48 protein-coding genes and 1 riboswitch (1 of these 49 only partly in view) are annotated in these 57,671 nt (G+C 63.4%); of the genes, 17 read left to right on the top strand and 31 right to left on the bottom strand.

Annotated elements, in window-relative coordinates; all coding sequences use genetic code 11:
- Positions 1-272: 272 nt before the first annotated feature.
- Entirely contained in the window at positions 273-782 is a 510-nt protein-coding gene (rloA2, locus tag EA798_RS01570; RefSeq protein ID WP_106157340.1) for a retropepsin-like aspartic peptidase RloA2, read from the bottom strand.
- 181 nt (positions 783-963) lie between these two features.
- On the opposite strand from rloA2, the gene dbpA reads away from it, so the two are divergent.
- Together dbpA and yccS are read left to right on the top strand one after the other, a co-directional pair.
- Positions 964-2,343, top strand: coding sequence for an ATP-dependent RNA helicase DbpA (dbpA, locus tag EA798_RS01565; RefSeq protein ID WP_122097815.1), 1,380 nt, complete (start codon positions 964-966; stop codon positions 2,341-2,343).
- A 135-nt stretch (positions 2,344-2,478) separates the two neighbouring features.
- The gene (gene yccS, locus EA798_RS01560) at positions 2,479-4,677 is read left to right on the top strand and encodes a YccS family putative transporter (RefSeq protein ID WP_122097814.1); all 2,199 of its coding nucleotides are present in this window, start codon (positions 2,479-2,481) and stop codon (positions 4,675-4,677) included.
- Here yccS and EA798_RS01555 read toward each other — a convergent pair.
- A complete protein-coding gene (locus tag EA798_RS01555; protein ID WP_122097813.1) occupies positions 4,668-5,426 on the bottom strand; it encodes a substrate-binding periplasmic protein in 759 nt (252 codons plus the stop codon). The genes yccS and EA798_RS01555 overlap by 10 nt on opposite strands.
- 139 nt (positions 5,427-5,565) lie before the next feature.
- Between EA798_RS01555 and EA798_RS01550 the strand changes: the two genes are divergently transcribed.
- Complete coding sequence (locus EA798_RS01550; protein ID WP_122097812.1) at positions 5,566-6,750, top strand: BaiN/RdsA family NAD(P)/FAD-dependent oxidoreductase; 1,185 nt, start codon at positions 5,566-5,568, stop codon at positions 6,748-6,750.
- A 21-nt stretch (positions 6,751-6,771) separates the two neighbouring features.
- Here the strand turns inward: EA798_RS01550 and EA798_RS01545 are convergent, their stop codons facing one another.
- From EA798_RS01545 to EA798_RS01520, 6 genes are all read right to left on the bottom strand, one after another.
- Positions 6,772-6,954 carry a hypothetical protein gene (locus EA798_RS01545; protein ID WP_122097811.1) on the bottom strand — a complete coding sequence of 61 codons (183 nt, stop codon included), beginning with the start codon at positions 6,952-6,954 and terminating at the stop codon, positions 6,772-6,774.
- Between the two features lie 64 nt (positions 6,955-7,018).
- Complete coding sequence (locus tag EA798_RS01540) at positions 7,019-7,348, bottom strand: hypothetical protein (protein ID WP_106157334.1); 330 nt, start codon at positions 7,346-7,348, stop codon at positions 7,019-7,021.
- A gap of 161 nt (positions 7,349-7,509) precedes the next feature.
- On the bottom strand, positions 7,510-9,720 hold the full coding sequence (locus EA798_RS01535) for a putative bifunctional diguanylate cyclase/phosphodiesterase (protein WP_106157333.1): 2,211 nt from the start codon (positions 9,718-9,720) through the stop codon (positions 7,510-7,512).
- 223 nt (positions 9,721-9,943) lie between these two features.
- The gene (locus EA798_RS01530; protein ID WP_106157332.1) at positions 9,944-10,417 is read right to left on the bottom strand and encodes a hemerythrin domain-containing protein; all 474 of its coding nucleotides are present in this window, start codon (positions 10,415-10,417) and stop codon (positions 9,944-9,946) included.
- Between the two features lie 93 nt (positions 10,418-10,510).
- Positions 10,511-10,789: a DUF3509 domain-containing protein gene (locus tag EA798_RS01525; RefSeq protein ID WP_013984288.1), complete on the bottom strand. Its 279-nt coding sequence runs from the start codon at positions 10,787-10,789 to the stop codon at positions 10,511-10,513.
- Positions 10,790-10,966: 177 nt separating this feature from the next.
- Positions 10,967-11,581, bottom strand: a complete 615-nt coding sequence (locus EA798_RS01520) for a class I SAM-dependent methyltransferase (RefSeq protein WP_122097810.1) — start codon at positions 11,579-11,581, stop codon at positions 10,967-10,969.
- A 290-nt stretch (positions 11,582-11,871) separates the two neighbouring features.
- Here EA798_RS01520 and EA798_RS01515 point away from each other — a divergent pair, with 290 nt between their 5' ends.
- Complete coding sequence (locus tag EA798_RS01515; RefSeq protein WP_015275339.1) at positions 11,872-12,252, top strand: response regulator; 381 nt, start codon at positions 11,872-11,874, stop codon at positions 12,250-12,252.
- Positions 12,253-12,311: 59 nt separating this feature from the next.
- On the opposite strand, the gene fba is transcribed toward EA798_RS01515, so the two are convergent.
- The 7 genes from fba to EA798_RS01480 form a co-directional block, all read right to left on the bottom strand.
- Positions 12,312-13,376 carry a class II fructose-bisphosphate aldolase gene (gene fba, locus EA798_RS01510; RefSeq protein WP_038656248.1) on the bottom strand — a complete coding sequence of 355 codons (1,065 nt, stop codon included), beginning with the start codon at positions 13,374-13,376 and terminating at the stop codon, positions 12,312-12,314.
- A 179-nt stretch (positions 13,377-13,555) separates the two neighbouring features.
- On the bottom strand, positions 13,556-13,891 hold the full coding sequence (locus tag EA798_RS01505) for an MliC family protein (protein ID WP_122097809.1): 336 nt from the start codon (positions 13,889-13,891) through the stop codon (positions 13,556-13,558).
- Positions 13,892-13,914: 23 nt separating this feature from the next.
- On the bottom strand, positions 13,915-14,106 hold the full coding sequence (locus tag EA798_RS01500) for a hypothetical protein (RefSeq protein ID WP_015275337.1): 192 nt from the start codon (positions 14,104-14,106) through the stop codon (positions 13,915-13,917).
- A 136-nt stretch (positions 14,107-14,242) separates the two neighbouring features.
- Positions 14,243-15,403, bottom strand: coding sequence for a phosphoglycerate kinase (locus tag EA798_RS01495; protein WP_122097808.1), 1,161 nt, complete (start codon positions 15,401-15,403; stop codon positions 14,243-14,245).
- Between the two features lie 46 nt (positions 15,404-15,449).
- Positions 15,450-16,496 (bottom strand): erythrose-4-phosphate dehydrogenase, encoded by a 1,047-nt coding sequence (epd, locus tag EA798_RS01490; RefSeq protein ID WP_106157328.1) that lies wholly within the window; start codon positions 16,494-16,496, stop codon positions 15,450-15,452.
- A 106-nt stretch (positions 16,497-16,602) separates the two neighbouring features.
- Positions 16,603-18,600: a transketolase gene (gene tkt, locus EA798_RS01485; RefSeq protein ID WP_122097807.1), complete on the bottom strand. Its 1,998-nt coding sequence runs from the start codon at positions 18,598-18,600 to the stop codon at positions 16,603-16,605.
- 95 nt (positions 18,601-18,695) lie between these two features.
- A complete protein-coding gene (locus EA798_RS01480) occupies positions 18,696-19,634 on the bottom strand; it encodes a LysR substrate-binding domain-containing protein (protein ID WP_122097806.1) in 939 nt (312 codons plus the stop codon).
- 144 nt (positions 19,635-19,778) lie between these two features.
- Here EA798_RS01480 and EA798_RS01475 point away from each other — a divergent pair, with 144 nt between their 5' ends.
- The 5 genes from EA798_RS01475 (at position 19,779) to EA798_RS01455 (ending at position 24,115) form a co-directional block, all read left to right on the top strand.
- Positions 19,779-20,675 carry a TauD/TfdA family dioxygenase gene (locus EA798_RS01475; RefSeq protein ID WP_122097805.1) on the top strand — a complete coding sequence of 299 codons (897 nt, stop codon included), beginning with the start codon at positions 19,779-19,781 and terminating at the stop codon, positions 20,673-20,675.
- On the top strand, positions 20,672-21,274 hold the full coding sequence (locus EA798_RS01470) for a LysE family translocator (protein WP_106157324.1): 603 nt from the start codon (positions 20,672-20,674) through the stop codon (positions 21,272-21,274). The genes EA798_RS01475 and EA798_RS01470 overlap by 4 nt, the downstream gene beginning before the upstream one ends.
- A gap of 82 nt (positions 21,275-21,356) precedes the next feature.
- Positions 21,357-22,358, top strand: coding sequence for an ArsR/SmtB family transcription factor (locus tag EA798_RS01465; RefSeq protein WP_122097804.1), 1,002 nt, complete (start codon positions 21,357-21,359; stop codon positions 22,356-22,358).
- 14 nt (positions 22,359-22,372) lie between these two features.
- Positions 22,373-23,563: a methionine adenosyltransferase gene (gene metK / locus EA798_RS01460; RefSeq protein ID WP_122097803.1), complete on the top strand. Its 1,191-nt coding sequence runs from the start codon at positions 22,373-22,375 to the stop codon at positions 23,561-23,563.
- Between the two features lie 216 nt (positions 23,564-23,779).
- Positions 23,780-24,115 (top strand): hypothetical protein, encoded by a 336-nt coding sequence (locus EA798_RS01455; RefSeq protein ID WP_122097802.1) that lies wholly within the window; start codon positions 23,780-23,782, stop codon positions 24,113-24,115.
- A 55-nt stretch (positions 24,116-24,170) separates the two neighbouring features.
- Here the strand turns inward: EA798_RS01455 and EA798_RS01450 are convergent, their stop codons facing one another.
- Entirely contained in the window at positions 24,171-24,932 is a 762-nt protein-coding gene (locus EA798_RS01450) for an ABC transporter permease (RefSeq protein WP_122097801.1), read from the bottom strand.
- Between the two features lie 12 nt (positions 24,933-24,944).
- Positions 24,945-25,868, bottom strand: coding sequence for an ABC transporter ATP-binding protein (locus EA798_RS01445; RefSeq protein WP_106157319.1), 924 nt, complete (start codon positions 25,866-25,868; stop codon positions 24,945-24,947).
- Between the two features lie 173 nt (positions 25,869-26,041).
- Between EA798_RS01445 and EA798_RS01440 the strand changes: the two genes are divergently transcribed.
- The 3 genes from EA798_RS01440 to EA798_RS01430 all read left to right on the top strand — a co-directional run bounded on the left by EA798_RS01440 (position 26,042) and on the right by EA798_RS01430 (position 29,572).
- The gene (locus EA798_RS01440) at positions 26,042-27,373 is read left to right on the top strand and encodes a ferredoxin reductase family protein (RefSeq protein ID WP_122097800.1); all 1,332 of its coding nucleotides are present in this window, start codon (positions 26,042-26,044) and stop codon (positions 27,371-27,373) included.
- 93 nt (positions 27,374-27,466) lie between these two features.
- Positions 27,467-29,131 (top strand): NAD-dependent DNA ligase LigB, encoded by a 1,665-nt coding sequence (gene ligB / locus EA798_RS01435; RefSeq protein ID WP_122097799.1) that lies wholly within the window; start codon positions 27,467-27,469, stop codon positions 29,129-29,131.
- Positions 29,132-29,191: 60 nt separating this feature from the next.
- On the top strand, positions 29,192-29,572 hold the full coding sequence (locus EA798_RS01430) for a DUF1090 domain-containing protein (RefSeq protein ID WP_106157316.1): 381 nt from the start codon (positions 29,192-29,194) through the stop codon (positions 29,570-29,572).
- 9 nt (positions 29,573-29,581) lie between these two features.
- On the opposite strand, the gene EA798_RS01425 is transcribed toward EA798_RS01430, so the two are convergent.
- Both EA798_RS01425 and EA798_RS01420 read right to left on the bottom strand, forming a co-directional pair.
- Entirely contained in the window at positions 29,582-30,028 is a 447-nt protein-coding gene (locus tag EA798_RS01425; RefSeq protein WP_106157315.1) for a c-type cytochrome, read from the bottom strand.
- Between the two features lie 107 nt (positions 30,029-30,135).
- Positions 30,136-30,573: a hypothetical protein gene (locus EA798_RS01420; protein ID WP_106157314.1), complete on the bottom strand. Its 438-nt coding sequence runs from the start codon at positions 30,571-30,573 to the stop codon at positions 30,136-30,138.
- Between the two features lie 166 nt (positions 30,574-30,739).
- Positions 30,740-30,823, top strand: a riboswitch (S-adenosyl-L-homocysteine riboswitch).
- A gap of 24 nt (positions 30,824-30,847) precedes the next feature.
- Here EA798_RS01420 and ahcY point away from each other — a divergent pair.
- From ahcY to EA798_RS01405, 3 genes are all read left to right on the top strand, one after another.
- Positions 30,848-32,254 (top strand): adenosylhomocysteinase, encoded by a 1,407-nt coding sequence (gene ahcY / locus EA798_RS01415; protein WP_106157313.1) that lies wholly within the window; start codon positions 30,848-30,850, stop codon positions 32,252-32,254.
- A 175-nt stretch (positions 32,255-32,429) separates the two neighbouring features.
- A complete protein-coding gene (gene metF, locus EA798_RS01410; RefSeq protein ID WP_106157312.1) occupies positions 32,430-33,281 on the top strand; it encodes a methylenetetrahydrofolate reductase [NAD(P)H] in 852 nt (283 codons plus the stop codon).
- Positions 33,282-33,516: 235 nt separating this feature from the next.
- The gene (locus tag EA798_RS01405; protein WP_122097798.1) at positions 33,517-35,334 is read left to right on the top strand and encodes an RNA helicase RhlE2; all 1,818 of its coding nucleotides are present in this window, start codon (positions 33,517-33,519) and stop codon (positions 35,332-35,334) included.
- A 90-nt stretch (positions 35,335-35,424) separates the two neighbouring features.
- Here EA798_RS01405 and EA798_RS01400 read toward each other — a convergent pair whose 3' ends face one another.
- The 5 genes from EA798_RS01400 to EA798_RS01380 form a co-directional block, all read right to left on the bottom strand.
- Complete coding sequence (locus tag EA798_RS01400) at positions 35,425-36,849, bottom strand: AdeC/AdeK/OprM family multidrug efflux complex outer membrane factor (protein ID WP_122097797.1); 1,425 nt, start codon at positions 36,847-36,849, stop codon at positions 35,425-35,427.
- Positions 36,846-39,983 (bottom strand): efflux RND transporter permease subunit, encoded by a 3,138-nt coding sequence (locus tag EA798_RS01395; protein ID WP_106157309.1) that lies wholly within the window; start codon positions 39,981-39,983, stop codon positions 36,846-36,848. Before EA798_RS01395 ends, EA798_RS01400 begins: the two co-directional genes overlap by 4 nt.
- A 14-nt stretch (positions 39,984-39,997) precedes the next feature.
- Positions 39,998-41,140, bottom strand: coding sequence for an efflux RND transporter periplasmic adaptor subunit (locus EA798_RS01390; protein ID WP_106157308.1), 1,143 nt, complete (start codon positions 41,138-41,140; stop codon positions 39,998-40,000).
- Positions 41,141-41,400: 260 nt separating this feature from the next.
- Complete coding sequence (locus tag EA798_RS01385; RefSeq protein WP_122097796.1) at positions 41,401-41,976, bottom strand: YceI family protein; 576 nt, start codon at positions 41,974-41,976, stop codon at positions 41,401-41,403.
- Positions 41,977-42,001: 25 nt separating this feature from the next.
- Positions 42,002-42,556: a cytochrome b gene (locus EA798_RS01380; RefSeq protein WP_106157306.1), complete on the bottom strand. Its 555-nt coding sequence runs from the start codon at positions 42,554-42,556 to the stop codon at positions 42,002-42,004.
- A 163-nt stretch (positions 42,557-42,719) separates the two neighbouring features.
- Between EA798_RS01380 and EA798_RS01375 the strand changes: the two genes are divergently transcribed.
- Positions 42,720-44,123, top strand: a complete 1,404-nt coding sequence (locus EA798_RS01375; RefSeq protein WP_122097795.1) for an adenosylmethionine--8-amino-7-oxononanoate transaminase — start codon at positions 42,720-42,722, stop codon at positions 44,121-44,123.
- A gap of 91 nt (positions 44,124-44,214) precedes the next feature.
- Positions 44,215-44,931: a 16S rRNA (uracil(1498)-N(3))-methyltransferase gene (locus EA798_RS01370; RefSeq protein ID WP_122097794.1), complete on the top strand. Its 717-nt coding sequence runs from the start codon at positions 44,215-44,217 to the stop codon at positions 44,929-44,931.
- A gap of 24 nt (positions 44,932-44,955) precedes the next feature.
- Here EA798_RS01370 and EA798_RS01365 read toward each other — a convergent pair whose 3' ends face one another.
- The 7 genes from EA798_RS01365 to pilH form a co-directional block, all read right to left on the bottom strand.
- On the bottom strand, positions 44,956-45,426 hold the full coding sequence (locus EA798_RS01365) for a chemotaxis protein CheW (protein WP_106157303.1): 471 nt from the start codon (positions 45,424-45,426) through the stop codon (positions 44,956-44,958).
- On the bottom strand, positions 45,423-46,475 hold the full coding sequence (locus tag EA798_RS01360) for a chemotaxis protein CheB (protein WP_106158794.1): 1,053 nt from the start codon (positions 46,473-46,475) through the stop codon (positions 45,423-45,425). Before EA798_RS01360 ends, EA798_RS01365 begins: the two co-directional genes overlap by 4 nt.
- Positions 46,468-53,679: an Hpt domain-containing protein gene (locus EA798_RS01355; RefSeq protein ID WP_122097793.1), complete on the bottom strand. Its 7,212-nt coding sequence runs from the start codon at positions 53,677-53,679 to the stop codon at positions 46,468-46,470. The genes EA798_RS01360 and EA798_RS01355 overlap by 8 nt, the downstream gene beginning before the upstream one ends.
- 11 nt (positions 53,680-53,690) lie before the next feature.
- Positions 53,691-54,557, bottom strand: a complete 867-nt coding sequence (locus EA798_RS01350; protein WP_106158793.1) for a CheR family methyltransferase — start codon at positions 54,555-54,557, stop codon at positions 53,691-53,693.
- A 61-nt stretch (positions 54,558-54,618) separates the two neighbouring features.
- Positions 54,619-56,667, bottom strand: a complete 2,049-nt coding sequence (locus EA798_RS01345) for a methyl-accepting chemotaxis protein (RefSeq protein ID WP_122097792.1) — start codon at positions 56,665-56,667, stop codon at positions 54,619-54,621.
- A 76-nt stretch (positions 56,668-56,743) separates the two neighbouring features.
- Positions 56,744-57,280, bottom strand: coding sequence for a chemotaxis protein CheW (locus EA798_RS01340; RefSeq protein ID WP_038656183.1), 537 nt, complete (start codon positions 57,278-57,280; stop codon positions 56,744-56,746).
- A gap of 41 nt (positions 57,281-57,321) precedes the next feature.
- A protein-coding gene (gene pilH, locus EA798_RS01335) for a twitching motility response regulator PilH (protein ID WP_003297216.1) crosses the window boundary here: on the bottom strand, positions 57,322-57,671 show its 3' portion. 16 nt of this gene lie beyond the right edge of the window; the window shows 350 of its 366 coding nt (coding positions 17-366); its start codon lies beyond the right edge, outside the window — the gene reads right to left on this strand; the stop codon is at positions 57,322-57,324.

Below are 57,671 nucleotides of genomic sequence, written 5' to 3'. Positions count from 1 at the left end.
TTTAATGGCAAACGAAGCGGCGCGTAGCTTCTTGCAGCGCCGACACAGGGTCGGCTTGCCACGTGGCCAAGGCGTGCTGATCTCCGCCGCCGCATGGGGAGCGCTTGATGGGGAGGGCATTCAGGTCGCGTTGCGGCCACTGCCAGCCAGCGGCAGCGGCCGCCCCGGATGAAGGGCTGATGCAGCAACGCGGGGCCGCGCTGCCGGATCAGCTTTCGAAGCTCAGGCCAGCTGCCTGGTCGACTCGCCGCGGCGTGCCGGTGGCCAATGCGTCAGCAGGCTGGCTGACCCGCCGTGTACTTCGCGGTGGGATAGATGGCGGCGTTCAGTTCACGGATGGTCTCGGCGCCGATCAGCAGGGGATAGCTGAAGTGGGTGCGATCGGTCAGGTTCACCTCCACGTCGCGCAACTGATCGCCAATGCACAGCTGCATGCCAACAATCGGACGCTCGGCTCGTGGCGGCTCGCGGTTCGGATCGACGTTGCCGGACTCCTCGGCGCGTGTCTTGATCCGGCTGATACCGAGCAGGCGTTGCTCATATAAAGTGTCATCGGCGCCGTCGACGGCCAGCCGGAAGCGGACCCAGTCTTCGCCATCGCGCTCGAACTGCTCGATGTCCCGTGCCGACAGGGACGCGGTCATGGCCCCGGTATCCATCTTGGCGGGCAAGGTCTTGCCGATCTCTTCGATCTTGATGTGTTCGTAACGTCCGTAGAGGGTGGGCTCGGCAGCGAACGCGGGTAGCGCCAGCAGTCCGGCTAGGAAAAGAACGCGAGACAAAACAACCTCCTGGGAGCGGATAGTGGACAATTTTCGATCGAAACCCCTGCACGGGGTTCCGTCTGCCGGCCTTTCAAAACGTTTCACGATGCCGGCCCATCGCCACACCCGAGCCGTGTGACCGGCGCATGCGCCGGCAGCCTGATAGACTGCAGACCGATTCCCGCCTGAAGACTCTCCCGTGCCCAGTACCGCCTTTTCCTCCCTGCCCCTTTCCGCCGCCATGCTGGCCAACCTCGAAGCGCTCGGCTACGCGGCGATGACGCCGATCCAGGCGCAGAGCCTGCCGGTCATGCTCAAAGGCCACGACCTGATCGCCCAGGCCAAGACCGGCAGCGGCAAGACGGCCGCCTTCGGTATCGCCCTGCTCGATCCGCTGAACCCACGGTATTTCGGCTGCCAGGCGCTGGTGCTGTGTCCGACACGCGAACTGGCCGACCAGGTCGCCAAGGAGCTGCGCCGTCTGGCGCGGGCGGCAGACAACATCAAGATCCTCACGCTTTGCGGTGGCGTATCGATCGGGCCGCAGATCGCCTCCCTCGAGCATGGCGCGCATGTCATCGTCGGTACGCCGGGCCGGGTGCAGGAACACCTGAAGAAGGGCACGTTGAAGCTCGACGGGCTGAACACCCTGGTACTCGATGAAGCCGACCGCATGCTGGACATGGGCTTCTACGACGCCATCGCCGAGATCATCGGCCAGACCCCGGCCAAGCGGCAGACCCTGCTGTTCTCGGCCACCTACCCCGCCGGCATCAAACAGCTTTCCTCGAGCTTCATGCGCGACCCGCAACAGGTGCGCGCCGAAGCGCTGCACGATGATGCGCAGATCGAGCAGCGCTTCTACGAGATCGATCCCGACCAGCGCATGGAGGCGGTGACGCGCCTGCTGGCCAGCTTCCGCCCGGAGAGCTGCGTGGCGTTCTGCTTCACCAAGCAGCAATGCCAGGAGCTGGTTGATCATCTGAGCGCCAATGGCATCTCCGCCATGGCGCTGAACGGCGACCTCGAGCAACGCGACCGCGATCAGGTGCTGGCGATGTTCGCCAACCGCAGCCTGTCGGTACTGGTGGCGACCGACGTCGCGGCGCGCGGACTGGATATCGACGCCTTGGACATGGTGATCAACGTCGAGCTGGCGCGGGATCCGGAAATCCATGTGCACCGGGTCGGGCGCACCGGCCGCGCCGGCAACCAGGGCCTGGCCGCGAGCCTGGTCGCACCGGCTGAAGCCCATCGCGCGCAGGCCATCGAGAAACTGCAGCAGGCGCCACTCAACTGGCTGCCGTTGGACAGCCTGAAAGCCCGGCCGGGAGCGCCGCTGCAACCGCCGATGGCGACCCTGTGCATTGGCGCGGGGCGCAAGGACAAGCTGCGCCCGGGCGACATCCTCGGGGCGCTGACGGGCGATGCCGGCATTCCTGGCACCCAGGTGGGCAAGATCGCCATCTTCGATTTCCAGGCGTTCGTCGCAGTCGAGCGCGGCGTGGCCAAGCAAGCGCTCAAGCGCCTCAATGAAGGTAAGATCAAGGGCCGCTCGCTGAAAGTACGCGTGCTCTGACAAACCCCGGCGCCGGTAACGCCGCGCGCAGAGGCCGGCCTGCGTTCGCTGAACCGGCTGGCTGAGCGCACGCCCCAACCGTGACAGCGTGCGCGGTGGCTTCGTCCAATCAGGCCTACACCAACGGATCGCTCCATGCCGCAACCCTCGCTCAGCCAATCCCTGCGGCGCCTCTGGGCGCTGGAGAAGTTCGGCTACAGCCTGCGCGTGCTGATCGCCATGGCTGGCAGCATGGGGCTGAGCTGGTACCTCGGCCAGCCGACGCTGATCATCCCGCTGTTCCTCGGCATCATCGCCAGTGCGCTGGCGGAAACCGATGACAGCTGGCTGGGCCGGCTGAATGCACTGCTGGTCACACTGCTGTGCTTCAGCATCGCTGCCGTGGCCGTCGAACTGCTGTTTCCCTATCCCTGGCTGTTCGTCGCGGGGCTGGCAATTTCGACCTTTGCCCTGGTGATGCTCGGCGCGCTCGGCGAACGCTACGGGGCCATCGCCCAAGCAACGCTGATCCTCGCGATCTACAGCATGATCGCGGCCGACCAGCGCAACGGCGAACTGCAGCACTTCTGGCGCGACCCGCTGCTGCTGGTGGCCGGCGCCGCCTGGTACGGCCTGCTCTCGGTGTGCTGGAACGCGCTGTTCGCCCATCAACCGGTGCAGCAGAGTCTGGCGCGGCTGTACCGCGAGCTGGGGCTGTACTTCCGTTACAAGGCCGCCCTGTTCGAACCGGTGCGCCAGCTGGACGTGGAACAGCGGCGCCTCGAACTGGCGCAGCAGAACGGCCGGGTCGTCAACGCGCTGAACGCGGCCAAGGAGACGCTGCTGCACCGCCTCGGCAATGGGCGGGCCGGAGGCAAGATCAATCACTACCTCAAGCTGTATTTCCTCGCCCAGGATCTGCATGAGCGGGTCAGCTCGTCGCATTACCCCTACCAGGCGCTGGCCGAAGCGTTCTTCCACAGCGATGTGCTGTTTCGCTGTCAGCGCCTGTTGCGCCTGCAGGCCAGCGCCTGCGCCGAACTCGGTGAAACCATCCAGCTGCGCCAGGCGTTTCGTTACAGCGAAGCCAATGCCCAAGCGCTGGAGGACCTGCAGGCTTCGCTGGAACACCTGCGCGAGCAGAACAACCCGGCCTGGCGTGGCCTGCTGCGATCACTGCGCGCGCTGTCCGGCAACCTTTCCACCCTGCAACGCCAGCTCGCCAGCGCCAGTGATCCTGGCACCCTGGAAGGTGAGCAGGACAACAGCCTGCTGGATCGGCAACCGCAGACGCTGCGCGAGGCGTTCAATCGCATTCGCCTGCAGCTGACACCCACTTCGCTGCTGTTCCGCCATGCCCTGCGCATGACGATTGCCCTGATCACCGGCTATGCCGTGCTGCATGCCATCCATCCGGAGCAAGGCTACTGGGTGCTGCTGACCACCGTATTCGTCTGCCAGCCCAACTACGGGGCCACCCGCATCAAGCTGGTACAACGCATCAGCGGCACCGTGCTGGGACTCGTCGCCGGGTGGGCGCTGTTCGATCTGTTCCCCAGCCAGCCGATCCAGGCCCTGTTCGCGGTGGTCGCCGGCGTGGTGTTCTTCGCCACCCGCAGCACGCGCTACACTTTGGCCACGGCAGCGATCACGCTGATGGTGCTGTTCTGCTTCAACCAGGTCGGCGACGGTTACGGGCTGATCTGGCCGCGCCTGTTCGATACGCTGCTCGGCAGCCTGATCGCCGCGGCTGCGGTGTTCCTCATTCTGCCGGACTGGCAGGGCCGGCGTCTGAACCAGGTGGTGGCCAACACCCTCAGCTGCAACAGCGACTACCTGCGTCAGATCATGCGCCAGTACGACAGCGGCAAGCGCGACGACCTGGCCTACCGGCTGGCGCGGCGTAACGCCCATAACGCTGACGCGGCGTTATCCACCACGCTGTCGAACATGCTGCTCGAGCCGGGACACTTCCGTAAGGATGCCGAAACCGGCTTTCGCTTCCTGATTCTTTCCCACACCCTGCTCAACTACCTCTCCGGTCTCGGCGCCCATCGCGAGAGCCTGCCGGACGACGCGCGCGACGCGCTGCTGGAAAGCGCCGCGCAGCAGCTGGCAGCGAGCCTCGACGACCTCGCCGCCGCGCTGGCACAGAACCGGCCCATCGCCATCTACAGCGAGGAGGAAGAGGCGCTGGCGCAGCAGCTGGAACAGACCCCGGACGAGATGGATGATGCCCATCGTCTGGTGCAGACCCAGCTGGGGTTGATCTGCCGGCAGCTCGCGCCGCTGCGCAGCATGGCCGTCCACCTGCTCAAACAGCAGCCAGCAGGTCAGGGCCAGGATCAGCGCTGAGGCAACGCGTCCGGGACAGGCAGTGCGTGGCGAACAAAGATCGCCGCGTAGCTGCCATCGGCGACCATCGCGGCAATTTCCCGGTTGAAGGTGGCGATGATATCGGTCGCCCGAGGGTGGTCGCGACGCACAAGCAACGACAGCTCCACGCGCCTGAACTCGCCTGGCACGAACGCCAGCGCATCCCGCTCATGCCCCAGCTCCCGCTCGAAGTGGAAGAGTGCCGTGCGCTCGTCCTCCAAGGTCAGGTCAGCACGTCCGGCAAGCACCATCGTGGCCGCCTGGACGAAGTTGGCGGCATAGCCCTTCTGCAGGCGCGTATCGTCGTCCAGCTCATCGCTGTACGTGTAACCCCTGCTCAGCACAAGCAGATAGCCGATCAGGCTGTCGAGACCGTCATAACGAATGCCGCTCCCGCTTCGCTGGACCCAGCGCATCCGGTTGATCAGAAACGGACGGGAAATGAGGGAATAGTCGACGCGCTTGACCGTCGGCCAGCCGTTGACCATGTCGTAGCTGCCTTTGCGCAGGCCGAGCAGTGCGCGCTCCCAGGGCACCTCGATGTATTCCACCTGATAACCGCCACGGCCAAGCGCAGTACGGATCAACTCTACGGACAATCCCTCGCCAGGCAGGCTCCGGTCTGTATAGGGCGGCCACGGATTGCCCGCCAGACGCAGCACTTCGGCGGGCAGCGAAGCGCTTGCCAGCAGCAATATCAACCCAAGAAAACGTCGCAAACCTGTCAAGTTCTCTCGCCCCCGGCAAAGTGCTATCAATTTCAATCAGAGCACAAAGCACGCCAATCGACGTCAGCGTCTCGTCGGATGGCAGGCTGCACCGAGCCGGCAGCAGGAGTACCATCGCGCCTTTTGCGCGAGGTAAGCAGTGGTGCAGACTGACGTGGTGGTGATCGGCGCCGGTGCGGCCGGGCTAATGTGTGCCTTCACCGCCGCGGCGCGCGGACGCCAGGTGCTGCTGCTTGACCACGCCAACAAGGCCGGCAAGAAGATCCTCATGTCGGGTGGCGGTCGCTGCAACTTCACCAACCTGTACACCGAGCCGGCGAACTTCCTTTCCAGCAACCCGCACTTCTGCAAGTCCGCGCTGGCGCGCTACACCCAATGGGACTTCATCGAGATGGTCAGCCGCCACGGCGTCGCCTATCACGAGAAAAAGCTCGGCCAGCTGTTCTGTGATAACAAGTCCAGCGACATCCTCGAGATGCTGCTCGACGAATGTGCCAAGGCAGGCGTCGATCTGCGCCTGGATACGGCGGTCGAGTCCATCACCAGGCATGAGGATGGTTATCGGCTGCAGACCGGCATCGGCGCGGTGCGCTGCCAGTCGTTGGTGATCGCCACCGGCGGCCTGTCGATTCCCACCCTGGGCGCCAGCGGCTTCGGCTACCAGATCGCCCGGCAGTTCGGCCACAGTGTGCTGCCGACACGGGCTGGGCTGGTGCCATTCACCATCACCGAACCACAGCTCAAGACCATCTGCACCGAGCTGTCCGGTACATCGGTCGAAGACTGCCTGGTCAGCTGCAACGGGCAGAGCTTCCGCGAGAATATCCTGTTCACCCATCGCGGCTTGTCGGGGCCGGCGATCCTGCAGATCTCCTCCTACTGGCAACCAGGCGACGTGGTACATATCAACCTGCTGCCCCACCTTGACCTGAACGAGTGGCTGGCCACGCAGAAACAGGAACGGCCCAACGCCGAGCTGAAAACGGTGCTGGGTGAAGTCTTCACCCGCAAGATGGCCGGCCTGTTGTGCGAGCACTGGTTCGAGTCCAAGCCGCTCAAGCAGTACGTACCCAGTGAACTGGAAGCGATCGCCGCAAAACTCGCGGACTGGCAGCTGGTTCCCGCCGGAACCGAGGGCTATCGCACCGCGGAGGTGACGCTGGGGGGAGTCGACACGCGGGAAGTGTCGTCGAAGACCATGGAATCGCAGAAATCCGCGGGACTGTATTTCGTCGGCGAAGTCCTCGACGTCACCGGCCACCTGGGGGGGTTCAATTTCCAGTGGGCCTGGGCATCTGGCTACGCGGCCGGACAGTACGTCTAGCCAGCGCAGCAGCACATTCGCTTATTCGTTGGTCCGGTTGGACGGCGGGGAAATCTGTCGCGGCCCTGCGGGATCGGTCGCGGTGTTCTGATATTCCTGCTGGTTGCGGGTGTTGTTGTCCAGCGCCGACTCTTCTTCGTCCGGTGAACAACCCGCTATGGCAAGCGCGCTCAGGGCGCAGGCCAATAGATAATTCCACTTCATCGATTTCTCCTGCGGTAGGCACCTCGCGCAATGCGCAAGGTGCCTGGGTCAGGTGGTACCGCGCTTACTGCGAAGTGCCGGTGCCAGTGCCGGTGCCCGTACCAGTGCTGGGCGCAGTGCCCGAACCGGATTCGGTGCCCAGGCCGCTGCCGTTGTCGGCGGGCGGAGTGGCCATGTCGCCAGACGTGCCGGTGCCGGTGCCAGTGCCCGTTCCGGTGCTCGGAGCGGTACCGGTGCCAGTGCCAGCTGGCGGTGTGGTGGTATCGGTGGAAGGTGCGGCAGGCTGCTCGGTAGTCGCTGGCGGCGGAGTCGGCTCACGCTCGCGGTCTTCGTCTGGGCCGCAACCGACCAGCAAGAGTCCGAGTACGGGGGGCAGCAGATAGGTAAGACGCATGGTTAACCTCCTTCAGGGTGGTCCGACGGGTAGCCGGAGAATTCTTGAATCGTCAGATTCACAGAAGGTTGACCGCTTCGAGACGCAAGAGTGCCCCTGCCGGCCCGATTGCCGGCGGCTCCGGTGCTGCCATCGCGACGATCATCGCAATCGATCGCTGGCTACCGGAGCTGCTGCAAGCCCCAGAGACCGTCGGCTCGGCGTGTACCATCGAACAGCGCCTGCAACTCGTGCGCCGGCCGCGGCGGGCTGAACCAGTAGCCCTGAACCGCCTGGCAACCCTGCGCGACGAGAAACTCGATCTGCTCGGGTCGCTCAACCCCTTCGGCCACCACTGCCAGACCGAGGCTTTGCCCCAATCCGATGATCGCGCCGCTGATCGCGACCGAATCGGCGTCATCCGGGGCTGCCGCGATAAAACTGCGATCGACCTTGAGCACGTGCAGCGGATAGCGTTTCAGATACCCAAGCGAGCAGTAGCCCGTGCCGAAGTCGTCCAGCGCCAGGCGCACCCCCAGCGCAGCGACCTCGTGCAGACAGTTCAGCATCATCTCGCTGTCGTGCATCAGCAGGGTCTCGGTGATCTCCAGCAGCAAGCTCTGCGGCGGCAGCCCGGTTTCACACAATACCCGCGCCAGCAGTTCGGCAAAGTCGACCTGCTGCAGCTGCCGGATCGACAGATTGACTGCGCAGTAGAGTTGCGTCTGCCCTGCCTGCTGCCAGCGGCGGACCTGGCGACAGGCTTCACGCAGCACCCATTCGCCGACCCGGACGATCTCGCGGGACTCTTCCAGGACCGGAATGAATTCGATGGGCGCAACCGGCTTGTCCTCGAACCGCCAGCGCAGCAGCGCCTCGACGCCGAGCAGATAGGGCTGGCCCTGCTCCACTCGGCAGATCGGCTGGTAATGCAGCGTGAACTCCCGGCGCGTCAGCGCCTGCGCAAGTGCGCTTTCCAGCTCCAACTGGCGTGCAGCCTTGGAATGCAGGCCATCGCAGAACAGCGCGAACTGATCCTTGCCGGCGCTTTTCGCGCGGTACAGCGCAAGGTCCGCTGCCTGCAGGACGTTCAGCGCCTGCCCGTCACGCTGCAGGGGGGCGATGCCGATGCTGGCGCTGACCGACAGCGTGCGCTCGCCAAGCTGCAACGGCTCGCGCAGGGCGACCAGCATGCGCTGCGCCACGCGCTCGGCATCGGCTTCGCAGGCCAGGTCACCGAGCAACGCAACGAACTCGTCACCACCGAAGCGCGCCAGATGATCGCCGGGGCGCAGGCAGCGCAACAGCCGCTGCGCGACTTCGACCAACACCTGATCGCCAGCGCCATGGCCGAGGCTGTCGTTGATCAGCTTGAAGCGGTCCAGGTCAATGAAGAGCAAGGCAGCGGCTCGACCATGCGGACGCTGCTGCACCTCCTTGAGCAGCTCATCGAGATGCAGGCGGTTGGCCAGACCTGTCAGCGCATCGTGGCGAGCAGCGTGGCGCAGGCATTCCTCCGCCGCCTTGCGTGCACTGATATCGGTCTGCGAACCTGCCATGCGCAGCGTGCCTTGCTCGCAACGTTCGGCCACCCCTCGCACCAGCACCCAGAGATACTCACCCGTCTCCATGCGCACACGGTATTCGTGCGCCAGCGAAGGCGAGCGGCCGTTGAGGTGGGCGGCGATTGCCTCGCGCAGCCCGGGCAGGTCGTCCGGGTGCACACGTTCGAACCAGCTGCGGCTGCAATAGCCGGCCTGCACCGGCATCCCCAGCATGGCGGTCCAGCGTTCGGAGAGGTGCAGCTGATCGCGCTCGACGTCCCACTCCCAGATACCATCCTCGGAGCCGCGCAGTGCCCGGGTCAGTCGCGCCTCGCTGTCCTCCAGCGCATGCCGCTGCGCCGCGCTGTAGGTGTCGATCGCGAGGATCATGTCGAAGAAGACGATCTTCAGCAGGCTGTCGTAAAGCGCATGCTGCTCGCCGTCTCCCAGCAGAGTCCGCAGCATTTCCGACAGGTAGAGGCGGTACGCCCCCAGATACCATTCCAGATCGACGCCAACACGCTGATGCACCAGCCCGACCAGTAGGCGGTCGCGTACGTAATCACGCTCGTAAGGGCCGTTCCACAGGCGGCGGTAATACTCCAGCTGACGTTGTTTCAGCCGTGCGATCCCGACGGAATCGTTCTGCATGGCGGAGGGTTGACCGAAAGCATTCAGGTGTTCGTAGAGTCGGTCGATGAAGGCCGGGTGCACAGATTCCAGCTCCGCCGCGGCGCGATTCAGACGCAGCCCGTCACTGGCCTGCCACTGCAGGTAACGTTTGCGCACGAGAATCTGGTCGAGGCCGAGCCCGACTCGTTGTAGCAGTGCCTTCAGCTCGTCTTCCATCCCCGCCCCTGTACGCTGGACACACGCCACTCGGACTGCACGCCATGCAGTTACGAGCAAGGGTTGCGTCGAGGATATGCGCCAGATGATGCCATCGAGCCACTAAGGGTCGCAGCGCAGTCACGGGCCGGTTTTGATGCAGGTCAGCAAAAGCAGGTGGTCCGGGGGCAGACCATGGTCGAGCAGACCGGGGCTGTGGGCCCCGGCGTAGGAGACGCGGAACTCAGGCGGCCTGCTTGGCCGTCAGTTCCTTTTTCAGGCGGTTGCGCAGCGCAATCATCTGCTCGCCCATCTCTTCGAGGCGCTTGGCATCGAAAAGCTCGCGCGCCTGCGGGAACATTTCCGACTCCTCTTCCTCGATGTGGTGCTCAAGCAACTCCTTGCACACCTTGGCCCGTCCGGAGAATTCGAGGCTGCCCGGATCGGTCACCTTCAGATCCGGCAGTACCAGCGCATCCACCGCACGGTGTTCTTCCTTGGCCTCGTGGTACATCTTGGCCTCTTCCTTGCCGCCAGCTTCCTTGTAGGCGGGATAGAGAATCTGCTCTTCCAGCTGGGTGTGGATGGTCACTTCCATTTCCAGCTTGCTCAGCAGTTCGGTACGCGTCTTCACGGCGCGCTCGGTGGAATCGGTCAGGCGCGTCAGCAGGTCCTTCACGCGCTCATGATCCTCAATCAACAGGTCGATGGCGTTCATGCGGCAATCCTCTTCGGCTTCACGGCAAACGAACCGGGCTCTGGGGCCCGGTGTCGAAAAATATGGCTGCGGTCATCCCGCAGCCGGGGCGGCTCAGGCGTACTCGTAGGTAGGCAGTGCGGTACGGCTCTGGCTCTGCAGGTGCGCGATGGAAGGCGACATCCCCGCCTCCAGCGCCAGGTCGCGACGAACCGAGCTGACGACCCACTCCAGTTGAATCCGGGTCTGGGTCTGCCCCTTGGACAGCGCACGCTTGACCAGGGTGCGGTCGTCGTTGCGCAGGGTCAGCAGCAAGCCGCCATCCGGGCGGGGCTCGGTGAGCACTTCGAACTCAGGAAAGGCAGCAGTAAGGAATTGTTGTGCAGCGGTCATTGTTCTGTACTCCAATAAGTTCCAGCGGACTTAACGGAGCAGCGTTCGTGCCAACCCTGATATTCAGATTTTATCGTTTAAAAACATATAGTTAGCTAAACCAGCCAAAGCATTAAGCCGTGCAAAACGCAATATAAAGCGTGACGCAGGTTGCATTCTGCGGCCTGCGCTGTCCGCCTAGGCCTTGCGCCAGACACTGGCAAGCCACGGCTGCTGCGCGCGGGGCAACCCCGCCGGCCGGTAATAGTGCTCCAGTTCCACGAACCCGGCCGCCAGCACATGCGCGCGCCAGGTCGGCCAGCTATACCAGACGCCGTAGCGATCCCCGTTCCAGCCCTCCTCGTCCTGCCCGCGCGGGTTGGAGCAGAACAGCACCCCGTCCGGCTTCAGCGTGCCGTGCAACTGCGACAGCACCTCGGGTAGATGGGCACTCGGTACATGGAACAGCACGGCGTTGGCGAAAATGCCGTCGAACGACTCGGACGGCAATTGCAAATGCAGCAGGTCCTGATGCCAGACTTCGCAGCCGCTTTCAGCGCGAGCCATCTGAACGAACGCTTCGGTTCCGTCGAGCCCTACCGCGACATGTCCCCGACCAGTAAGTGCTTTGAGGTCTCGTCCCGGACCGCAGCCAAGATCGAGAATGCGCAGCGGGGGCTGTGCCTGAATGTGACGCAGAAGGGCATCGAGGTTCTGGCTGACGTCATGCTCGCGGGTGCCCTCGCGAAAGGCGTCCGCATTGAGGCGGTAATACTCGAGCGTGCGCTGCGCGGCCTGTTCCGATTCGCTCATGATGTACTCCTGCGATACCTGGCCGACCACCCTACCGCGGCCCGCAGCCCAAGGCCAGCCGGCTCGGGGGCTGGGCACCCCCGGCTCGGCGCCCCCGGCTAAGGTCGGCATTGAGCGCTGCGCCGGAAGCGGCGAGGATGACGCCCACAACGTGCGCCAGCGCACAGCAGCGCAGGGAAAGTGATGACCGTCCGGCTGCAGGACTGAAACTTGCAGCGCGCAGCCTGTCGAAACCCTGTCCGGCTCGCAACGGGCTGGCATGCAGCACGTAAGGCAACATCGAGACCACCATGAACCACGCACCGCCGAAAATCGTCCTGCTCGTCGAAGACGAGCCGCATATCCTCAGCCTGCTCGCCGATTATCTGGCCGGCGAGGGCTATCAGGTGCTAGAGGCAGACAGTGCGCCCAAGGCGTTCGAAATCCTGGCGACCAAGCCACACCTGGATCTGCTGGTAACGGACTTTCGCCTGCCGGGCAACGTATCGGGGGTAATGATCGCGGAACCTGCGCTCAAGCTTCGGCCTGACCTCAAGGTGATCTTCATCAGCGGTTATCCCATCGAGATCTACGAGTCGGGCAGCCCGATCGCCCGCTCCGCGCCGGTATTGGCCAAGCCCTTCGCCCTGGATACGTTGCGCAGCCAGATCCAGCAGTTGCTCGCCAGCTGAGCGAGTCAGGCGCACACGAAAAAGCCCGCTCGAAGCGGGCTTTTTCATATCCGGACCGATCAGTTGATCTTCGGGTCCAGTTCACCACTGGCGTAGCGCTGGAACATGCCTTCGAGCGAGATCGGCTTGATCTTGCTGGCATTGCCGGCGGTGCCGAAGGCTTCGTAGCGGGCGATGCAGATGTCGCGCATGGCCGAGACGGTCTTGGCGAAGTACTTGCGCGGGTCGAACTCGCTGGGGTTCTTCGCCATGAACTCGCGAATCGCACCGGTGGAAGCCAGACGCAGGTCGGTGTCGATATTGACCTTGCGCACGCCGTACTTGATGCCCTCGACGATTTCCTCGACCGGCACGCCGTAGGTTTCGCCGATCTCGCCGCCGTACTGGTTGATGATCTGCAGCCACTCCTGCGGCACCGAGGAGGAACCGTGCATCACCAGATGGGTATCCGGGATACGCGCGTGGATTTCCTTGATGCGCTGGATCGACAGGGTGTCGCCAGTCGGTGGCTTGGTGAACTTGTAGGCGCCGTGGCTGGTGCCGATGGCGATCGCCAGAGCGTCGACCTTGGTCTTGGCGACGAAGTCGGCGGCTTCTTCCGGATCGGTCAGCAGCTGGCTGTGATCGAGCACGCCTTCGGCGCCGACGCCGTCTTCCTCACCGGCCATGCCGGTTTCCAGGCTGCCCAGGCAACCCAGCTCACCTTCGACGGAGACACCGCAGGCATGGGCAAAGGCGACCGTTTGCTGGGTCACGCGGACGTTGTAGTCGTAGTCGGCCGGGGTCTTGCCGTCTTCGCGCAGCGAACCGTCCATCATCACCGAGGAGAAGCCGAGCTGGATCGAGCGCTGGCAGACGTCCGGGCTGGTGCCATGGTCCTGGTGCATGCACACCGGGATATGGGGGAATTCTTCGATGGCCGCCAGGATCAGATGACGCAGGAACGGCGCACCGGCATATTTGCGCGCACCGGCGGAAGCCTGGACGATCACCGGGGAATCGGTCTTGTCGGCCGCTTCCATGATGGCGCGCATCTGCTCGAGGTTGTTGACGTTGAAGGCCGGCACGCCGTAGCCGAACTCGGCGGCGTGGTCGAGCATCTGGCGCATGCTGATGAGTGCCATGTTTTCCTTTCTCCCGGTCTGGGTCGTTTGATCGTGTAGAGCCTGCCGCAGTGGCCGGCGCTGTTCAAGCGCCGCACGCGGCGCGGCATTGTAGAGGCGGGAGCGACAAATGCCAGCGTCCCGCCAGCGCTTTCAATTCATGCCCCAAATCGACGGGGCAGCTTCTACTCGTTTTACGGCTAGATGCTGATGAGCGATGCACTGCAGCCGTGGGCGAGCAGCTTGTCATCGGCAATGCGATACACCAGCGCCTCGTTACCCTTGTCATGGAAGGCGATAACGCCATCGCTATAGAAACTGCCACGCGTTGCAGGTTCCTTGCGCAGGCTGTGAATACGCTCGCTATTGCCAACTTTCAGGTCGATCGCGGTGCGTTGCTCGTTGGCGTAGCGCCAGGCGATGTTCTGCTGGCTCTGGCATTTCCAGCGCACGAACGGCGCGTCCGGGCCAGATTGCCAATGGCCACAACCGCCGAGCAGCAACGCTGCAATCAGCATGGACAGGCCTCGTTTCATTCCTTCTCCTTGGCAGGCGTCAATCAGGGGCAATCCTGCAGGCCGCCTTGCGTAATGGTCGGGTCGCCGGTGGCCTGGATCTCCACGCGCTGGTCATGCTCGGCAGTCGGGCTGAGCACCGGCGGCGGGTCGAGCACCTGGCAAGCCGTATCCGGCGAATTGCCGGCGCAACCGGCCAGGCCCAGACAGCAGAGTGCAACGACGGCATAGCGCATGGTGCTTCCCCTTTCCTTGTTCAAGATAGAACAAAGACCACGGCGAGCGGCCGGGGTTGCCTGCAGGCCATTAACGTTGCCAGCGCCATGACGCCGGCAACCTGAGCCGAGCGAGGCATTCGCCTCGACGACGAGATCAGCCGGCGCGCTGCTCCAGCACCTCGACCGCCGGCAGCACCTTGCCTTCGACGAACTCGAGGAAAGCACCACCGCCGGTGGAAATGTAGGAGATCTGCTCGGCCACGCCGTACTTGTCGATCGCCGCCAGGGTGTCACCACCACCAGCGATCGAGAATGCCGGGCTCTGGGCGATGGCCTGAGCCAGCACCTTGGTGCCGTTACCGAACTGATCGAACTCGAACACACCTACCGGGCCGTTCCAGAGGATGGTCTGCGAGGCCTTGAGCATCTCGCCGAACATGGCTGCGGTCTTCGGGCCGATGTCCAGGATCATGTCGTCGTCGGCGACGTCGGCGATGGCCTTGACCGTGGCTTCGGCGCTCTCGGCGAACTCCTTGGCGACCACCACGTCCACCGGCAGCGGCACGGCGACCTTGGCGGCGATGGCCTTGGCGGTGTCGAGCAGATCGGCTTCATGCAGCGACTTGCCGACGTTGTAGCCGGCCGCGGCGAGGAAGGTGTTGGCGATGCCGCCGCCGACGATCAGCTGGTCGCAGATATCGGCCAGCGAGGTCAGCACGTCGAGCTTGGTCGATACCTTGGAGCCGGCGACGATGGCGACCATCGGCCGTGCCGGCTTGCCCAGTGCCTTGCCCAGCGCTTCCAGCTCGGCAGCCAGCAGCGGGCCGGCGCAGGCGACCTTGGCGAACTTGGCCACGCCGTGGGTCGAGCCCTGGGCGCGGTGGGCCGTGCCGAAAGCGTCCATGACGAAGACGTCGCACAGGGCAGCGTACTTTTGCGCCAGCTCATCGGTGTTCTTCTTCTCGCCCTTGTTGAAGCGCACGTTCTCCAGCAGCACCAGCTCACCCGGCTGGACTTCGACGCCGTCGAGGTAATCCTTGATCAGCGGTACCTCACGGCCGAGGGCCTTGGACAGGTAGTCGGCGACCGGCTTGAGGCTGTCTTCCTCGCTGTAGACACCCTCTTCCGGACGGCCCAGGTGCGAGCAGACCAGCACCGCGGCGCCTTTTTCCAGCGCCAGCTTGATGGTCGGCAACGAGGCCAGGATGCGCGCATCGCTCTTCACCGCGCCGTCCTTCACCGGCACGTTGAGGTCCTCGCGGATCAGCACGCGCTTACCCTGGAGGTCGAGATCGGTCATCTTCAAAACGGTCATGTTGGTCTTCCTTAAGGTCGAGAAGCGATATTCCAGGCGCGGGCCGCTAGGGACGTCCAGCCACGCGCAAAAAGTGGTCGGTGACGTCGAGCATGCGATTGGCGAATCCCCATTCGTTGTCGAACCAGGCCAGCAGGTTCACCAGCCGCGGGCCCGACGCGCGGGTCAGGCTGCCGTCGACGATCGCCGAATGCGGGTCGTGGTTGAAATCACAACTGGCGTGGGGCAGCTCGGTGTAAGCCAGCAGTCCCTTCAACGGGCCATGCTCGGCTGCCTCGCGCAGTACCCGGTTGATCGTTTGCGCATCGGTATCACAGGCCGTCTGCAGCGTGATGTCCAGGCAGGACACGTTCACCGTGGGCACCCGCACCGCTTTGGCCTGAATCCGCCCCGAGAGTTCCGGCAGCAGGCGCTCGATGCCGCGGGCGAGCCCGGTGGACACCGGAATCACCGACTGAAAGGCCGAACGGGTGCGGCGCAAGTCCTCATGGTGGTAGGCGTCAATCACCGGCTGGTCGTTCATCGCCGAGTGAATGGTGGTGATCGAGGCGTACTCGATGCCCACCGCATCGTTGAGCAGCTTGAGCAACGGCACCCCGCAGTTGGTGGTACAGGATGCGTTGGAGATCAGCCGCTCGGCGCCGGTCAGTTGCTGCTGGTTGATACCCATGACCACCGTGGCATCGATGTCCGCCGCGCTGGCCATCGGCTGGGAAAACAGCACCCGCGGCACCCCGGCAGCAAGGAAGCGCTCGCCATCGGCACGGCTGGTGTAGGCGCCGGAGCACTCCAGCACCAGATCGACATCCAGCGCACGCCAGTCGATGGCTTCGGGCGTCGACTCGCGCAGCACCTTCACGCAGTGCCCGTTCAGATGCAGGCAGTCGCCGTCGACGCTCACATCGCCGGGAAACCGGCCGTGGGTGGAGTCGAAACGGGTGAGGTATTCCAGGCTGGCCATGTCGGCCAGATCGTTGAGGGCAACGAACTGAAAATCGAAGGCGGCGCCACGCTCATAGAATGCACGCAGCACGCAGCGGCCGATGCGGCCGTAGCCGTTGAGAGCGACGCGATAGGGACGGGCGTTGGCCATGGGTTCTCGTCGGTCCTGCAGGTGGAAAGCGGCAGATGGCTCGCCACCCTACGCGGATGGGGGCTTGATGGGATGGATGACCGCAGCCATCCACCCATCGTCGCGATCAGTCCTCCAGCAGCTCTTCGGCGACCGCGAGGATGTTGTCGACGGTGAAGCCGAATTCCTCGAACAGCTGGTTGGCCGGAGCCGACTCGCCGTAGGTGGTCATGCCGATGATGCGACCGTCGAGGCCGACGTACTTGTACCAGTAGTCCGCATGCGCCGCCTCGATGGCGATGCGTGCGCCGACTTCCACCGGCAGCACCTGCTGCTTGTAGGCCGCATCCTGGGCGTCGAACACGCTGGTGCACGGCATCGAGACGACGCGCACCTTGCGGCCCTGTTCGGTCAGCTTGTCGGCGGCCTGCACTGCCAGGCTGACTTCCGAACCGGTGGCGATCAGGATCAGTTCCGGCTCGCCGGCACAGTTCTTCAGGATGTAGCCGCCGCGGGCGATGGCCGCTTCGGTTTCGTTGTCGCGCACATGGAACGGCAGGTTCTGGCGCGAGAAGATCAGCGCGCTCGGGCCGTCCTTGCGCTCGACCGCATGCTTCCAGGCCACCGCGGATTCGACGGTATCCGCCGGGCGCCAGGTGTCCAGATTCGGCGTGGTGCGCAGGCTGGTCAGCTGCTCGATCGGCTGGTGGGTCGGACCGTCTTCGCCGAGGCCGATGGAATCGTGAGTGAACACGTAGAGCACACGCTGCTTCATCAGCGCCGACATGCGCACGGCATTGCGCGCGTATTCCATGAACATCAGGAAGGTCGCGCCGTAGGGGATCAGGCCCCCGTGCAGGGCGATGCCGTTCATGATCGCGGCCATGCCGAACTCGCGCACGCCGTAGTACATGTAGTTGCCCGAGGCATCCTCGGCCACCACCGGCTTGCAGCCCTTCCACAGGGTCAGGTTGGAGCCGGCCAGGTCAGCCGAGCCGCCGAGCAGCTCCGGCAGCAGCGGACCGAAGGCGTTCAGGCAGTTCTGGCTGGCCTTGCGGCTGGCGATGGTCTCGCCCTTGTTGGCAACTTCACGGATGAATTCGCTGGCTTTCTCGGCGAAGTCAGCCGGCAGCTCGCCGGCCATGCGCCGCTTGAATTCGGATGCCAGTCCGGGGAATTCGGCCTCGTATGCGGCGAAGCGCTTGTTCCACTCGTTCTCGGCGTCGGCGCCCTTCTGCTTGGCGTCCCACTCGGCGTAGATCTCCGCGGGAATCTCGAACGGGCCGTGCTTCCAGCCCAGCGCTTCGCGGGTCAGAGCGATTTCGGCGTCACCCAGGGCCGCGCCGTGGGATTCTTCCTTGCCCTGCTTGTTCGGCGAGCCGAAGCCGATGATGGTCTTGCAGCAGATCAGCGTCGGGCGATCGCTCTTGCGCGCGGTCTCGATAGCCATCTGGATTTCGTCGGCATCATGGCCGTCGACATTGCGGATCACCTGCCAGCCATAAGCCTCGAAGCGGCGCGGGGTATCGTCGGTGAACCAGCCGTGGACTTCGCCGTCGATGGAAATGCCATTGTCATCGTAGAAGGCGATCAGCTTGTTCAGGCCCAGCGTGCCGGCCAGCGAGCAGACTTCGTGGCTGATGCCTTCCATCATGCAGCCGTCGCCGAGGAACACGTAGGTGTTGTGATCGACGATGTTGTGGCCGGGGCGGTTAAACTGCGCCGCCATGACCTTCTCGGCCACGGCGAAACCGACAGCGTTGGCCAGGCCCTGGCCCAGCGGCCCGGTGGTGGTCTCGACGCCGGCGGTGTAGCCGAACTCCGGGTGGCCCGGGGTCTTGCTGTGCAGCTGGCGGAAGTTCTTCAGGTCATCGATGGACAGGTCGTAGCCGGTCAGGTGCAGCAGCGAGTAGATCAGCATCGAGCCGTGGCCGTTCGACAGCACGAAGCGATCGCGGTCGGCCCACTGCGGGTTGGTCGGGCTGTGCTTCAAGTGGTCGCGCCAGAGCACTTCGGCGATGTCCGCCATGCCCATGGGGGCACCCGGGTGGCCGCTGTTGGCTTTCTGCACAGCATCCATGCTGAGGGCGCGGATGGCATTGGCTCGCTCACGACGGCTGGGCATCGCTGAATCTCCTGCGGGGTGTACGTAGAAAAAGGCGGCCATTTTCCCCTACCGAGGGTCGCCCCGGCAATGACTGAATCGCCCGGCAGGCGCGCTCAATCCAACAGCTCGACGCCCTGGCTGGTGATATCCGGTAGATGCTCGAGCAGGTAGTCGCGCATGCGTGTCAGGGTGGCCGACTCGTTGCCTGCGCCCGGCCAGACCAGGTAATAGCTGTCGCCGGACTTCACCGCCTGCTGAAATGGCAGCACCAGGCTGCCGCGCTGCAGCTCCGCGCCAACCAACGCGAGATCGCCGATCGAGACGCCATGCCCCTGCGCCGCGGCGGAGATGCCCAGCTCCAGGGTGTCGAACAGCTTGCCCTGCTGCCAGGCCACCTGATCCGCGCGGCCGGTACGCTGCAACCAGCGCCGCCAGTCCCGGCAATCGCGCGACGGGTGAATGAGCTCGGCCTCGGCCAGGTGCTGCGTATTCCAGGGCAAGGCGCCAAGCAGTTCCGGCGCACAAACCGGTACCAGCCACTCGTCGAACAGCTTCACCCGTCGCCAATCAGCCGGGAAACCGCCGTTGCCGAGCAGGATTGCGCAGTCGAACGGCTCGCTACTGAAATCCACCGCATCCAGGTCCATCCAGGCACTGGTGAGCTGCACACGGCTCTGCGGATTGGCCATCTGAAAGCCCTCCAGCGTGCCCAGCAACCAGCGCATGGTCAGGGTGGACGGCGCTTTCAGGCGTAGCGCACCCCGCTGACGGGTGACGGCGACGCAGGCGTTCTCGATGGTGCGAAAGCCGATCTTAAGCTCCTGCGCCAGCAAGCGCCCGGCGTCGGTCAACGCCAATCGCGAGCCATGCCGCTCGAACAGCTGGCAGCCCAGGTGCTCCTCCAGCGTCTTCACGTGCCGGCTCACCGCACTCTGGGTGATGAACAGGCTCTGCGCTGCCTGGGTGAACGACCCGAAACGCGCCGCCACCTCAAAGGCCCGCAGCGCATAGAGAGGCGGCATGCGTGGGACTGCGACGACCGAATCCGGCATGACTAAAACTCATCCTTATGGGTTGTTTTTTCCATTTTCCAATCCTTTCCAGCCTCCCAATACTGCGCCAGCAATGGGTTCCGGGCCAGCTTCGGTATTCCCTTAACGCCCTCGCGCACCAATTAAAACTCAGGAAAGGATGCCATGCAGAACAAATACTACGAGACGCTCCTGGCCAATGCGGTAGAGAAGAGCGCGCTGCAGCATGAGCAGATCGGCCAGATCCTGAATTTCAGACTTTTCGGCAACAAGAAAGGCTTCATGACGCTCGAGAGCCTACCCGTCGGCGAAGTCCCGCCGACGCCGCTGAGTCGCGACCATCTCTGCAAGCCGGATGACAGCAGCGAGCGCCTGCTCCTGCAGGCCACCGCCCTGCTTGGCGAACCGATCGGTTACGTGCAGGAATCCGATGGTTGCATCGTCAATAATTTCTTTCCCCAGCAGGCCCATTCCCGGGCGGCCACGTCGGACAGCTTCGATACCGAGCTGGACCTGCATACGGAAAACGCCTTCCATGCCGTACTGCCCGATTACCTCGTGCTGCTCTGCCTGCGCCAGGACCCGGACGCCGAAGCCGTCACCTATGTCGCCTCAAGCGAGCGCATTCTCGAGCGCCTGACGTTCGAGGAGCGGGCATTCTTCCTTACCGAACCCTACAACTTCCTTTCCGACTACGGCCCGACGAGCAAGAACCAGCGCATCGACATCAATCGCCACCAGACCATTCTTTATGGCGACCCGGATGCGCCCTTCTTTCGCTTCGACCCCCAATTCATGCTGGCCTTCAGCAGCCGGGCCCAGCAGCTGATGGACAAGCTGCGCGCCATCGCCTGGGAGGTGGTCGAGCCGGTGCGCCTGAACTGCGGCGACATGCTGATCATCGACAATCGCCGCACCGCCCATGCGCGCAGCCCCTTCAGCGCACGTTTCGACGGCAGCGACCGCTGGATCCAGCGCGCCTTCGCCATCACCAACCCCAACTTCTACGCCGAGCGGCTGGGCCAGCGCAGCCGGGTCTTCGGCCTGGTGACCGAACTATGAACGCCACCTATCTCGCCTTCGCCGCCGCGGTCGCCCTGCTGATCGCCTCCCCCGGTCCGGTGGTCGCCCTGGTGGTGGCCGACGCCCGCCGCCGCTGGCCGCTGTGGACCATCCTCGGCGGTGCGATCTCGGCGCAAATCCTGATGATCGCCGCGCTGGTAATGATCTATCTGGCGCTGGATCTCGACCCCCTGGTGCTCGAGGCCGGGCAGATCCTCGGCGGGCTCTACCTGATCTGGCTGGGTTGCGACGGCCTGTGTGGCGGGCGCAGCGAAACCGCCACACCGAAACGCAGCGAAGCGCATTACTTCTGGCGGGCCATGGCCGTGGGCCTGTCAAACCCGAAGGACATTCTGTTCTTTCTCGCCTTCCTGCCCGGCTTCATCCTGCCCGCACAGCCGTTTGCCCCTCAGGCGACGGTGCTGATCGTGATCTGGGCGGTGATCGATCTGAGCATCCTGCTCGCCTACAGCCTGCTGTCGCGCCGCCTGGCCGGCGAAGGGCTGATCCAGCGCCTGCTGGATATTCTGCCCAACTACTTCCTCATCGGCCTGGGCCTGGTGTCGTGCACCCTTGGACTGTCCCGTCTGCTGGAGTAACCCTGCGCACCCAAGGGCAATATCAAAACTTTTTGATACTGCCCTTGCTGTACGAAAAGTGACCGACTAGACTGCGCGGCTTATGAGCCTGCGCATGCCCCAGATATCCCACGACACCAGTGACCAGCTTGCCTCGCTGTGCAAGGCCGGCGGTGATGCCTTGCGCCTGAAGGTATTGCGCGCACTGTCCAGTGATTCGTTCGGCGTCCTCGAGCTGGCGCAGATCTTTGCCATCGGCCAGTCCGGCATGAGCCATCACCTCAAGGTGCTGACCCAGGCCGGCCTGCTGGCGACACGCCGTGAAGGCAACGCGGTGTTCTATCGGCGCAGCCTGCCGCAGGCCGACAGCCTCGGCGGCCGGTTGCATGCAGCGCTGCTGGAAGAGGCGGATCGACTGGAGTTGCCGCACGAGATCGAGGCCCGCATCGCTGCCGTGCACGCCCAGCGCAGCGCCGCCAGCGAGGACTTTTTCGCGCGCATGGCCGACAGCTTCCAGACGCGCCAGGATCTGATCGCCGGCCTGCCGCAATACCGCGACAGCGTGCTGGCGCTGCTCGACGCTCTGAACTTCGACAACAACGCCACGGCACTGGAAGTCGGTCCGGGCGATGGCAGCTTCTTGCCGGAGCTGGCAAGACGCTTCGCCCGCGTGGTGGCGCTGGACAACAGCCCGGCCATGCTCGATCTGGCGCGGGCGCGCTGTGACGAGGCAGGCTTGCTCAATGTCGAGCTGAAGCTCGCCGACGCCCTGCACGACGACTGCCCGCCGGCCGACTGCGTGATACTGAACATGGTGCTGCATCACCTGGCGGCGCCAGGCGAAGCGATGAAACAACTGGCACGACTGGTGAACGCAGGCGGCAGTCTGCTGGTCACGGAGCTGTGCAGCCACAACCAGAGTTGGGCCAGGGAGGCCTGCGGCGATCTGTGGTTGGGGTTCGAACAGGACGATCTGGCCCGTTGGGCCGATGCCGCGGGGCTCACGCCCGGCGAGAGCCTCTACATTGGCTTGAAGAACGGTTTTCAGATCCAGGCCCGGTACTTTTCCCGGCTCGCCCCTGACAGCCGACTCACCCACCGGTAATAGGAAACCGATAGATGAGCGAATATTCGATTTTTACCTCCGAGTCCGTGTCCGAAGGGCATCCGGACAAGATCGCCGATCAGATCTCCGATGCGGTGCTCGACGCCATCATCGCCGAGGACAAGCACGCCCGCGTGGCCTGCGAGACGCTGGTCAAGACCGGTGTGGCGATCGTTGCCGGTGAAGTGACCACCTCGGCCTGGGTCGACCTGGAGCAACTGGTGCGCGATGTCATCATCGACATCGGCTACAACAGCTCGGAAGTCGGTTTCGATGGCGCCACCTGCGGCATCATCAACATCATCGGCAAGCAGTCGGTGGATATCGCCCAGGGCGTCGACCGCAGCAAGCCGGAAGACCAGGGCGCCGGCGACCAGGGCCTGATGTTCGGCTACGCCAGCAACGAGACCGACGTCTTGATGCCGGCGCCGATCCGCTTCTCCCACGCCCTGGTCGAGCGCCAGGCCGAGGCACGCAAGAACGGCCTGCTGCCGTGGCTGCGCCCGGACGCGAAGAGCCAGGTCACCTGCCGCTACGAGAATGGCAAGGTCGCCGGCATCGACGCCGTGGTGCTGTCGACCCAGCACAACCCCGACGTCAAGCAGAGCGACCTGCGCGAAGCGGTGATGGAGCTGATCATCAAGCACAGCCTGCCGGCCGAGCTGCTGCACAAGGACACCCAGTACCACATCAACCCGACCGGCCAGTTCGTCATCGGCGGCCCGGTGGGTGACTGCGGTCTGACCGGACGCAAGATCATCGTCGACACCTACGGCGGCATGGCCCGTCACGGCGGCGGCGCGTTCTCCGGCAAGGATCCGTCCAAGGTCGACCGCAGCGCTGCCTACGCTGGCCGCTACGTCGCCAAGAACATCGTCGCCGCCGGCCTCGCCGAGCGCTGCGAGATCCAGGTGTCCTACGCCATCGGCGTGGCGCAGCCGACTTCCATCTCGCTGAACACCTTCGGCACCGGCAAGCTCAGCGACGACAAGATCATCGCCCTGGTGCGCGAGCATTTCGACCTGCGCCCCTTCGCGATCACCACCATGCTCGACCTGCTGCACCCGATGTATCGCGCCACCGCGGCCTACGGCCACTTCGGCCGCACCCCCTATGAAATGACGGTGGGTGCCGACACCTTCACCGCCTTCACCTGGGAGCGTACCGACAAGGCCGACGCCCTGCGCGCCGCCGCCGGGCTGTAAGCGACCTCCGGTCAACGGAAAACCCCGCCGGCGTGAGCTGCGCGGGGTTTTCTGCTTTCAGGGCCGGATGCATCCAGCATCACGCAACCTGCACCACTTCACGAAACCTGCATGCCAGAGCCTTTGCGCGCAGCAGGCTAACAGCTATCATCGCCGCCCTTTTCGAATGGACTCGATCGATCACCTGCCGTGATCGACATTACAAGGAGCTTATCCATGCGTATTTCCCACCTCTTCGGCTGTGCCGTCCTCGCCCTCTCGAGCGCCTCGCTGCAGGCGGCCACCAGCGATGCGCAGGCCAAATGCGAACAGCAGCTGACCGCCCAGCAAGGCAATCTGGAAACCGGCAAGATGCTCGGCCAGATGCTTGGCAACGAGAAGCTCAGCAATGCCATTGCCCAGGTGGAAGGCGGCTGCGCACAACTGAATGGTGAAGAACTGGCGGCCAATGCCAGCGCTACCGAACAGAGCACGGCGATCGACGAGAAGGTCCAGGCCGTGACCCAGGCCAAGGATGCCGTGCTCGGCCTCGGCAAGATGTTCGGCAAGTAAGCTTCAAGTGCTGTAATTGAAAACGCCCGCATCTGCGGGCGTTTTCGTTTCTGACTCAGTTTTTCAACCGATAGCCGGTCTTGAAGATCCACCACACCGCCAGCAGGCAGGCGGCGAGAAAGCCGAGGATCATCGCCAGGCTGATGCCGACGCTGATGTCCGAGACGCCGTAGAAGCTCCAGCGGAAGCCGCTGATCAGGTACACGACCGGGTTGAACAGCGTGATCTTCTGCCATAGCGGCGGCAGCATCTCGATGGAGTAGAAGCTGCCACCGAGAAAGGCCAGCGGTGTGACGATCAGCGCCGGGACGATCTGCAGCTTTTCCCAGCCATCGGCCCAGATGCCGATGATGAAGCCGAACAGGCAGAAGGTGACCGCCGTCAGCACCAGGAACAGCGCCATCATCAGCGGATGCTGGATCTGGTAATCGACGAACAGCCGCGCCGTCACCAGGATGATCACGCCGAGAATCAGCGATTTGGTCGCCGCTGCGCCGACGTAGCCGATGACGATCTCGACGTAGGACACCGGCGCCGACAGCACCTCGTAGATAGTCCCCGAGTAGCGCGGCATGTAGATGCCGAACGAGGCATTGGAGATGCTCTCGGACAGCAGCGCCATCATGATCAGGCCCGGGATGATGAAGGCGCCGTAGGGGATGCCGTGCATGGCCTCCATGCGCGCGCCGATGGCCGAGCCGAATACCACGAAGTACAGCGAGGTGGAGATCACCGGGGTGGCGATGCTCTGCAGCAGGGTGCGCCAGGTGCGCGCCAGTTCGAACAGGTAGATCGCGCGGATCGCGTAGAGATTCATGCAGTTGTTCCTTCAGCGCCCGTGAACGAGGTTGACGAAGATGTCTTCCAGCGAGCTCTGGCTCGACTGCAGGTCCTTGAAATCGATGCCGTGGGCAGCCAGCCGCTTGAGCAGGTCGGCGATGCCGGTGTCCTCGTGCTGCGCATCGAAGGTGAATACCAACTGGTTGCCGGCATCGGTGAGCTCCAGCGGATAGCTGGCCAGCTCCATCGGAATCTCGGCCAGCGGCCGCTGCAGATGCAGGGTCAGCTGCTTCTTGCCGAGCTTGCGCATCAGCACATCCTTGTCTTCCACCAGGATGATCTCGCCTTTGCTGATCACGCCAATGCGGTCGGCCATCTCCTCGGCCTCTTCGATGTAGTGCGTGGTGAGAATGATGGTCACGCCGCGTTCGCGCAGGCCGCGGACCATTTCCCACATGTCACGACGCAGCTCCACGTCGACGCCCGCGGTGGGCTCGTCGAGGAACAGGATCGACGGCTCGTGGGACAGCGCCTTGGCGATCATCACCCGACGCTTCATGCCGCCGGAAAGCTCGAGGATGCGGGCATTGCGCTTGTCCCACAGCGACAAATCGCGCAACAGTTTCTCCAGGAACGAATCGTCCGGCGCCTTGCCAAACAGCCCGCGCGAAAAACGCACTGTCGCCCAGACGCTCTCGAATCCTTCGTTGAACAGTTCTTGCGGCACCAGTCCGATCTTCGAGCGGGCGGCGCGGTAGTCCTGGACGATGTCGTGGCCGTCGACCAGTACGCGACCGCTGCCGGGATTGACGATGCCGCAGATGATGCTGATCAGCGTGGTCTTGCCGGCGCCGTTGGGGCCGAGCAGGGCGAAGATCTCGCCCTTGCGGATGTCGAGGTCGATGCGCTTGAGCGCCGGGTGGCCGGAAGCGTAAGTCTTGGTGAGCTGCTCGATGGCGATCACTGGTTGCACGGGCTCGTCTCTTCGAGGAATCGGGGCGGAATTGTAGATAAAAACGCAACGCAGGGCGCCCGCCGTTTCCCCCGGTCACGACTCACAGTGATCGTGATCATGGCGACGCAATGGCGACACATACATGCTTGGAAGCGCTGGCAAATGCGCGCCAGCAAGGAGGCTTTCCCGAGATGAGACAGATAAAACTCACTTACGTCGCGCTGTTCGTCGGACTGACGCTGCTCTGGTTGCTGGTGGACGACTTCATCATCGGCCGTTATCAGATCTGGCCGCTGCGCAAGGTGCTGGTGCATTACAGCGGCGTACTCGGCATCGCCGCGATGAGCGTGGCGATGGTGCTGGCGGTGCGGCCACGGCGCTTCGAACGCTTCTTCGATGGCCTGGACAAGACCTATCGGCTGCACAAGTGGCTGGGCATCAGCGCCCTGGTGATCGCCCTCTTCCATTGGGGCTGGGGGCAGATACCGAAATGGCTGGTCGGCTTCGGCTGGCTTGAAAAGCCGGCAAGACGTGCGGGCGAGGACCAGATGCACGAGGGCATTTTCGCCCTTCTGCAGCGCTTTCGCGGCCTCGCCGAGACGATTGGCGAATGGGCCTTCTATGCCGCGGCAATCCTGATCGTGCTGGCGCTGGTCAAGCGCTTCCCCTACCGCTGGTTCTTCAAGACGCACCGCTGGCTGGCGCTGGTCTACCTGGCGCTGGTGGTGCATGCAGTGGTGCTGACCCCGCCCGGCTACTGGACCTCGCCGCTGGGCCTGGTACTCGCAGTACTGATCGTTTCGGGCTCGGTGGCCGCCTGCATCTCGCTGCTGCGCCGTATCGGTCGCAAGCATCAGGTAGTCGGTCGTATCGAAAGCCTGACCCACCATCGGGACAACCGCGTGCTGCGCGTCGATATCAAGCTCGACGGCCCCTGGCCGGGGCACAAGGCCGGGCAGTTCGCCTTCGTCACCTTCGACGACAAGGAAGGGCCTCACCCCTTCAGCCTGTCCTCGGCCTGGTGCAACGACGGCAAGTTGTCCTTCTCCATCAAGGGCCTCGGCGACTACACCCGTACCCTGCCGGACACCCTGAAGGTGGGCGACGCGGTAAAGGTCGAAGGGCCTTATGGCTGCTTCGATTTCCACAGCCGCAAGCCACGGCAGATCTGGGTCGCCGGCGGCATCGGCATCGCGCCGTTCATTGGCCGCTTACAGGCGCTCGCCGAAAGCGGCAAGGGCAACAATGTCGATCTGTTCTACTGCACCAGCGCACCCGACCAGGGCTTTATCGAGCGCATTCGCCAGCTGGCCGAACGCGCCCGGGTGCGTCTGCACGTGCTGGTGGCCAGTGAAGGCGGCCGGCTGACACCCGAGCGCTTGCGCCAGCTGGCGCCGCAGTGGCAGGACAGCGACGTCTGGTTCTGCGGCCCGGCCGGTTTCGGTCAGGATCTGAGCAAGGACCTGCAACGCCACGGCCTGCCACCGAGGGATTTCCACCAGGAACTGTTCAACATGCGCTGACGCACGGTCGCGCCGCGTCGAGCCGGCGACAATGAGCCACTGGCCTTCAACGAGCGGAGGCCAGCCCGACTCATCAGAGCAAGGATGCTCGCCATGCAACGCCTGATCGCGCTGTCGCTGTGCCTCTTCCCGTCCGTTTGCCTCGCCACCTGTCCGACCTGGAACGATGCGCGAGCGCAACAGGAAATCACCAGCCTCCAACAACAGCTGCAGCACTGGGACGAGGCCTATCACCGCCGCGGCGTGGCGCTGGTGGATGACGAAATCTACGACCAGAGCCGCGCGCAGCTGCACGACTGGCAGCGTTGTTTCCCGAGCACCGTCACGGCACAGGATCCGTTGGCCGGCGCCGGCGGTCCGGTACGGCATCCGGTGATGCAGACCGGGCTGGCCAAGCTCGCCGACGAGCAGGCGGTCGCCGACTGGATCGCACGCCGCGAGAATCTGTGGATTCAGCCGAAGGTGGACGGCGTGGCAATCACCCTGGTCTATCGCGACGGCCTGTTGCTGCAGGCCATCAGCCGCGGCGACGGTCGCCGCGGGCAGGACTGGACGGCCCACGCCCGGCAGCTGCCAGCGGTGCCGTCCCGGCTTGCAGAGCAGGGCGAGGTAATACTGCAGGGCGAACTCTACTGGCGTCTGGAGCAGCATGTGCAGGCCACGCATGGCAGCACAGGCGCACGCAGCCGTGTGGCCGGCGCCATGGCCAGCAATCGGCTGGATACCGATACGGCAACGCAGATCGGTCTGTTCGTCTGGGACTGGCCGAACGGGCCGGAGGCGATGAGCCTCCGCCTGCAGCGGCTCGCCGCCATGGGGTTCCGAGACAGTCAGCGCTTCAGCCTGCCGCTAGCGGATCTCGCGCAAGCGCGGCATTGGCGCGAACAGTGGTATCGGCAACCGCTGCCATTCGCCACTGATGGCGTGGTGTTGCGGCAAGGCACGCGCCCGCCTGCCGAGCGCTGGCAGGCCGAGCCACACTGGGCCGCCGCCTGGAAGTACCCCCTGCGCACCGCGGTGAGCGAAGTTCGTGCCGTGGACTTTCGCATCGGCCGCACCGGTCGGATCACACCGCTGCTGCGGCTGGCGCCGGTACGCCTGGACGATCGGCAGATCCGCACGCTCAGCCTCGGCTCGCTGGAGCGCTGGCGCACCCTGGACGTGCGCCCGGGTGACCAGGTAGCCATCGTTCTGGCCGGGCACACCATCCCGCAGTTGCACTCGGTAGTCTGGCGCAGCGCCGCACGGCCCGCGCTGACCGTGCCCGACCCGGGCCTGTATCACGCAGGCAGTTGCTGGCGACCGACAGCCGGCTGTGAACAGCAGTTCATCGCGCGCCTGGTCTGGCTGAGCGGCAAGCAGGGTCTTCATCTTCCCGGAACAGGCGCCGGTAGCTGGCAAGCGCTGTTGAACGCCGGCTTGCTGCCCGACCTGCTTGCCTGGCTTGAGCTGGACGCGGCAGCGCTGCAACAGGCGCCTGGCATCGGCAAGACACGCGCCGACAGGCTCGCTGCGAGCTTCGCCCTGGCGCGCCAACGGCCGCTGGGGCAATGGCTGAAGGCACTCGGTATACCAGCCAGCATTTCGCTCGCTCCGGAAACCGACTGGGACGTTCTAGCTGCGCGCAGCCTCGAGCAATGGCTGAGCGAACCGGGTATCGGACCGACTCGGGCAGACCGGCTGCACAACTTCTTTCGCACGGCAGATCTGCAACCGTTGCGCCACCGGCTACGGGCTGCCGGTGTTTCCGGTTTCTGAAGGGACTTTCACCGAATGACGCGGTCGATAGGAGCTGGATAACAATTATGGAGGCGAGGCATGTCTTTGCGACATTGGCCGATTGCCCTGCTGATCGGCAGCACTGCCATCAGCCCGCTGCTCGCCGCAGCCCAACAAGCCAACACCCAGTGCCACGAGCAACGCCAAACCCTGCGCGAGCAGCTGCAGCAGGCTCGCCTGCAGGGCGACAAGCTGCGCCAGACGCAACTCAACACCGAACTGCAGACGCTGACCGAACAATGCCAGGGCCTGGTCGCGCTGCATCCGCGTCAGGTCGAGTACGAGCACATCAATCGTCAGGTGGAACGCCGCGAAACGCTGCTGCGCGAAGCGCTGGGCACTGGCGACGCGCAGCTGATCGAGCTGCGTCGCAACCAGCTGGCCAAGTCCCGGGAAAAGCTTGAAACGCTGCGCCGCTAAAACACCGTCTCAGTAAGCACGGAATTCCTTGTGGCAGGTTTCGCAGGCATCCTCGACCCGTTGAAAGGGGGCCGCCACGCTTTGCGCGCTAACAGGTTGCGCGCTGACCACGCCGGCCAGCTCTGCCGTGGTCGCTTCCAGCGCCCGTGCCAGCTCGTTGAAGCGCTCCTGTCGCTGCCAGACATCATCCCGCGCATCGCTCTGCTTTTCCTTGACCTCGGGGTAGTGCTGCCAGGGCTGGCGCGAGAGTTCGTCGAGTTTCACCGCGCCCGCGCTGAACCCCTCCGCATCGAACGGAATACGGCCGCGCAACATGCCGCCGAGATCTTCCTTGGTATCAAGCATCGCCTGGTAGATCGCCTTGCGCTTGCCCAGTGGCGAGTCAGGATCGACCCGGTCGCAGCCTGTCAGTACAAGGGCGGCAATCAGGGGCAGGCTCAGCAGACTCAGCTTCATGGTTCGACCACTCATGGATGCAAAGCGCAGGATTATCCCCGCCCATGCACCGCTGAACAAATCAGTCGGGCATTGACTTCGTCAGCAAAGATTGCGCGAGTGGCCCGCTAGCGTGACCAGCTGCCGCCTGCACTCTCGCAATCAATCTTCGCCTGCGCCCGATCACTGGCGTGGTAGTGGTAGGTGACGATCGTCGCATCGTCACTGACCTGGGTCGGCAAGGTGCCGTTCTTTGCCTGGGACCCGGTGGCGCGCTCGTTGGCCAGGGTCTCCGGCGTCATCCGCGCGGTGCAGATGCCGAAGTGGCCGTCCGGGCAACTGTCACGGATCTCGCGACGAGAGTTCTTCACCGCCTCGTTGTCCTGACAGACCCAGTCGATGGCGTCGTCGTTATCCATACCGTGGAACTCGAAACACTGCTCGGTCACCACCGGAGCCGGAACTGCACCGGACGTTTCGCTGTGTACATAGCAGGACTGGGCAGCAGCCGGGAGGCTGAAGGCGCCGACAAGCAACACGGGCGCAAGGCGAAGCATGGGGTTCATGGCGGTCTCCTGAAACGGTTTCGCCCGGCAAGGGTCACCGAACCTGAAATTACGACCCTCCGCCCCACCACCTAGTTCGCGCAGCGCCGGGCTTGGGATTGCCGAGCGGCGCAGCTATAATCGCCGGGTTTTTCCCGATCGACTCCGCTTCGATCGTGCCCGCCACCCGTCCGAGGGGCGCTGCAGCAGGTGAAACCTGTCAGGCTCGGATGGGGCGTTTCCTAGAACGCATCAACGGCGCCCATTCGCATCTATACGAATGGAGAACTCTTCGATGAGTGCTGTCATGACGCCTGCCGGTTTCACCGACTTCAAGGTCGCCGACATTTCCCTGGCCGCCTGGGGCCGCCGCGAAATCATCATCGCCGAATCCGAGATGCCCGCGCTGATGGGCCTGCGCAGCAAATACGCGGCCGAGCAGCCGCTCAAGGGCGCGAAGATCCTCGGTTGCATCCACATGACCATCCAGACTGCCGTGCTCATCGAGACGCTGATTGCCCTCGGTGCCGAAGTGCGCTGGTCTTCCTGCAACATCTTCTCCACCCAGGACCAGGCCGCTGCCGCCATCGCCGCCGCCGGCATCCCGGTGTTTGCCTGGAAGGGCGAAACCGAGGAGGAGTACGAGTGGTGCATCGAGCAGACCATCCTCAAGGACGGCCAGCCGTGGGACGCCAACATGGTGCTGGACGACGGCGGTGACCTGACCCAGATCCTGCATGACAAGTACCCGCAGGTGCTCGAGCGCGTCCATGGCGTGACCGAGGAAACCACCACGGGCGTGCACCGTCTGCTCGACATGCTCAAGGGCGGCACGCTGAAGATTCCGGCGATCAACGTCAACGACTCGGTCACCAAGAGCAAGAACGACAACAAGTACGGCTGCCGCCACAGCCTGAACGACGCCATCAAGCGCGCCACCGACCACCTGCTGTCGGGCAAGCAGGCGCTGGTCGTCGGCTACGGCGATGTCGGCAAGGGCTCGGCCCAGTCGCTGCGCCAGGAAGGCATGATCGTCAAGGTCTCGGAAGTCGACCCGATCTGCGCCATGCAGGCCTGCATGGACGGCTTCGAGCTGGTCTCCCCCTACAAGAACGGCATCAACGATGGCACCGAAGCCAGCGTCGACGCGGCGCTGCTGGGCAAGATCGACCTGATCGTCACCACCACCGGTAACGTCAACGTGTGCGACGCCGGCATGCTCAAGGCGCTGAAGAAGCGCGCCGTGGTGTGCAACATCGGTCACTTCGACAACGAGATCGACACCGCCTTCATGCGCGCCAACTGGGGCTGGGAAGAGGTCAAGCCGCAGGTGCACAAGATCCACCGCACCGGCAAGACCGTCGACCCGACCAACGACGACTACCTGATCCTGCTGGCCGAAGGCCGCCTGGTGAACCTGGGCAACGCCACCGGCCACCCGAGCCGGATCATGGACGGCTCCTTCGCCAACCAGGTGCTGGCGCAGATCCACCTCTACAACGAGAAGTTCGCCGACCTGCCGGTGGCCGAGAAGAGCAAGAACGTCACCGTCATGGTGCTGCCGAAGAAGCTCGACGAGGAAGTGGCGCTGGAAATGGTCAAGGGCTTCGGTGGCGTGGTCACCCAGCTGACCACCAAGCAGGCGGAGTACATCGGCGTGACCGTCGAAGGCCCGTTCAAGCCGGACAGCTACCGCTACTGATGATGCGCGGGCTGGCAATCGCTGAAAGCGCATTGCCACCCGCCCCTGCCAATTAAGCGCAGGAGGCCAAGCCGAAGCAGGACGCAAGCACGTAAGCCGTCTTGCGTCCCGCTCCGACCTCCAGCGTTTAGAGGACGTCCTGGGCGCGCCGCGCCCGACCACCCTGGATTCGCCCATGAGCACATCCCCACGCCCCTCCATCAGCTTCGAGTTCTTTCCGACCAAGACCGATGCCGGGCACGAAAAACTGCTGAACGTGGCCCGCCAGCTGGCCGGCTACCAACCCGATTTCTTCTCCTGCACTTACGGTGCCGGTGGCTCGACCCGCGACCGCACGCTCAATACCGTGCTGCAGCTCGACGGCGAGGTAAAGGTGCCGACCGCGCCGCACCTGTCCTGCGTCGGCGACACCAAGGCTGAATTGCGCGAACTGCTGAACCTCTACAAGGATGCCGGCATCCAGCGCATCGTCGCCCTGCGCGGCGACCTGCCCTCCGGCATGGGCATGGCCAGCGGCGAGCTGCGCTACGCCAACGAACTGGTGGAGTTCATTCGCAGCGAGACCGGCGACCATTTCCACATCGAAGTGGCCGCCTACCCGGAAATGCATCCGCAGGCACGCAACTTCGAGGATGACCTGGCCAACTTCGTGCGCAAGGCCAGGGCCGGCGCGAACAGTGCCATCACCCAGTACTTCTTCAATGCCGACTGCTACTTCTACTTCGTCGAGCGTGTGCGCAAGCTCGGCGTGGATACACCGATCGTGCCGGGCATCATGCCGATCACCAACTACAGCAAGCTGGCGCGTTTCTCCGATGCCTGCGGCGCCGAGATTCCACGCTGGGTGCGCAAGCAGCTGGAAGCCTACGGCGACGACATGCAGAGCATCCAGGCGTTTGGCGAGCAGGTCATCACCGAGATGTGCGAGAAGCTGCTGGCTGGCGGTGCGCCGGGCCTGCACTTCTACACCCTGAACCAGGCCGAGCCGAGTCTGGCGATCTGGAACAACCTCGGCCTGTCGCGCTGAGTTCCCGCCAGCTCCGTAGAAATACGGAGCTGGCTAATGAACCCGTGACCTGCGACACTGTCAGAGCAATGCGGCGTTAACAGGCTCTGTTATACTCCGCGCTTCCGCCAGGCTTACGCCCGGATGCCGCTCCTATATTTATCTGCGGCAGGACCGGACGGGATCGCACGCCAGTCGCGATTCGAGCCAGGCATGATCATCCCAGGGCCTCGCCCCTAACAAGACAGGATTACTCATGTCCTTTGCTTCCCTCGGTCTCTCCGAGGCTTTGGCCGGTGCCGTCGAGGCTGCCGGTTACACCCAGCCTACCCCCGTGCAACAGCGGGCCATTCCCGCCGTGTTGCAAGGCCGCGACCTGATGGTTGCCGCCCAGACCGGAACCGGCAAGACAGGCGGTTTCGCCCTGCCGGTCCTCGAACTCCTGTTTCCGGGTGGTCACCCGGACCGTGAACACCGCTACGGCCCGAAACAGCCGCGCGTGCTGGTGCTGACACCGACCCGCGAGCTCGCCGCCCAGGTCCACGACAGTTTCAAGGTCTATGCCCGTGACCTGCCCCTGAAGAGCACCTGCATCTTCGGCGGCGTCGGCATGAACCCGCAGATCCAGGCGGTAGCCAAGGGTCTCGACGTGCTGGTCGCCTGCCCCGGCCGCCTGCTCGACCTGGCCAACCAGAAAGCCATCGACCTCTCCCATGTGGAAATCCTCGTCCTCGACGAAGCTGACCGCATGCTCGACATGGGCTTCATCCATGACGTCAAGAAGGTCCTGGCCAAGCTGCCGGCCAAGCGCCAGAACCTGCTGTTCTCGGCGACGTTCTCCAAGGACATCACCGATCTCGCCGGCAAGCTGCTGCACAACCCCGAGCGCATCGAGGTCACGCCGCCGAACACCACCGTCGAGCGTATCGAGCAGCGCATGTTCCGCGTGGCCGCCAGCCACAAGCGCGCCCTGCTCGCTCACCTGATCACCCAGGGTGCCTGGGAGCAGGTACTGGTCTTCACCCGTACCAAGCACGGCGCCAACCGCCTGGCCGAGTACCTGGAAAAGCACGGCCTGCCGGCTGCTGCGATCCATGGCAACAAGAGTCAGAATGCGCGGACCAAGGCTCTGGCCGACTTCAAGGCCAACCAGGTGCGCATCCTGGTCGCCACCGATATCGCCGCGCGCGGCCTGGATATCGATCAACTGCCGCACGTGGTCAACTTCGAGCTGCCCAACGTCGAAGAAGACTATGTCCACCGCATCGGCCGTACCGGTCGTGCCGGGCGCAGCGGTGAAGCCATTTCGCTGGTTGCTCCCGACGAGGAGAAGCTGCTCAAGGGCATCGAGCGGATGACCAAGCAGCGCATTCCCGAAGGCGACCTGATGGGCTTCGATGCCAGTGCCATCGAGGCGGAAAAGCCGGAGGTGCGCGAACCGCGCCAGCCGCGTCCGCCCCGTGGCGAAGGCAAGGCACGCGGCGAGCGTAACAAGCCTGCCGAAAAAGGCGCCGAGCAGAAGGAGCGCAACCGTCGCAGCCAGAGCAAGTCCCGCAAGCCTGCTCGCGATAGCGCCAGCGGCGAAGCGCAGGTCGTCGCACGCCCACCGCAGCTGCCCCCGGATCGCGCTCCGGACGAGTTCCGCGATGATGAGCTGGACAACTTCGGCAATCGCGTCGACTACGTCAGCCCCTATCAGAACAAGCAGAATCGTGGTCGCCGGCCTGGCGCTCCGGCCCAACCGGGTGGCACCCCGCGCGCAGCCGGAACCGCGCGTACTGGCGCTGCCGGTGCGGGCGCGCCTGCTGCTAAGGGCAAACGCCCAGGCCAGGCCCAGGGCGCACGCAATGGCCAGCCACGCAACGGTCAGCCAAGGCGCAAGAGCGAAGGCCGTCGTATCGACGAGCCTGTCGTTTCGCGACAGGAGGCCGCCAAGCCTCGTGAAAAGCAGCCGGTGATCATTCACAAGGAATCGAAGATCGATCGCCTGCCCAGCCTGGACCAGCTCGAACAGCTACCAACGCGCCCACGGGGCGAGAAGCCGGCCCTGCTGACGCGCAACCGCGAAGCCTGAGCCACAGATGAAAACGCCGCCCATTGGGCGGCGTTTTCGTTTCTGCACACTGCAGCGCCGCGGTGATCAGAATCACCGCAGCGGCTTAGCTCACCCGCCGGACGGCTGCGTCTGGCCGACCTCCTGCCAGCCACCACCCAGCGCCTTGAACAGATTGACCTCGCTGGTCATCTGCGCCAGGCGATCGCCAATCAGTTGCTGCTGCACGTTGAACAGCTGACGCTGGGCATCGAGCACAGTCAGGTAGCTGTCGACGCCAGTGCGATAGCGGCGCTCGGCGAGGTTGTAGTAGTCCTCGCTGGTCTGCAGCAGATCGCGCTGCGCCTGCACCTGACGCGTGTAGGTAGCCTGGGCGGCCAGCCCGTCGGCCACTTCGCGGAAGGCCGTCTGGATGGCTTTCTCGTACTGCGAGACCTGGATGTTCTTGCTGATCTGCGCGTAATCCAGGTTCGCCCGCAGCTGGCCGGCGTTGAATATCGGCACGCTGATGCTCGGCGAGAAACTCCAGTAACCGGAACCGCCGTCGAACAACCCGGACAACTCGCTGCTGGCGGTCCCCGCGGCACCGGTCAGGCTGATACGCGGAAAGAAGGCCGCGCGCGCCGCACCGATGCTGGCGTTGACCGCCCGCAACTGGTACTCCGCCTGCAGAATGTCCGGCCGCTGCTGCAGCAGATCGGAAGGCAGACCGATCGGCAGGGCCGCGAGCTGGGTCCGCTCCAGACCATCGCTAGATGGCAGCCCGGCCGGCAGGGCCTGGCCCAACAGCAAGGTCAGCGCGTTGCGGTCCTGCGCCACCAGGCGGGTGTACTGCTCGATGCTCACCCGCGCGCTGTCGACCGCACTGCGCGCCTGACGCAGCTCCAGCGCCGAGGCGACACCGACATCGAAACTGCGCTGGGTCAGGCCCAGGCTTTGCTCATAGGTCTTGAGCGTGTCACGGGTGACCTGCAGCAATGCCTGATCGGCCTGCAGCGTCAGCCAGGCGTTGGCGACGCTGGCAATCAGGCTGATCTGGGTACTGCGCTGCGCAGCTTCGCTGGCGAAGTACTCTTCCAGCGCCTGGTCGCGGAGACTGCGCAGGCGGCCGAACAGATCGAGCTCCCAGGACACGCCGAACGTTGCGCTGTACTGGCTGCTGATGGCCGGCTCGCCGGTCATGTTCAGGTCACCCGGCATACGGCTGCGCGTGCCGGAACCATCGGCACTCACTGCCGGCAGCACATCGGCACGCTGTACGCGATACAGCGCGCGGTAGGCATCGACATTGAGCGCCGCGATGCGCAGGTCGCGGTTGTTCTCCAGCGCGACCTCGATCAGCTGCTGCAGCGCCGGATCACGGAAGAATTCGCGCCAGCCAAGCGCCCGCTCGGAGGCCAGCGCAGCGCCCTGCGGGTAGGCTTCGCCCTGCGGCCAATCGGCGGCCACCGGGGCATCGGGACGCTGATACTCCGGTATCAGCGAGCAGCCACCCAGCGCCGCCACAAGGGCGAGGGTCAGTAGAGACTTGTTCACAGCGACTCCTCCTTCGCGGCCTGGTTGGCGGACGTCGTGCGGTCGAAGAACGTACAGATCATCACGTAGAACAACGGAATCCAGAAGATCGCCAGCACCGCAGCGGTCAGCATGCCGCCGATCACGCCCGTGCCGATGGCATGCTTGCTGCCCGCACCGGCGCCAGACGCAACGGCCAGCGGCACGACGCCGAGGATGAACGCCAGCGAGGTCATGATGATCGGACGCAGACGCATGCGGCAGGCCTGCAGCGCCGCATCGGCGTAGCTCATGCCCTGCTCGTGCAGCGCCTTGGCGAACTCGACGATAAGGATCGCGTTGCGCGCCGACAGACCAATGGTGGTGACCAGGCCGACCTGGAAGAACACCTCATTGGACAGCCCGCGCAGCATGGTGAACGCCAGCGCACCAACGATACCCAGCGGCACGACGAGCATGACCGAGAACGGAATCGACCAGCTCTCGTACAGTGCTGCCAGGCAGAGGAACACCACCAGCAGCGACAGTGCGTAGAGCGCCAGCGTCTGCGAGCCCGCCAGCCGTTCCTCATAGGACTGGCCGGTCCAGGAATAGCCCACGCCCGGCGGCAGCTGAGCGACGATGCGCTCCACCTCGGCCATGGCATCACCGGAGCTGTAGCCAGGCGCAGGCTCACCAAGCATCTCGATCGCGCTGACGCCGTTGTAGCGGGACAGCTTCGGCGAACCGTAAGTCCATTCGCCGCTGGCGAAGGCACTGAACGGGACCATCTCACCGGCATCGTTGCGCACATACCACTTCGCCAGGTCTTCGGGATTCATGCGGGCATCGGCGACGCCCTGCAGATAGACCTTCTTGACCCGGCCACGATCGATGAAGTCATTGACGTAGCGCCCACCCCAGGCAATCGACAGCGTGCTGTTGATCTCCGCCAGCGAAATGCCCAGAACCCGTGCCTTCTCATCGTCGATAAGCACCTGATACTGCGGTTCATCGCGCAGAGTGTTCGGCCGCACGCGGGTCAGCACCGGACTCTGGCTGGCCAGCTGCATGAACTTGTCGCGCGCTTGCTGCAGCACCTCCTGGCCCACCCCAGCCCGGTCCTGCAGGAAGAAATTGAAGCCCGTGGCGTTACCCAACTCCATCACCGCTGGCGGTGCGAAGGCGAATACCTGGGCATCGCGGAAGCTGGCGAAATGCTGTTGCGCACGCTGGGCAAGAGCGAAAACGCTGTCTTCCTTGTTGGTGCGTTCGCTCCACGGCTTCAGACCGATGAAGGCGATACCCGAACTCTGACCGCGTCCGGCAAAGCTGAAGCCGGTCACGGTGAACACGGAACGGACGATGTCGCCCTCTTCTTCCAGCAGATAGCTGCGCATTGCATCGATGCTCTGCTGGGTACGTTCGGCGGTCGAACCCGAAGGCGTCATCACCTGGGCGAACAGCACGCCCTGGTCTTCCTCCGGCAGGAATGCCGAGGGGATGCGGGTGAAGAGCACCACCATGACGCCAACGATCAGCACATAGAGCAACAGGAACGGCGCCTTGCGCTTGAGTACGGCTTTCACACCGCGCTCATACCCATTGACGCTGCGCTCGAAGGTACGGTTGAACCAGCCGAAGAAGCCGCGCTTTTCGTGATGGTCGTCCTTGTCGATGGGCTTGAGCAGTGTCGCGCAAAGTGCCGGGGTAAAGATCAGCGCCATCAGCACCGAGAGCACCATCGCCGATACGATGGTGATCGAGAACTGCCGGTAGATGACCCCGGTCGAGCCACCGAAGAAGGCCATCGGCAGCAACACCGCAGACAACACCACACCAATGCCGATCAGCGCACCCTGGATCTGCCCCATGGACTTGCGCGTGGCTTCCAGCGGCGAGAGACCCTCCTCGCGCATCACCCGCTCGACGTTCTCCACCACCACGATGGCGTCGTCCACCAGCAGACCGATCGCCAGAATCATGGCGAACATGGTCAGGGTGTTGATACTGAAGCCGAACACCGCCAGCACGCCGAAGGTACCCAGCAGCACCACCGGCACCGCCAGCGTCGGCACCAGGGTTGCGCGAAAATTCTGCAGGAACAGGTACATCACCAGGAACACCAGCACGAACGCCTCGAGCAGCGTGTGCATGACCCCGGTGATGGAGGCGGAAATGACCGGCGTGGTGTCGTACGGATAGACCACCTCGACGCCCGGCGGGAAGAACGGCTTGAGCTCGTCGATGGTCTTGCGCACGCCTTCGACGGTATCCAGCGCATTAGCGCCGGTTGCCAGTTTCAGCGCCAGACCAGCCGCAGGCTTGCCGTTGAAATGGGCGCTGACGGCGTAGGTTTCCCCGCCCAGCTCGACCCTGGCAACGTCGCCCAGGCGTACCTGGGAGCCGTCGCTGTTGACCTTGAGCAGAATGTTGCGGAACTGCTCAGGCGTCTGCAGACGGGTCTTGCCGATCACCGTGGCGTTGAGCTGCTGCCCGGGCAGCGCCGGCAGTCCGCCGAGCTGACCGGAGGAAATCTGGACGTTCTGCGCCTGAATTGCCGTGCTCACATCCACCGGCGTCAGGCTGAAGTTGTTCAGCTTGGCCGGATCGAGCCAGATGCGCATCGCGTACTGGGCACCGAACACCTGGAAGTCGCCGACACCCTTGGTGCGGGAGATCGGATCCTGCATGTTGGCGACGATGTAGTTGGCCAGGTCGCGCTGATCCAGACTGCCGTCGGTAGAGACCAGCCCGATGACGATGAGGAAGTTGCGCACTGCCTTGGTGACGCGGATGCCCTGCTGCTGAACCTCCTGCGGCAGCAGCGGTGTCGCCAGCTGCAGCTTGTTCTGCACCTGGACCTGGGCGATATCGGGGTTGGTGCCCTGATCGAAGGTCACGGTAATGGTCATGCTGCCGTCGGAGTTGCTCTCCGAGGAGATGTAGCGCAGCCCGTCGATACCGTTGAGCTGCTGCTCGATAACCTGCACCACGGTGTCCTGCACGGTCTGTGCAGAGGCGCCAGGGTAGCTCACCGAAATGCCAACGGCAGGCGCGGCGATGCTCGGGTACTGGTTGACCGGCAACTTGAGAATGGACAGGCCGCCGGCGAGCATGATCACCAGGGCAATCACCCAGGCGAAGATCGGCCGGTCGATAAAGAATCTGGACATGGACTAGAAACCCCTCAGCCTTCTTGGCCTTGGGGCTGTGCTGGCACCCCACCGCGATTATCGACATTGGTCGCCGGGACCACTTCGACTTCCACTCCCGGCTGAATGAACTGCAGGCCTTCGGTGATCACCCGATCACCCGGCTGCAGGCCTTCACCCACCAACCAGCGATTGCCCACGGCACGTTCGGTCTTGATCGGTCGCACCTCGACCTTGTTTTCGGCGTTGACCACCATGGCGGTCGGATTGCCCTTGGTGTTGCGCGTCACGCCCTGCTGCGGCACCAGAATCGCCTCGCTCTTCATCCCCGCCACCAGTTGCGCATGCACGAACATACCCGGCAGCAGATCCTTGTCCGGGTTCGGGAACACGGCACGCAAAGTAACCGACCCGGTACCGGCATCGACGGTCACTTCGCTGAACTCAAGCTTGCCTTCATGTGCGTAGTCGCTGCCATCCTCAAGCTTCAGGGTGACCTTTGCCGCGTTGTCGCCGGACTTCTGCAGGCGCCCTTCGGCCAGATCCCGGCGCAGCGCGAGCAGATCCCGGGCCGGCTGGGTCACGTCGACGTAGATCGGGTCGAGCTGCTGGATCGTCGCCAGTTCCTGGGCCTGGCCATTGCTGACCAACGCACCTTCGGTGACAGCAGAACGGCCAATGCGGCCGGAGATCGGCGCCAGCACCTTGGTGTAACGCACATCGATCCGGGCTCGCTCCAGCTCGGCCTCGGCTTGCAGGCTGGCGGCGCGGGCCTCGTCATACGCCTGCTTGCTGACGGCCTGGTCCTTGACCAGCTCGGCATAACGGTCGGCCAGCGACTTGCTGGAAGCCACGCTCGCCTGGGCACTCTTCAACGTGGCTTCGTATACCGATGGATCAATCTGATACAGCTGCTGCCCGGCCTTTACGTCACTGCCTTCGGTAAACAGGCGCTTCTGGATGATGCCGTTGACCTGCGGTCGCACTTCGGCGATGCGGTAGGCGCGGGTACGTCCCGGCAGATCGGTCGTCACCGCGAAGGGTTCCGCCTGCAGGGTCACGATACCTACCGTAGGCTTCTGCTGCGCCGGCGGCGCCGCTTCCTCCTGGCAACCTGCCAGGAAAACGGCCATGGCGAGAATGGACATCAGGGCAGCATTGGCTGACTTGATTGACATGGATAGACCTCTTGAAAACCTGGCAGGCGGGATTGAGCAACGGTGCGCCGCGCAAACGGAGTGCGGGATGAGCCGAAATATACTTACATCCATGACTGTCTGTAAACCGGCAAACGCTTATCGCTCCCATATAAAATGTTGCGAAACATGCGCCGCAGACCTCTGCGTCGGCGCTCGACAGCTGCGCAGACCATGCAACATACGCCCCCTGCAACGCAGAACGCCGGCTAGCTGCCGGCGTTCCTGATCCGCTAGGACCCCTACTTGCGCACACCTTCGACCGAGATGATCAGGTCGACCGTCTGCGAGGCCGGGCCCAGATCCATCTTGATGTCGAAGTCCTTGAGCGTCAGCGTGGTGCTGCCCTCGAAGCCGGCACGATAGCCACCCCAAGGGTCCTTGCCCTCACCGATGAATTTGGCAGCGATCACGACCGGTTTGGTGACACCATTGAGGGTCAGATTGCCGGTGATATCGGCTGTGCCGTCGCCAGTAGGCTTCACCGAGGTCGACTCGAAGGTTGCCGTCGGGTGCTTGGCGACATTGAGGAAGTCGTCGCTGCGAAGGTGCTTGTCACGCTCGGCGTGGTTGGTATCGACGCTGGCAGTCTTCAGCGTGACATTGACCTTGCTCTCTGCCGGCTTGGCCGCATCGAAGCTGAACGCGCCGTCGAAGTCCTTGAAGGTGCCCCACAGCCAGCTGTAGCCCAGGTGGCTGATCTTGAAGTTGACGAAGGCGTGCTGGCCTTCCTTGTCGATGGCGTAGTCGGCAGCGAAGGCCTGGCCGCCTGCCAGGGCAGAACCCAGAACCAGTGCTGCGAGCGTTTTCTTGAGCATCGATGAGTCTCCTGTGGGATGGTGATTAACCGGGATTACGACCGAGCATGCGCCTGAGTGTCGCGTCGCGGTCGATGAAGTGATGTTTGAGTGCGGCCAGCGCATGTAGAACGGCGAGGATCACCAATGCCCAGGCGGCGTACTCGTGGACCAGCCCGGCAGTATCGGCCTGGTTGGGAATGGAGGTGATCAGCGCGGGTACGTCGAACAGGCCGAATACGCTGATCGCTCGGCCATCGGCGGTGGATATCAGGTAGCCCGACATCATCACCAGGAACAGCCCCAGATACAGCACACTGTGACCCAACTTCGCCGCCGCCTGCGTCAGCCGGCCCTGGCTCGCAAGCGGCCCAGGCGCAGGACTGACAAAACGCCAGAGCACCCGCACCAGCATCACCAGGAACAGCACCAGGCCGATGCTCTTGTGCAGATCCGGCGCGGTGCGGTACCAGCTGCTGTAGTAGGTCAGCCCAACCATCCAGTAGCCCAGACCGAACAGGCCGAACACGGCCGCGGCGACCAGCCAATGCAACACGATACTGGTCAGTCCGTAGTGGGTGGAGGAGTTACGCCAGCGCATTGATTTCATCCTTTGAATTTCAGACCTGGAAGCCTAGCCGGTTACCTATCGGAATAGAGCGCATTTTTTAGCTTTGAAACATCGAGCAAATCGATAACTGATCACATGAAGTCTTGCCTGAACGCTTCTGCTAGGCTTCGCGACTCATTGCGGAGGAGTAACGATGAGCCTGAACGACAGCTGGATGCAACGCGACCTCGCCGTGCTCTGGCACCCCTGCACCCAGATGAAAGATCACGAACAGCTGCCGCTGATTCCGATTCGCCGCGGCGACGGCGTGTGGCTGGAGGACTTCGACGGCAAGCGCTACCTCGACGCCGTCAGCTCCTGGTGGGTCAATGTGTTCGGCCACGCCAACCCGCGTATCAATCAGCGCATCAAGGATCAGGTTGATCAGCTCGAGCACGTCATGCTCGCCGGCTTCAGCCATCAGCCGGTGGTCGAGCTGTCGGAACGACTCGTTGCACTGACGCCAGCCGGGCTGGATCGCGTCTTCTATACCGACAACGGCTCGACCGGCATCGAGGTGGCGCTCAAAATGAGCTTCCACTACTGGCGCAACAGCGGTCGCGGCCAGAAGCAGCGCTTCGTCACCCTGACCAACAGCTACCACGGCGAAACTGTCGCAGCGATGTCGGTGGGCGATGTCGCACTCTTCACCGACACCTACAAGCCGCTGTTGCTGGATACCTTCAAGGTGCCGAGCCCGGACTGCTACCTGCGGCCCGAGGGCGTGAGCTGGGAAGACCATTCGCGGCGGATGTTCGCCCACATGGAACAGACGCTGGCCGAGCACCATCAGGACATCGCCGCGGTCATCGTCGAACCGCTGATTCAGGGCGCCGGCGGCATGCGCATGTATCACCCGGTCTACCTCAAATTGCTGCGTGAAGCCTGCGACCGCTACGAGGTGCATCTAATCCACGACGAGATCGCCGTCGGTTTCGGCCGCACCGGCACCATGTTCGCCTGCGAGCAGGCCGGCATCACGCCCGACTTTCTCTGTCTGTCCAAAGCCCTCACGGGCGGCTACCTGCCGATGGCCGCGGTGCTGACGACGGACAGGATGTACCAGGCGTTTTACGACGACTACTCGACGCTGCGGGCCTTCCTCCACTCGCACACCTACACCGGCAATCCACTGGCCTGCGCCGCAGCGCTGGCAACGCTGGACATCTTCGCCGAAGACAATGTCATCGAAGCGAACAAGGCGCTGGCCACGCGCATGGCCAGCGCCACCGCACACCTGGTCGACCATCCGCATGTGGCCGAAGTCCGCCAGACCGGCATGGCACTTGCCATCGAAATGGTGCAGGACAAGGCCAGTCGCACCCCTTATCCCTGGCAGGAACGTCGCGGTCTCAAGGTCTACCAACATGCGCTGGAGCGAGGCGCATTGCTGCGTCCGCTCGGTAGTGTGGTGTATTTCCTGCCTCCGTATTGCATCACCGAAGAACAGATCGACTTTCTTGCCACTGTCGCCAGTGAAGGCATCGACATCGCCACACGAGAAGCTTCGGTATCCGGACCAAGCGGCAGCTACCCAGGCTTCCGCGATCCAGGCTGACGCTGATTTGGTATCGAAGCGAGGCGGCCTGCGAGCCGGGCTGCCGATGCTTTAGACTTGTCGCCTCCGACTTTCCGCCTGAAGCTGCCCTATGCGCCTATCCCGCTTCTTCATCGACGCTCCGCTCTCTCTCGGTCAGCATCCGCTGCCTGAAGCATCGGCCCACTACATCAGTCGGGTGCTGCGCCTTGCCGCCGGCAGTGCCGTGCAACTGTTCGACGGCAGCGGCTACGAGTTTCTCGGAGAACTGGTGGAGGTCGGCAAGAAATCCGTCACCGTCGAACTGCGCGAGCGCCTGAACGGCATGCCGGAGTCGGCGCTACAGATACATCTGGGCCAGGGACTGTCGCGCGGCGAGCGGATGGATTGGGCGATTCAGAAGGCCACCGAGCTGGGCGTCGCGCAGATTACTCCGATCATCAGCGAGCGCTGCGAGGTTCGCCTCAACGACGAGCGTGCCGACAAACGCCTGGCTCACTGGCGGCAGATAGCGATCAGCGCCTGCGAGCAATGTGGCCGGTCGGTTCTGCCGATCATTCACGCGCCCACCAGCCTGCGCGACTGGCTGACTGTCGAGGCAGAACTGAAGTTGGTGTTACATCCGATAGCCGACCCGCTGGCGAGCCATGCGAAGCCGCAGACGCTGGCGTTTCTGATCGGGCCGGAAGGTGGTTTGAGCGAAAACGAAGTCGAGCACGCCGCCGCGCAGGGGTTCCTGCCCGCCAGGCTCGGCCCGCGGGTGCTGCGCACCGAGACCGCACCAGTGGTGGCCTTGAGCGTGGCGCAGCAATTATGGGGGGACTTCTAGCGGGGCGTTGGCAACCAGGCGGGATCAGATCAGCCCGGCATCAGCCAGCTTCTGTTCCAGACCGACCAGATCGGGGATGCGCGCCTGCACGTCGCCGAGGTTGACGGCATCGAGCTCCAGCGGCGCAAGCGCCACATCCGCACGCGCCAGACTGGCATCAACCTTGATCGAGTGCGGAATGCCTTGCACCAGCAACGCGATGAACTTCACGTGATTGCGCCCGCCAACCGCATTGAGAACGGCCACCCGAGCGGTGTTGCTCACCGGCTGCGCCTGGCCGCTGGACGCCGCTTCGAACGAAAGCAGCGGCAGGCTCAGGTCGCGCCATTGCACCTGACCGAGAAACCAGGCCGGCATTCCCTGCACCGCCTGTGGCGCGCGGTAGGGAATCAACTCGGCGACCGCCACGTTGGGCATCAACAGCATCCGATCAGCAAGTGGCATCAGCAGCCCGGTAAGGCTTTCCGCATCCTGAGAAACGACCATCTGACTCATGAATTATCCCGTTTGAAAGACGTGGTGGGCGTGCCGACCTGATTGACCAGATGATTGACCAATGCCTGAGCCAGCTCACGCGGATCACCGCTGTAGGAGCTGTAGCCACCTTCGCGAAGGTTGTCCGGCATGCTCGAGCAGGCACAGGAGTCGGCACGCTGGGTCCAGACCCTACCGCCCTGGCGTAGCACATAGGCGGCAGCGGCACTGCCGTCACTGCCCATGCCGCTGAACGCGATGACGCCGCACCGCTCGCCAAACTGCTGGGCCAGATTCAGCATCATCTGATCGATCGACGGACTGTACGGCTCCGGCCAGCAGCGACCATTCAGTCTTGTAGTGCCATCGCTGTGGAAACCGAGCTCCTCGGCGATGGGCGCGATGACCACTTCGCCACAACGCACCGGCTCGCCTGCGCTGACCTGGCGAACCTGCCACTGACTGTGCCGCCCCACGGCCTGGGACAGCGCCGATTCGAAGCTGGCTTCGATGTGCTGCGCATAGATGAAGCCCACCGGAAGACCGCCGGGCAGCGCATCGAGAAAGGCCTTCACCGCCTCCGGCCCGCCCAGCGAAGCCGCCAGCAGCCATACCTGACCAGCCGGTTCACCGGCCAGCAAGGCGGTATCGGCCAGCAGCGGTGGAAGCGTCAGGCGTTCCGGGCGCTGCCCTTCGCCCTGCAGCACATCCAGACGCGGGCCCACCGCGCGCGATGGATCGCCCACCAGGCGTTTTAACTTGCTGAAAAGACTGCGCTCCCAGCGCGGATAGAACTCCGAATGGCGCTCCGGCGCACGCCCTTCACCGAACAGCACCCGCGTGGTGTCTCGCTCCAGCAGCGCATCCACCAATGGCGAGTCCTCGGTCTGCGCCAGATCGACGAGCCAGAGATCGGCTTCGGTGCTGTCCAGATCGGCGGGCTCCAGACGCGCCGGGTCGTTGTTCAGCACGACCTGATAACCGCTGCCGGTCAGCGCCTGCTGCAGCACGTGGCGCTGCAGCGAGGTATCGGCCAGAACCGCTATGCGTGCGCAGAGGACGTCAGACATCGGCATGGACCAGTCGCTGAATCGCCTCGAGCAATACCGACTCCTGGTACGGCTTGCCGAGGTACTCGTTGACGCCGATGCTCAACGCGCGATCGCGGTGCTTCTCGCCAGTACGCGAGGTGATCATGACGATCGGCAGGTCCTTCAGGCGTTCGTCGTGTCGCACCAGCGTGGCGACCTCGAAGCCGTCCATGCGCGGCATCTCGATGTCCAGCAGCATGATGTCCGGCTTGCGCTCCTGGAGTTGCGTAATGGCATCCACACCGTCCTTGGCGGTCAGTACGTTCATGCCGTTACGCTCCAGTAGACGACTGGTGACCTTGCGCACGGTGACCGAATCATCGACCACCATGACCAGTGTCGGCCGCTCGCTTTCCACCTCGACCGGCTCCTGCGCCTGATCGAACAAGCGCGGCTGTTGCAGCTGAGTGAGCTGATGCGCATGCAGCACACGGATGGTCGCCAGCAGGTCGAGAATTACCACCACACGACCGTCACCGAGGATCGTCGCACCGGAGATCCCGTGGACGCCGGCGAACTGCGGGCCGAGGCTCTTCACCACGATCTCGCGAGAGCCGGCGAGGCTGTCGACCTGCACCGCAACGCTGTGCTCTTTCGAACGGACCAGGATCACCGGCAAGGGCAGGCTTTGCCCGACCAGCTTCGGCTTCTGCCCGTTATTAAGGAGATCGCCGAGATACCGCAGCTCGTATGCCTGACCGGCATATTCGAACCGCGGCGCGTCGGGCTGGTAGTACGCCTCCAGCTCGTAGGGCGAGACACGCACGATACCTTCGATGGTATTCAGTGGAATCGCATAGAGATCCTCGCCGGAATACACCATCAGCGCCCGGTTGACGGATACCGTGAACGGCAGGCGAATCAGGAAGCGCGTGCCCTGGCCCAGGGCCGACTCGATGGTCATCGAACCGCCCAGTTGCTTGACCTCCGAGTGCACCACGTCCATGCCCACGCCACGCCCGGATATCTGGGTGACACGCTCCGCCGTGGAAAAACCGGCTTCCAGGATGAACTGCAGAATCTCGTGCTCGGAAAGGTCGCTATCGGCCACCATCAGACCGCGCTCGATCGCCTTGCGCCGTACTGCGTCCAGATTGATACCGGCGCCGTCATCGGCCAGCGTCAGAACGATGTCGCCACCCTCGCGCGCCAGATCCAGGCGGATGGTGCCCTGCTCGGGCTTGCCGACAGCGCGACGGCGCTCCACCGACTCGATGCCATGGTCGACGGCGTTACGCAGCATGTGCTCCAGCGGCGCGACGATCCGCTCAAGTACGCTGCGGTCCATTTCGCCGGTGGCGTTGCCGACCATGAATTCGACCTGCTTGCCGAGCTCACCCGCGACCTGCCGCACGATACGGCGCAGACGCGGAACCAGTCGCTCGAACGGCACCATGCGGGTACGCATGAGACCTTCCTGAAGCTCGGTATTGACCCGCGCCTGCTGCAACAGCAGGGTTTCGGCGTCACGGTTACGCGCAGCCAGGGTTTCTTTGAGGTCGAGCAAGTCGGACGCTGACTCGAACAGTGCACGCGAGAGCTGCTGCAACTGTGAGTGGCGGTCCATTTCCAACGGATCGAAATCGTCATAACCGGCGCGTTCGGCCTCGGCCTGGTAACGGCTGAGAATCTGCGCCTGGGTTTCGGTATCCAAACGACGCAACTGGTCGCGCACCCGCTCGATGGTCGCCTCCATCTCGCCGAGAGTGAAACCGACGTCACTGACCTGCTGCTCGACCCGCCCGCGGAAGATCGATGTCTCACCGGCCAGGTTGACCAGGCCCTCCAACAGGTCTGCGGGTACCTTGACCAACTCCTGCGGCGCGCGTCGTGCTGCCGCCTCCTGGGCTGCCAGCTGCGCACGTCTAATGAATGGCAACACCTTGGCGGGGCTGCTGCTCGGCGTGGGCTGAGTGCTGGCTGCGACGATCGGCTGCGCGAGCATCAGCGGCTCGCTCGGCAGTTGTGGCTCGATATCCTGCGCTTCAGGCTGTGACGCTTCGCTACCAGCGCTGCTTTCGTCACCTTCACTCGCCAGGCTCGCGCGAAGTTGTTCGACATCTTTCAGCAACGCGTCATAACCCTGCTGGACATCGAGGAACAGACTATCCGGCCAGGGGGCGCCTTGCTGCTGCGCCTCACCAAGCATCTGCTCCAGATCATGGGCCATGTTGCCCAGGTCAGTCTGCCCAGCCAGGCGCGCTCCACCCTTCAACGTATGCAGCACGCGCAGCATGTCGGCCAGGGGCGCTGCGTCTTCACGGCCGGCATCCCAACGACCGAGCGCCGATTCCATTTCCTCCAGCAGATCGTCAGCTTCCTCGACGAAGATATCGAGGATTTCAGCTTCGGCGGACTGCTGTGCATCGTCCTGAGCCGCCTTCAGCGAAACGCTGCTGGGAATGCTCAGCTGCTCTTCGGGGTTGTTGCGAAAACGCCGGATCGTTTCGATCAGGGCTTCACCGGTGGGAACCGGCTGGTGGGCCCGCACGGCTTCGAGCATTTCCGCCAGGCGGTCCTGGCAGGCCTGCAGCAGGCCGAACAACTCAGGACTGGCACGGTAGTTACCCGCGCACAACCCTTCGTAGAGAAACTCGAGCTCATGGGACAGATCGCCGATCTCGCGGATATCCGCCATCCGCGCGCCGCCTTTGAGGGTATGCAGATCCCGCTGCAGCGCCTCGAGCTCGAAACTGTTATCGACGTCAGCCATCCAACGCTGCAAACCACCTGCAGCGCTTTCGATGAGATCGAAACCTTCTTCGAGGAATATTTCCACCAGTTCCGGATCACGCTCGACATCGCTTTGTACCGGACTGGACATGTCGTCGAGCGGCGCTGGAGCCTCTTCCACTTCCGGAAGGCTGAATCCGATTTCGTCGAGGCCTTCGTCGGGCGACGCATCGACAGCGTGAAGCTCTACCTCCGCAGCTTGCTCCTGCGCCTCAGGTAAATCGTCCTCGTTCTCCAACAGCGAGATATCGAGCGAGTCAGAGGAAAGCGGCTCGTCCTGCGGCTGGTCGCCCTCGTATTCGGTCGTGAGCAGTTCTTCGTTCAGCAACGGATCATCAACAGGGAGAGGCTGACTGGCGTCGTTCACCTCGATGGGCTCGAATACCGGCAGGACTCCCTGGCGAAAGGCTTGCATCGATTCGATCAGCGCATCGGCGCAACTCATGGGCATTTCGCGCTGCAACTGCTCTAGCTGCAGTGCCAGGTGGTCATGGCTTCGCTGCAGCAGAGTCGCGAGTTCTTGCGAATGGACATAGCGTCCGTCGGAAAGCCCTTCGTAAAGCGATTCCAACTCATGGGCCAGATCGCCAATGGGGCGAATGGCAGCCATACGGGCGCCGCCCTTGAGGGTATGAAGATCGCGCAGCAGGGCTGATAGCGCCATCTGGTTGGCTGGATCAGCAAGCCAGCGATCGAGCGCATGGCCAGCGCTCTCCATAAGATCGACCGCTTCGTCGAGGAAAATCTCGACCATTTCATGATCAAGCTCGTCCTGCTCCTCGTCAGCGGGCGCATCCTCGATCGGCCACGCTTCGGCTTCGGCTTCGGCTTCGGCTTCGGCTTCGGCTTCGGCTTCGGCTTCGGCTGGCAAGAGTGTCAGTGGCGCTTCAATCGATACTGCAACCTGATCCGGCTCCCCTGATTGCGCAAAAGGTTGCTCCAGCAACAGCGGATCGACGGCTTCGGCGAGTAGCGCTTCAAGCCGCGCGACCAGTTCCGACTGTTCGCTGACCTGCAGCGCGGCAGCAACCTGGTCCATCATGCCAACCAGTGCCTCATGCCCTTGCTCGACATCGTCGAAGAATCGCTCGCTGACCGCCAGGCGACCCTCCTCCACCACCGCGTACAAACGCAGCAGCACCTGGCACAGCGCCTCCATCTGCGGCAGATCGGCCATCTTCGCGCCCTGCCCGAGCGTTGTCAGCTCCTGTAGCAGCGCCGAAAGCTCCTGACGCTCGGCCGGATGCGCGCGCCAGCTGCGCAGCAAGTCTTCGGCATCCAGCAGGATATCCATGCCTTCGGAGAGGAACAGCGCAATCATGTTCGGATCGCGAGCTTCACCTGCATCGTTGTGCTGACGAGCACCGGCTTCCACCAGCCTTGCCTGATGCAGGGAATGAACCTTGAGCAGAAACTCGGGGGCACCTTCGATCGGCGCCAGCGGCTCATGGTCGAGATTGGCCAACCCTTTGCGCAACAGCAGCTCGGCTTCATGCAGCAGTTCAGCTTCCGCCAGATCCATCTGAATCAGGTTGGTTTTGAACTCCTTGACCATCTTTTCCAGCGGTGTTGCGATCTCCGCGACGGGCAGAATGCCGGCCATGTGCGCACTGCCCTTGAGCGTATGCAACGCGCGCTGCAGCGCATCGGTAACGGGCTGAGGCAGACGCTGAGCACAATCGGCAAGGAAACTGACCAGCGTTGTCAGATGCGCCTCGGCTTCGTTGCGGAAGATTTCCAGCAGCTGAGGGTCGAGTGCGTCATCGTCGGCCGAAAAGGCGTCTGGGGACGAGTCTTCCGCTGGCGCCGCAGGCGTCTCCGCAGGCTGCGACAGTACCGCCGGCTGCCCCTTTGCCAGTGCATGCGCGGCAGCCGCCAACTGATCGACATCGTCGCGCTGACGCTGTGCCTTGGCTGCAAATTCGTCGACCAGCGCGGGCATCAGCGCGATGACTCCGGTCACCACCTGCTTGACTGAATCGGTGGCCTGGATGCTGCGATCCAGAACGCGGTTGAGCAGGTTCTCGATGGACCAGGCAAGTTCGCCAATGATCAGCGCACGTACCATTCGCCCGCTGCCTTTGAGCGTATGGAAGGCTCGGCGGACTTCACCCAGCGCCTCCTTGTCGTCGGTATCAGCAAACCAGCGCGGCAACTGCTCGCCAATGGTTTCCAGTACCTCTGCAGCCTCCTCGATGAAAACTTCAAGCAGATCCTCGTCGACCGGCTCCTCGTCTTCGGGTGGTGGCAACAGGCTGGGCGGGACGTCCTGGGCTGGCGGATTTATGGCTGCGACCGGTGCCGCCATGACCTGTTCCAGGCTGAGCGCGGGCTCTGGCTCAGCAACAGAAGGCTCAGCTTCGCTATATTCCGGCAGTGTCACGTCCGGAAGATCGAGTTCGGCAACCTGTGCCTCGCTCCAGTCACTCAGGACGGGCTCATCATCCACGGGCAGCATCTCAGGCGCCTGGACGTCGTCAGGCAGGCTGAAGATGATTTCTTCATCATCGGGCAGCTCTTCCAACGTCCATTCGGACCCGGTCCCAGTTTCTTCGTCGGCGCCGTCGGCTTGCGTATCAATGCCGAACAACACTTGCGGCTCGCTCGCAAGCCCGGCCTGCGCAGGAGCCTGAAGTTCATCCTGGGGAGCCGGGACGAACTTGAGTTCATCCGAAGCCAGCTCCTCGGGTAACACTTCGATTTCATCCAGCGGGTCGGCCAAGTCGGTTGCCACCGGCGCAGCCTCAGCTTCAACTGGCCGCGCACCTCCCAGCGAATAACCAAGGTTCTGCAGACTTTCTTCCGCGACGTCCAGAATCAGGTCACCCTGTGTACCGCAATCCTCGGAAAGGCGTTCGAGGTAATACTCGACGCTGGTAATGGCGTCGGCCAGGGTATCCAGACTCTGCCAATCCGGCACGGCCTTGCGGGCCAGGAGCTGGTCCTGGATATAGCCATTACAGGCCTGCAGCAAAGCCGCGGCGCGCTCCAGGGGGATCATCGCCAGCCCGCCACGAACCTGTGTCAGCAGCTCCGGCACCCGTGCAAGATGCTCGTGGTTCCACTGGGACGCGATGAACTCGATGATCGCGTCCTTGGCCTGCTCCAGGCCATTGCGCGCTTCACGAATCACCAGTTGGTGGATCTGAGCGACATCGGTGGTCGGCAGGTGGCTGGCTTCGTTGCGTTCCTCAACCGGACCTCCGACCATGCCAGCCAAGGTGGCTTCGACGTACAGCAGCGCCCCGGCGATATCCATCAGCACAGCGTCATCAGGCGCCTGCCGACCCTGCGCAACGGACTGTACGAGGACTATCTGGTCGAGCACGATCTTGCGTGGTTGTGCAAAGCCCAGAACAGCCAAGGTGTCGGCAATCTGCTTGAGCGGCACTTCAAGGCTGGCGAGATCGCCGATGATCTTGCGATCACTGCGCACGAACAGGTCAAGGCTATCCTTTACCCGCACCAGCTCTTCACAAAGCGCAGCCACCACCGAGCGCATCGCACCCCGGTCCGGGCCTGCCAGCTGGGCACGCTCCTGATCGACCACGGCACTGTCCGGCAGTGCTTCGTCGAGGCGGTATTGCTGCTTGAGCGACTGGATGCGCGGAGTCTGGCCCGGCGCCTTGGCGACGTAGAACAGCAGGTTCTTGATCAGCTCATCGGGAGCAGCCTGATTCAGGCCGTCTGCACCTTCCTCGACCAGCCGTTTGAGCTGCTTGTCGACCTGGCGCAACAGGGTGCGAACCGAGGTGCCGTGGCTTACCTCTCCGCTGGCCAGGCCTTCGACCATACCTGACGCGATCTGCCACAACGCTTCCAGTGGTGCATCCTTGCAGAGCACTTCCAGTCGCGCGAACACCCGGGCCATGTAGCCCAGGTTCGTCGGCAGATCCTGATTACGGATCACGCCGACCAGAGCCACCTGCAGCATCTGCCGTAACTTGCGCAGCAGCGCCGGCAGCTCATTCGTGCGCAGGCGGTCGACCGACTCCTGGGGCAACGCTGGAGCTCGGCCGGAAAGGTCCGGCGAAAAAAGACTGGTTTCGGAAAGAAGCTTTTCGCCGCGAGCGGCACGAAGATCGTTTAGCAGCGGGAGGACCACCATCGGCAGGTCGCGCCGGGCGCTCTGAATGCGATCCAGATAGGCGGGCAACTGCAGGATCGCCTGCATCATGACCTCGAGCGCTTCGCCCTGGTTCGTGACGCGGCCCTCCAACAGCGCGCGGGCCAGCTGTTCCATTTCCTCGGCAAGCAAGGCCGCGCCAAAGAACTCGACCATCTGCAGAGTGCCATGGACCTGGTGTACGTAGGTCAGGCAAAAGCGCATCCGAGTCGAGTCTTGAGGGTTCTCGACGAACGCCTCCAAGGCCTGACGCGCCTGCTTAAGCGTTTCGGCAATCTCGCCTTTCACCCACTCCAGGGCGACATAATCGTGCCGATCACCCATAGCGACTCCGCTCATAAACTTTTCCGGGTAAAAGCCAGAACCTGATCGTTGGCCACCGGAAGCAATTCCGGATGCTGCCAACCAACCACTTCACCTACGCCAATCACCAGCAATCCCCCAGGGACCAGGCAATCCGCCAGGCGGTTGAGGATCTCTCGGCGACGCCAGCGGCGGAAGTAGATCAGCAAGTTCTGACAAAAAATGACGTCCATGCCGGACACTGGCGAGTTGGCCAGTTCAAGCACATTGAGCCTGGCAAAGCACACACGTGCAGCCAGGTCGGGAATGATCTGAAAACGAGCATCGGGCAGCGGTAGAAAATAGCGCTCGCGCAACGGCGTCTCGACCTGCTCCAGTTTGCGAGCGCCATAGATTCCGGCACGGGACTTCGCCAGGGCACTCAGACTGATATCGGTTCCGGTTACGCCGAAGCCGCCATTGAGGTCGCATCCGGCCAGTACTTCTGCAGTAGCCATGGCCAGCGAAAACGTTTCTTCGCCACTGGCGCAACCTACACTCCACAAGGCGAGGGGTCGCTCGAGCGCACCCTGTTCTACGCGCTGCCGGAGATAGCCATCGAGCAGTTCAAACGAAGCAGGGTGCCGAAAAAAACGCGTTTCCTGCACGGTCAACCTGTCCATGAGCGTCGACCACTCAACCGCACCACGAGGACCAGAGGTGACCTGCCGATAGTAGCTGGCGTAGTCGGGAGCACCGACCTCGCGCATGCGAGCACTCAGGTTGGTCTGCAGGAAGCTGCGCCTGCGTTCGCTAACGACCATGCCGGAGCGCTCTTCGAGGAGCGTCTGCCAGTCATGGAACTCCGTCGGCGACATATCGGCCAAGGGCTCCAATGCCCAGTCAAACCTCGGCTGCATGCCCTGCCCCTCGCTCGTGATCATCAGCGGCAGCCATCAAACGACTGCCGCACCCCTCAAATCAGGCCTGATCCGGAGCATCCGGCAGGGTAAAGCCGGAAACGGAATGGCGCATCTCGTTGGCCATCTTGGCCAAATTACCAATGCTTTTCGCCGTTGCGGTGGTACCCGATGAGGTCTGCGAGGTGATCTCCTGGATCACGTTCATGGTGTTGGAGATGTGGCCTGCCGACGAAGCCTGCTGACGGGCCGCGTTGGAGATGTTCTGGATGAGCGCCGCAAGCGTCTTGGATACCTTTTCGATCTCTTCCAGTGCCACACCGGCGTCCTGCGCCAGACGCGCACCGCGCACTACTTCCGAGGTGGTCTGTTCCATCGAGATGACCGCCTCGTTGGTGTCGGTCTGAATGGTCTTCACCAGCGCCTCGATCTGCTTGGTCGCTGCCGAAGAACGCTCTGCGAGGCGCTGAACCTCGTCGGCTACCACCGCGAAGCCTCGACCCGCGTCGCCAGCCATGGATGCCTGGATTGCAGCGTTGAGTGCGAGAATGTTGGTCTGGTCGGCAATGTCGTTAATCAGGCTGACGATGTCACCGATCTCCTGAGACGATTCGCCAAGTCGCTTGATTCGCTTGGAGGTGTCCTGAATCTGCTCGCGGATGTTATCCATACCAGTGATGGTGTTGTGCACCACCTCGTTGCCCTTGTTGGCAATGGCTACCGAGCGCTCCGCTACCGCCGACGACTCCGCGGCGTTGGCCGATACCTGGTCAATGGAAACGGCCATTTCGTTGATTGCCGCCGACGCACCGGCGATCTCCTGCGCCTGATGCTCGGAGGCCTCGGCGAGGTGCATGGCCGTCGCCTGGGTTTCCTGGGCGGCGCCCGATACCTGTACCGCGGTCTGGTTAATGGTGGCTACCAGTTCGCGCAGCTGGTCGATGGAGTAGTTGATCGAGTCAGCGATCGCACCGGTGAAGTCTTCGGTTACGGTGGCGGCTACCGTCAGGTCACCGTCAGCGAGGTCACCGATTTCGTCCAGCAGTCGCAGAATCGCGGCCTGGTTACGTTCGTTCTTCTCGGCGGTTTCGCTCAGGCGGCGACGTGTCTCCTGAACCATCACCAGGCCGATCAGGATGATGGACGCCAGCGCCAATGCACCGAGCACATAACCAACAATGGTGTTCAGGTAGCGGGCATCGGCACGGTTCTGCAGGCCTTGCGACAGCGCGGATGTCTTGTCCAGCAGGGTCTGAGAGACTTCGAAGATGCTGTTCGCCGACTCGCGCACCTGGAACAGCTCGGGCGACGTTTCGAGAATCTCATCCACCGAGCCGGATACGAACTGGAAGAGTTCGGCGATCTCGGAGAGACGATCCCGTGCCTCTTCATCGGCTACAGCGGTAATCCCCATCGCGACGTTGCCTTCGATCATCGCGTTCAATACGCGACCGAACAAACTGGCATCACGACCAAACATATCCGCCGCCTGAACCGAGTCCTGGTCACCGGAAAGAACCTTGTTTACCGAGCCGAGAATACGTTCGGCGAGCAGCGACTGGCGCTGGGCCACCGACACCTGAGCGGCAGGCGCACCACTCTCCAACAGAATATCGACGACTTCCTCGTACTCGACCTGTAGCTGGGGAATGGTTTCGGCCAGAGTACTGGCTACCTGGTGCAACGAAAGGACGGTCTGCTCACTGGAAAGAATGGCGTCGGTATCACGACGTAGCGTGTTCCAGTCCTGCTCCACCGCGTTGACTTCCGTGCGCAGCGACTCGGGCACGGCGGGCAGGCCGATGCTTTCGTTGCCTTGCGACAGGTAGCCCCAGCGCTGGTTGAAGTCATTACGGGCCTGCTTCAGAGAAGCAAACGCTTCCTGGGTGCCCGTTGCCGCTTCCACAGCATCCTTGGCGATCTGCTGGGACAGTACGCGCAGCTCTCCCGCGTGAGCGATGTATTCGTTGTCGTAATCCGCCTGCGTATTGACGTACGCGAAGTTCGCGAACAGCAATACGATCGAAACGACCAATACGACGAACAAACCGGTGGTCAGCGTATTGCTGCGCACCCCACTCAATAGAGCATTAGCATTTATTTTGATCATTATCCGGCCCCCGCCTGGACCCCCGTGCGCTTCCATCCAAGAACCAAAAGGCCGACCTTGGTCGACCCACCTACAACTAAAAAGCGACGTCTAAAAACGCCTGATGCGTCGCCAGTGCGTGCGGGCTGAAGACCAGCCAGGGCTGCTCGCGCTGAAACACACCATGAATAAACGGCTGAATCGATGCTTCGATCGGAGGCAACTCCTCCGAAAAAGCTTCTACCGGGAAGTGCTGCATGCCGAAGACTTCGTCAACGGTAAGGCCGGCAAACACTTCCTGATGATCGACCACCAGCACCCTGCGCTGCTTGCGCAAAGGCGAAAGCTCCAAGCCGAAGTAGCCGCAAAGATCCATCACCGGCAACAACCTGCCGCGGACGTTTGCCACCCCCTTGACCCAGCTCTTGACGCCAGGAAGCAGGGTGTAACGGGGCTCATGAAGAATTTCACCGACCTCGCCCATTGGAGCGACGAACAAACGCCCCCCCATTCGGAAGCCGATCCCTCCCCAGGTCTGTACGGCTTCCTGCTGAGAAGGCAGGCCCGCCGCGTACAGGCGGCATCGCTTATCTAGCTCCAGCAGCTGCTGAAACGGCGTTTGCATGTCAGCCATGCTGGCCACGTCCCTTTGTCCGAGTGTTGGCTACCCCGGCGTCAGCCCGCCAGAACGGCATTCAGGGTTTTCAGCAATGTGGCTTCGTCCACCGGCTTGGTCAGGTAATCCTTCGCCCCTTGGCGTTTGCCCCAGACCTTATCGGTTTCCTGATCCTTGGTGGTAACGATGATCACCGGAATGTGACTGGTTTCAGAATCTTTGGTCAGCTGACGCGTGGCCTGGAAACCATTCAGCCCCGGCATGACGATATCCATCAGCACGGCGTCCGGTTTTTCCTGGCGTGCCAGCGCAACGCCATCGGCACCATTCTCGGCTTTCAGCACCACATGGCCGTGCTTTTCCAGCATGGCGGTGAGCTTGTACATTTCGGTCGGCGAATCATCAACAA

Source organism: Pseudomonas songnenensis (genome assembly GCF_003696315.1).
GTDB lineage: Bacteria > Pseudomonadota > Gammaproteobacteria > Pseudomonadales > Pseudomonadaceae > Stutzerimonas > Stutzerimonas songnenensis.
This window is presented reverse-complemented; position numbering and strand designations above follow the sequence as displayed.

Excerpts from the sequence above, each read along its gene's own strand:
- yccS (WP_122097814.1), top strand. The coding sequence starts at position 2,479 with ATGCCGCAACCCTCGCTCAGCCAATCCCTGCGGCGCCTCTGGGCGCTG.
- EA798_RS01545 (WP_122097811.1), bottom strand. The coding sequence starts at position 6,954 with ATGAAGTGGAATTATCTATTGGCCTGCGCCCTGAGCGCGCTTGCCATA.
- EA798_RS01540 (WP_106157334.1), bottom strand. The coding sequence starts at position 7,348 with ATGCGTCTTACCTATCTGCTGCCCCCCGTACTCGGACTCTTGCTGGTC.
- EA798_RS01535 (WP_106157333.1), bottom strand. The coding sequence starts at position 9,720 with ATGGAAGACGAGCTGAAGGCACTGCTACAACGAGTCGGGCTCGGCCTC.
- EA798_RS01530 (WP_106157332.1), bottom strand. The coding sequence starts at position 10,417 with ATGAACGCCATCGACCTGTTGATTGAGGATCATGAGCGCGTGAAGGAC.
- EA798_RS01525 (WP_013984288.1), bottom strand. The coding sequence starts at position 10,789 with ATGACCGCTGCACAACAATTCCTTACTGCTGCCTTTCCTGAGTTCGAA.
- EA798_RS01520 (WP_122097810.1), bottom strand. The coding sequence starts at position 11,581 with ATGAGCGAATCGGAACAGGCCGCGCAGCGCACGCTCGAGTATTACCGC.
- EA798_RS01515 (WP_015275339.1), top strand. The coding sequence starts at position 11,872 with ATGAACCACGCACCGCCGAAAATCGTCCTGCTCGTCGAAGACGAGCCG.
- fba (WP_038656248.1), bottom strand. The coding sequence starts at position 13,376 with ATGGCACTCATCAGCATGCGCCAGATGCTCGACCACGCCGCCGAGTTC.
- EA798_RS01505 (WP_122097809.1), bottom strand. The coding sequence starts at position 13,891 with ATGAAACGAGGCCTGTCCATGCTGATTGCAGCGTTGCTGCTCGGCGGT.
- EA798_RS01500 (WP_015275337.1), bottom strand. The coding sequence starts at position 14,106 with ATGCGCTATGCCGTCGTTGCACTCTGCTGTCTGGGCCTGGCCGGTTGC.
- EA798_RS01495 (WP_122097808.1), bottom strand. The coding sequence starts at position 15,403 with ATGACCGTTTTGAAGATGACCGATCTCGACCTCCAGGGTAAGCGCGTG.
- epd (WP_106157328.1), bottom strand. The coding sequence starts at position 16,496 with ATGGCCAACGCCCGTCCCTATCGCGTCGCTCTCAACGGCTACGGCCGC.
- tkt (WP_122097807.1), bottom strand. The coding sequence starts at position 18,600 with ATGCCCAGCCGTCGTGAGCGAGCCAATGCCATCCGCGCCCTCAGCATG.
- EA798_RS01480 (WP_122097806.1), bottom strand. The coding sequence starts at position 19,634 with ATGCCGGATTCGGTCGTCGCAGTCCCACGCATGCCGCCTCTCTATGCG.
- EA798_RS01475 (WP_122097805.1), top strand. The coding sequence starts at position 19,779 with ATGCAGAACAAATACTACGAGACGCTCCTGGCCAATGCGGTAGAGAAG.
- EA798_RS01470 (WP_106157324.1), top strand. The coding sequence starts at position 20,672 with ATGAACGCCACCTATCTCGCCTTCGCCGCCGCGGTCGCCCTGCTGATC.
- EA798_RS01465 (WP_122097804.1), top strand. The coding sequence starts at position 21,357 with ATGAGCCTGCGCATGCCCCAGATATCCCACGACACCAGTGACCAGCTT.
- metK (WP_122097803.1), top strand. The coding sequence starts at position 22,373 with ATGAGCGAATATTCGATTTTTACCTCCGAGTCCGTGTCCGAAGGGCAT.
- EA798_RS01455 (WP_122097802.1), top strand. The coding sequence starts at position 23,780 with ATGCGTATTTCCCACCTCTTCGGCTGTGCCGTCCTCGCCCTCTCGAGC.
- EA798_RS01450 (WP_122097801.1), bottom strand. The coding sequence starts at position 24,932 with ATGAATCTCTACGCGATCCGCGCGATCTACCTGTTCGAACTGGCGCGC.
- EA798_RS01440 (WP_122097800.1), top strand. The coding sequence starts at position 26,042 with ATGAGACAGATAAAACTCACTTACGTCGCGCTGTTCGTCGGACTGACG.
- ligB (WP_122097799.1), top strand. The coding sequence starts at position 27,467 with ATGCAACGCCTGATCGCGCTGTCGCTGTGCCTCTTCCCGTCCGTTTGC.
- EA798_RS01430 (WP_106157316.1), top strand. The coding sequence starts at position 29,192 with ATGTCTTTGCGACATTGGCCGATTGCCCTGCTGATCGGCAGCACTGCC.
- EA798_RS01425 (WP_106157315.1), bottom strand. The coding sequence starts at position 30,028 with ATGAAGCTGAGTCTGCTGAGCCTGCCCCTGATTGCCGCCCTTGTACTG.
- EA798_RS01420 (WP_106157314.1), bottom strand. The coding sequence starts at position 30,573 with ATGAACCCCATGCTTCGCCTTGCGCCCGTGTTGCTTGTCGGCGCCTTC.
- ahcY (WP_106157313.1), top strand. The coding sequence starts at position 30,848 with ATGAGTGCTGTCATGACGCCTGCCGGTTTCACCGACTTCAAGGTCGCC.
- metF (WP_106157312.1), top strand. The coding sequence starts at position 32,430 with ATGAGCACATCCCCACGCCCCTCCATCAGCTTCGAGTTCTTTCCGACC.
- EA798_RS01405 (WP_122097798.1), top strand. The coding sequence starts at position 33,517 with ATGTCCTTTGCTTCCCTCGGTCTCTCCGAGGCTTTGGCCGGTGCCGTC.
- EA798_RS01395 (WP_106157309.1), bottom strand. The coding sequence starts at position 39,983 with ATGTCCAGATTCTTTATCGACCGGCCGATCTTCGCCTGGGTGATTGCC.
- EA798_RS01390 (WP_106157308.1), bottom strand. The coding sequence starts at position 41,140 with ATGTCAATCAAGTCAGCCAATGCTGCCCTGATGTCCATTCTCGCCATG.
- EA798_RS01385 (WP_122097796.1), bottom strand. The coding sequence starts at position 41,976 with ATGCTCAAGAAAACGCTCGCAGCACTGGTTCTGGGTTCTGCCCTGGCA.
- EA798_RS01380 (WP_106157306.1), bottom strand. The coding sequence starts at position 42,556 with ATGCGCTGGCGTAACTCCTCCACCCACTACGGACTGACCAGTATCGTG.
- EA798_RS01375 (WP_122097795.1), top strand. The coding sequence starts at position 42,720 with ATGAGCCTGAACGACAGCTGGATGCAACGCGACCTCGCCGTGCTCTGG.
- EA798_RS01370 (WP_122097794.1), top strand. The coding sequence starts at position 44,215 with ATGCGCCTATCCCGCTTCTTCATCGACGCTCCGCTCTCTCTCGGTCAG.
- EA798_RS01365 (WP_106157303.1), bottom strand. The coding sequence starts at position 45,426 with ATGAGTCAGATGGTCGTTTCTCAGGATGCGGAAAGCCTTACCGGGCTG.
- EA798_RS01360 (WP_106158794.1), bottom strand. The coding sequence starts at position 46,475 with ATGTCTGACGTCCTCTGCGCACGCATAGCGGTTCTGGCCGATACCTCG.
- EA798_RS01355 (WP_122097793.1), bottom strand. The coding sequence starts at position 53,679 with ATGGGTGATCGGCACGATTATGTCGCCCTGGAGTGGGTGAAAGGCGAG.
- EA798_RS01350 (WP_106158793.1), bottom strand. The coding sequence starts at position 54,557 with ATGCAGCCGAGGTTTGACTGGGCATTGGAGCCCTTGGCCGATATGTCG.
- EA798_RS01345 (WP_122097792.1), bottom strand. The coding sequence starts at position 56,667 with ATGATCAAAATAAATGCTAATGCTCTATTGAGTGGGGTGCGCAGCAAT.
- EA798_RS01340 (WP_038656183.1), bottom strand. The coding sequence starts at position 57,280 with ATGGCTGACATGCAAACGCCGTTTCAGCAGCTGCTGGAGCTAGATAAG.